Annotated in this window: 54 protein-coding genes and 1 tRNA gene (2 of these 55 running past the window's edge); 30 read left to right on the top strand and 25 right to left on the bottom strand. The window is 35.6% G+C overall.

Features of this window, described 5'->3' with window-relative positions:
• A protein-coding gene (gene gmk, locus ACLMCG_RS14920; RefSeq protein WP_413960061.1) for a guanylate kinase crosses the window boundary here: on the top strand, window positions 1–305 show its 3' portion. It extends 259 nt beyond the left edge of the window; the window shows 305 of its 564 coding nt (coding positions 260–564); the start codon falls outside the window, past its left edge; the stop codon is at window positions 303–305.
• 104 nt (window positions 306–409) lie between these two features.
• A complete protein-coding gene (nadA, locus tag ACLMCG_RS14915) occupies window positions 410–1429 on the top strand; it encodes a quinolinate synthase NadA (protein WP_142717808.1) in 1020 nt (339 codons plus the stop codon).
• A 36-nt stretch (window positions 1430–1465) separates the two neighbouring features.
• On the opposite strand, the gene ACLMCG_RS14910 is transcribed toward nadA, so the two are convergent.
• The 5 genes from ACLMCG_RS14910 to ACLMCG_RS14890 all read right to left on the bottom strand — a co-directional run bounded on the left by ACLMCG_RS14910 (window position 1466) and on the right by ACLMCG_RS14890 (window position 2645).
• Window positions 1466–1675 carry a hypothetical protein gene (locus ACLMCG_RS14910; RefSeq protein ID WP_413960062.1) on the bottom strand — a complete coding sequence of 70 codons (210 nt, stop codon included), beginning with the start codon at window positions 1673–1675 and terminating at the stop codon, window positions 1466–1468.
• 16 nt (window positions 1676–1691) lie between these two features.
• A complete protein-coding gene (locus ACLMCG_RS14905) occupies window positions 1692–1901 on the bottom strand; it encodes a bacteriocin-like protein (protein ID WP_105701922.1) in 210 nt (69 codons plus the stop codon).
• Window positions 1902–1967: 66 nt separating this feature from the next.
• Window positions 1968–2165, bottom strand: coding sequence for a hypothetical protein (locus ACLMCG_RS14900; RefSeq protein ID WP_223599899.1), 198 nt, complete (start codon window positions 2163–2165; stop codon window positions 1968–1970).
• Window positions 2166–2226: 61 nt separating this feature from the next.
• Entirely contained in the window at window positions 2227–2397 is a 171-nt protein-coding gene (locus tag ACLMCG_RS14895; RefSeq protein ID WP_167498842.1) for a hypothetical protein, read from the bottom strand.
• 56 nt (window positions 2398–2453) lie between these two features.
• Window positions 2454–2645, bottom strand: coding sequence for a bacteriocin-like protein (locus ACLMCG_RS14890; RefSeq protein WP_223599898.1), 192 nt, complete (start codon window positions 2643–2645; stop codon window positions 2454–2456).
• Window positions 2646–2979: 334 nt separating this feature from the next.
• Here ACLMCG_RS14890 and thrA point away from each other — a divergent pair, with 334 nt between their 5' ends.
• From thrA to ACLMCG_RS14840, 10 genes are all read left to right on the top strand, one after another.
• Window positions 2980–5427, top strand: a complete 2448-nt coding sequence (thrA, locus tag ACLMCG_RS14885; protein WP_223599897.1) for a bifunctional aspartate kinase/homoserine dehydrogenase I — start codon at window positions 2980–2982, stop codon at window positions 5425–5427.
• A 10-nt stretch (window positions 5428–5437) separates the two neighbouring features.
• On the top strand, window positions 5438–6364 hold the full coding sequence (locus tag ACLMCG_RS14880; protein ID WP_223599896.1) for a homoserine kinase: 927 nt from the start codon (window positions 5438–5440) through the stop codon (window positions 6362–6364).
• 15 nt (window positions 6365–6379) lie between these two features.
• Window positions 6380–7684 (top strand): threonine synthase, encoded by a 1305-nt coding sequence (gene thrC / locus ACLMCG_RS14875; protein WP_413960063.1) that lies wholly within the window; start codon window positions 6380–6382, stop codon window positions 7682–7684.
• A gap of 4 nt (window positions 7685–7688) precedes the next feature.
• Window positions 7689–8057: a dihydroneopterin aldolase gene (gene folB, locus ACLMCG_RS14870; protein ID WP_047379018.1), complete on the top strand. Its 369-nt coding sequence runs from the start codon at window positions 7689–7691 to the stop codon at window positions 8055–8057.
• Between the two features lie 35 nt (window positions 8058–8092).
• Window positions 8093–9457 carry a DUF4403 family protein gene (locus tag ACLMCG_RS14865; RefSeq protein ID WP_413960064.1) on the top strand — a complete coding sequence of 455 codons (1365 nt, stop codon included), beginning with the start codon at window positions 8093–8095 and terminating at the stop codon, window positions 9455–9457.
• Window positions 9458–9500: 43 nt separating this feature from the next.
• Window positions 9501–10010, top strand: a complete 510-nt coding sequence (locus ACLMCG_RS14860; protein WP_413960065.1) for an RDD family protein — start codon at window positions 9501–9503, stop codon at window positions 10008–10010.
• A 58-nt stretch (window positions 10011–10068) separates the two neighbouring features.
• Window positions 10069–10139: transfer RNA gene (locus tag ACLMCG_RS14855), tRNA-Cys, on the top strand.
• Window positions 10140–10498: 359 nt separating this feature from the next.
• Window positions 10499–10678, top strand: a complete 180-nt coding sequence (locus ACLMCG_RS14850) for a hypothetical protein (protein ID WP_414136884.1) — start codon at window positions 10499–10501, stop codon at window positions 10676–10678.
• A 706-nt stretch (window positions 10679–11384) separates the two neighbouring features.
• Window positions 11385–11612, top strand: a complete 228-nt coding sequence (locus tag ACLMCG_RS14845; RefSeq protein ID WP_413960067.1) for a glutathione synthase — start codon at window positions 11385–11387, stop codon at window positions 11610–11612.
• A 427-nt stretch (window positions 11613–12039) separates the two neighbouring features.
• Window positions 12040–12873 (top strand): glycosyltransferase family 2 protein, encoded by an 834-nt coding sequence (locus tag ACLMCG_RS14840; protein WP_413960068.1) that lies wholly within the window; start codon window positions 12040–12042, stop codon window positions 12871–12873.
• Between the two features lie 467 nt (window positions 12874–13340).
• On the opposite strand, the gene ACLMCG_RS14835 is transcribed toward ACLMCG_RS14840, so the two are convergent.
• Window positions 13341–13781: a hypothetical protein gene (locus ACLMCG_RS14835; protein WP_413960069.1), complete on the bottom strand. Its 441-nt coding sequence runs from the start codon at window positions 13779–13781 to the stop codon at window positions 13341–13343.
• A 242-nt stretch (window positions 13782–14023) separates the two neighbouring features.
• Between ACLMCG_RS14835 and ACLMCG_RS14830 the strand changes: the two genes are divergently transcribed.
• The 8 genes from ACLMCG_RS14830 (at window position 14024) to ACLMCG_RS14795 (ending at window position 23319) form a co-directional block, all read left to right on the top strand.
• The gene (locus ACLMCG_RS14830) at window positions 14024–14575 is read left to right on the top strand and encodes a YMGG-like glycine zipper-containing protein (protein WP_413960070.1); all 552 of its coding nucleotides are present in this window, start codon (window positions 14024–14026) and stop codon (window positions 14573–14575) included.
• Between the two features lie 54 nt (window positions 14576–14629).
• Complete coding sequence (locus tag ACLMCG_RS14825) at window positions 14630–16264, top strand: LIC_10190 family membrane protein (protein ID WP_413960071.1); 1635 nt, start codon at window positions 14630–14632, stop codon at window positions 16262–16264.
• Window positions 16265–16314: 50 nt separating this feature from the next.
• Window positions 16315–17385 (top strand): chorismate synthase, encoded by a 1071-nt coding sequence (gene aroC, locus ACLMCG_RS14820; protein WP_142717824.1) that lies wholly within the window; start codon window positions 16315–16317, stop codon window positions 17383–17385.
• Between the two features lie 18 nt (window positions 17386–17403).
• The gene (locus ACLMCG_RS14815; protein ID WP_413960072.1) at window positions 17404–17967 is read left to right on the top strand and encodes a thioredoxin family protein; all 564 of its coding nucleotides are present in this window, start codon (window positions 17404–17406) and stop codon (window positions 17965–17967) included.
• A gap of 9 nt (window positions 17968–17976) precedes the next feature.
• Window positions 17977–18516, top strand: a complete 540-nt coding sequence (locus ACLMCG_RS14810; RefSeq protein ID WP_413960073.1) for a TlpA family protein disulfide reductase — start codon at window positions 17977–17979, stop codon at window positions 18514–18516.
• Between the two features lie 84 nt (window positions 18517–18600).
• The gene (locus ACLMCG_RS14805; protein WP_223599873.1) at window positions 18601–18942 is read left to right on the top strand and encodes a YkvA family protein; all 342 of its coding nucleotides are present in this window, start codon (window positions 18601–18603) and stop codon (window positions 18940–18942) included.
• A 121-nt stretch (window positions 18943–19063) separates the two neighbouring features.
• The gene (pyrF, locus tag ACLMCG_RS14800; protein WP_223599872.1) at window positions 19064–20443 is read left to right on the top strand and encodes an orotidine-5'-phosphate decarboxylase; all 1380 of its coding nucleotides are present in this window, start codon (window positions 19064–19066) and stop codon (window positions 20441–20443) included.
• 53 nt (window positions 20444–20496) lie between these two features.
• A complete protein-coding gene (locus tag ACLMCG_RS14795; RefSeq protein ID WP_413960074.1) occupies window positions 20497–23319 on the top strand; it encodes an aminopeptidase in 2823 nt (940 codons plus the stop codon).
• 165 nt (window positions 23320–23484) lie between these two features.
• On the opposite strand, the gene ACLMCG_RS14790 is transcribed toward ACLMCG_RS14795, so the two are convergent.
• Window positions 23485–24294, bottom strand: a complete 810-nt coding sequence (locus ACLMCG_RS14790; RefSeq protein WP_413960075.1) for a T9SS type A sorting domain-containing protein — start codon at window positions 24292–24294, stop codon at window positions 23485–23487.
• A gap of 159 nt (window positions 24295–24453) precedes the next feature.
• Window positions 24454–25323: a T9SS type A sorting domain-containing protein gene (locus ACLMCG_RS14785; RefSeq protein ID WP_413960076.1), complete on the bottom strand. Its 870-nt coding sequence runs from the start codon at window positions 25321–25323 to the stop codon at window positions 24454–24456.
• Window positions 25324–25479: 156 nt separating this feature from the next.
• Here ACLMCG_RS14785 and ACLMCG_RS14780 point away from each other — a divergent pair, with 156 nt between their 5' ends.
• Window positions 25480–28707 (top strand): hypothetical protein, encoded by a 3228-nt coding sequence (locus tag ACLMCG_RS14780; protein WP_413960077.1) that lies wholly within the window; start codon window positions 25480–25482, stop codon window positions 28705–28707.
• Window positions 28708–28783: 76 nt separating this feature from the next.
• On the opposite strand, the gene ACLMCG_RS14775 is transcribed toward ACLMCG_RS14780, so the two are convergent.
• Window positions 28784–30754 (bottom strand): T9SS type A sorting domain-containing protein, encoded by a 1971-nt coding sequence (locus ACLMCG_RS14775; protein WP_413960078.1) that lies wholly within the window; start codon window positions 30752–30754, stop codon window positions 28784–28786.
• Window positions 30755–30952: 198 nt separating this feature from the next.
• Between ACLMCG_RS14775 and dusB the strand changes: the two genes are divergently transcribed.
• Entirely contained in the window at window positions 30953–31948 is a 996-nt protein-coding gene (gene dusB, locus ACLMCG_RS14770; RefSeq protein WP_223599866.1) for a tRNA dihydrouridine synthase DusB, read from the top strand.
• A 52-nt stretch (window positions 31949–32000) separates the two neighbouring features.
• On the opposite strand, the gene deoC is transcribed toward dusB, so the two are convergent.
• From deoC to ACLMCG_RS14745, 5 genes are all read right to left on the bottom strand, one after another.
• Window positions 32001–32744: a deoxyribose-phosphate aldolase gene (deoC, locus tag ACLMCG_RS14765; protein ID WP_413960079.1), complete on the bottom strand. Its 744-nt coding sequence runs from the start codon at window positions 32742–32744 to the stop codon at window positions 32001–32003.
• Between the two features lie 4 nt (window positions 32745–32748).
• Window positions 32749–33219 carry an Lrp/AsnC ligand binding domain-containing protein gene (locus tag ACLMCG_RS14760; RefSeq protein ID WP_047379047.1) on the bottom strand — a complete coding sequence of 157 codons (471 nt, stop codon included), beginning with the start codon at window positions 33217–33219 and terminating at the stop codon, window positions 32749–32751.
• Window positions 33220–33247: 28 nt separating this feature from the next.
• The gene (locus ACLMCG_RS14755; RefSeq protein WP_223599864.1) at window positions 33248–34183 is read right to left on the bottom strand and encodes an endonuclease/exonuclease/phosphatase family protein; all 936 of its coding nucleotides are present in this window, start codon (window positions 34181–34183) and stop codon (window positions 33248–33250) included.
• A 389-nt stretch (window positions 34184–34572) separates the two neighbouring features.
• Entirely contained in the window at window positions 34573–35244 is a 672-nt protein-coding gene (gene trmD, locus ACLMCG_RS14750) for a tRNA (guanosine(37)-N1)-methyltransferase TrmD (protein ID WP_413960080.1), read from the bottom strand.
• Window positions 35241–36503, bottom strand: coding sequence for an NAD(P)/FAD-dependent oxidoreductase (locus tag ACLMCG_RS14745; protein ID WP_223599862.1), 1263 nt, complete (start codon window positions 36501–36503; stop codon window positions 35241–35243). The genes trmD and ACLMCG_RS14745 overlap by 4 nt, the downstream gene beginning before the upstream one ends.
• Window positions 36504–36569: 66 nt before the next feature.
• Between ACLMCG_RS14745 and ACLMCG_RS14740 the strand changes: the two genes are divergently transcribed.
• Window positions 36570–37433, top strand: a complete 864-nt coding sequence (locus ACLMCG_RS14740) for a glycoside hydrolase family 25 protein (RefSeq protein WP_413960081.1) — start codon at window positions 36570–36572, stop codon at window positions 37431–37433.
• Window positions 37434–37492: 59 nt separating this feature from the next.
• Here ACLMCG_RS14740 and ACLMCG_RS14735 read toward each other — a convergent pair whose 3' ends face one another.
• Both ACLMCG_RS14735 and ACLMCG_RS14730 read right to left on the bottom strand, forming a co-directional pair.
• On the bottom strand, window positions 37493–38350 hold the full coding sequence (locus tag ACLMCG_RS14735) for a carboxypeptidase-like regulatory domain-containing protein (RefSeq protein ID WP_413960082.1): 858 nt from the start codon (window positions 38348–38350) through the stop codon (window positions 37493–37495).
• 144 nt (window positions 38351–38494) lie between these two features.
• The gene (locus tag ACLMCG_RS14730; protein ID WP_413960083.1) at window positions 38495–39007 is read right to left on the bottom strand and encodes a 5' nucleotidase, NT5C type; all 513 of its coding nucleotides are present in this window, start codon (window positions 39005–39007) and stop codon (window positions 38495–38497) included.
• A gap of 214 nt (window positions 39008–39221) precedes the next feature.
• Here ACLMCG_RS14730 and ACLMCG_RS14725 point away from each other — a divergent pair, with 214 nt between their 5' ends.
• Window positions 39222–41117, top strand: coding sequence for an ABC-F family ATP-binding cassette domain-containing protein (locus ACLMCG_RS14725; protein ID WP_413960084.1), 1896 nt, complete (start codon window positions 39222–39224; stop codon window positions 41115–41117).
• Between the two features lie 185 nt (window positions 41118–41302).
• Here ACLMCG_RS14725 and ACLMCG_RS14720 read toward each other — a convergent pair whose 3' ends face one another.
• Entirely contained in the window at window positions 41303–42358 is a 1056-nt protein-coding gene (locus ACLMCG_RS14720) for a Gfo/Idh/MocA family oxidoreductase (RefSeq protein ID WP_413960085.1), read from the bottom strand.
• 182 nt (window positions 42359–42540) lie between these two features.
• Here ACLMCG_RS14720 and ACLMCG_RS14715 point away from each other — a divergent pair, with 182 nt between their 5' ends.
• From ACLMCG_RS14715 to ACLMCG_RS14705, 3 genes are all read left to right on the top strand, one after another.
• Window positions 42541–44778 (top strand): TonB-dependent siderophore receptor, encoded by a 2238-nt coding sequence (locus ACLMCG_RS14715; RefSeq protein WP_413960086.1) that lies wholly within the window; start codon window positions 42541–42543, stop codon window positions 44776–44778.
• Window positions 44779–44873: 95 nt separating this feature from the next.
• Window positions 44874–45389, top strand: a complete 516-nt coding sequence (locus tag ACLMCG_RS14710; protein WP_413960087.1) for a hypothetical protein — start codon at window positions 44874–44876, stop codon at window positions 45387–45389.
• A gap of 256 nt (window positions 45390–45645) precedes the next feature.
• On the top strand, window positions 45646–46236 hold the full coding sequence (locus tag ACLMCG_RS14705; protein WP_413960088.1) for a hypothetical protein: 591 nt from the start codon (window positions 45646–45648) through the stop codon (window positions 46234–46236).
• Between the two features lie 96 nt (window positions 46237–46332).
• Here the strand turns inward: ACLMCG_RS14705 and ACLMCG_RS14700 are convergent, their stop codons facing one another.
• The gene (locus ACLMCG_RS14700; RefSeq protein ID WP_413960089.1) at window positions 46333–46968 is read right to left on the bottom strand and encodes a peroxiredoxin; all 636 of its coding nucleotides are present in this window, start codon (window positions 46966–46968) and stop codon (window positions 46333–46335) included.
• A 95-nt stretch (window positions 46969–47063) separates the two neighbouring features.
• Between ACLMCG_RS14700 and ACLMCG_RS14695 the strand changes: the two genes are divergently transcribed.
• A complete protein-coding gene (locus ACLMCG_RS14695; RefSeq protein WP_413960090.1) occupies window positions 47064–47951 on the top strand; it encodes a mechanosensitive ion channel family protein in 888 nt (295 codons plus the stop codon).
• Window positions 47952–48280: 329 nt separating this feature from the next.
• On the opposite strand, the gene sucC is transcribed toward ACLMCG_RS14695, so the two are convergent.
• The 5 genes from sucC to ACLMCG_RS14670 all read right to left on the bottom strand — a co-directional run bounded on the left by sucC (window position 48281) and on the right by ACLMCG_RS14670 (window position 53836).
• On the bottom strand, window positions 48281–49471 hold the full coding sequence (gene sucC / locus ACLMCG_RS14690) for an ADP-forming succinate--CoA ligase subunit beta (protein WP_034694875.1): 1191 nt from the start codon (window positions 49469–49471) through the stop codon (window positions 48281–48283).
• Window positions 49472–49602: 131 nt separating this feature from the next.
• Window positions 49603–50880 (bottom strand): chloride channel protein, encoded by a 1278-nt coding sequence (locus ACLMCG_RS14685; protein WP_413960091.1) that lies wholly within the window; start codon window positions 50878–50880, stop codon window positions 49603–49605.
• A 2-nt stretch (window positions 50881–50882) separates the two neighbouring features.
• Window positions 50883–51269, bottom strand: coding sequence for a DUF423 domain-containing protein (locus tag ACLMCG_RS14680; RefSeq protein WP_034694871.1), 387 nt, complete (start codon window positions 51267–51269; stop codon window positions 50883–50885).
• 1 nt (window position 51270) lies between these two features.
• Window positions 51271–52341: a hypothetical protein gene (locus ACLMCG_RS14675; RefSeq protein WP_413960092.1), complete on the bottom strand. Its 1071-nt coding sequence runs from the start codon at window positions 52339–52341 to the stop codon at window positions 51271–51273.
• A gap of 166 nt (window positions 52342–52507) precedes the next feature.
• Window positions 52508–53836 carry a hydroxymethylglutaryl-CoA reductase, degradative gene (locus ACLMCG_RS14670; RefSeq protein WP_413960093.1) on the bottom strand — a complete coding sequence of 443 codons (1329 nt, stop codon included), beginning with the start codon at window positions 53834–53836 and terminating at the stop codon, window positions 52508–52510.
• A 156-nt stretch (window positions 53837–53992) separates the two neighbouring features.
• Between ACLMCG_RS14670 and ACLMCG_RS14665 the strand changes: the two genes are divergently transcribed.
• Window positions 53993–55252, top strand: a complete 1260-nt coding sequence (locus ACLMCG_RS14665) for a putative DNA modification/repair radical SAM protein (protein WP_413960094.1) — start codon at window positions 53993–53995, stop codon at window positions 55250–55252.
• Between the two features lie 126 nt (window positions 55253–55378).
• Entirely contained in the window at window positions 55379–56140 is a 762-nt protein-coding gene (locus tag ACLMCG_RS14660) for a TIGR03915 family putative DNA repair protein (protein ID WP_413960095.1), read from the top strand.
• A gap of 322 nt (window positions 56141–56462) precedes the next feature.
• Here the strand turns inward: ACLMCG_RS14660 and ACLMCG_RS14655 are convergent, their stop codons facing one another.
• Complete coding sequence (locus ACLMCG_RS14655) at window positions 56463–57263, bottom strand: DNA alkylation repair protein (RefSeq protein ID WP_413960096.1); 801 nt, start codon at window positions 57261–57263, stop codon at window positions 56463–56465.
• Window positions 57260–57671, bottom strand: the 3' portion of a protein-coding gene (locus ACLMCG_RS14650; RefSeq protein ID WP_413960097.1) for a peroxiredoxin-like family protein. The gene runs 227 nt beyond the window's last position; 412 of the gene's 639 nt are visible here — the last part of the coding sequence; the start codon falls outside the window, past its right edge; its stop codon occupies window positions 57260–57262. The genes ACLMCG_RS14655 and ACLMCG_RS14650 overlap by 4 nt, the downstream gene beginning before the upstream one ends.

Raw genomic sequence — 57671 nt, 5'->3', positions numbered from 1 at the left:
AAAAAATCTGGAATCAGGGAAAAGTTGTTATTTTTGATGTAGATGTAAAAGGAGGCATTTCGTTAAAAAAATATTTCGGTGAAAAAGCCCTTTCTATTTTTATAGAACCGCCTTCCATTGAAGAATTGGAACGAAGATTGATTTCCAGAAATACAGATGATGCAGAAACCATAAAAACCCGCGTAGCAAAGGCAGAAGAAGAAATGTCCTACGCCGGCGAGTTTGATAAGATCGTGATTAATACCGATCTTGATATAGCTAAAAAAGAAATAGAAAGTTTAATAAAAAGTTTTATCAGTAATTAATGGTTGGAAGATAGAAGTCAGAAGATGGAAGTAATCAAATACTCTCAAAATCTAACTTCTAATTTCTAACCTCTAGCTTCTGATCATAAAAAATTGAGGTTGATATGAGTACCGAAACATTAGAAAAAGCTAAATCTGCAATTCCTGTCAGAGGATTTCTGGATATAAAAGATATAGCTATTCCTCAGGGAGAAGAGTTGGTAAAAGCCATTCTTAAACTTAAAGAGGAAAAAAATGCTGTTATTCTTGCCCATTACTACCAGCCGGGGGAGATTCAGGATATCGCTGATTTCCTTGGAGATTCTTTACAGCTGGCAAGGCAAGCAAAAGAAACGAATGCTGACATGATTGTATTCTGTGGTGTACATTTCATGGCAGAAGCGGCTAAAATTCTAAACCCAACTAAAAAAGTAGTTCTTCCTGATACGATGGCCGGATGCTCTTTGGCTGACGGTTGCTCCGGAGAAGGGTTAAGAAAAATGCGTGAACAGCACCCGAATGCTTTAATTGCAACTTACATCAACTGTAACGCAGAAACTAAGGCAGAAAGTGATATCATCGTAACCAGTTCAAATGCTGAAACTGTAATAGAAGCACTTCCGAAAGACAGACCGATCATCTTCGCACCTGATAAAAACCTTGGAAGATATTTATCTAAAAAAACAGGGCGTGACATGATCCTCTGGGATGGAAGCTGTATCGTACACGAAGCTTTTTCAATGGAAAGAATTGCCCAGCAGCTGGCAGACAATCCGGATGCTAAGCTTATTGCACACCCTGAAAGTGAAGAAGCTGTTTTGAAACTGGCTCACTTTATTGGTTCTACTTCTGCCCTATTGAATTATGTAGAAAAAGATGACTGTCAGAAATTCATCATTGCAACAGAAGAAGGAATTCTTCACGAAATGAGAAAGCGTGCTCCTCACAAGGAACTTATTCCTGCATTGGTTTTTGATGAAAGTTGTAACTGCTCGGAATGTTTCTATATGAAACGTAATACAATGGAAAAGCTGTATTTATGTATGAAGTATGAACTTCCGGAAATTCTTATCGACGAAGAATTAAGATTAAGAGCATTAAAGCCTATTGAGGCAATGCTTGATCTTTCTAAAAGCATAAAATAATTGAAAAGCACTGTTTTTACACAGTGCTTTTTATTTTTAGTCTGCAGTGATTGCAACAAAACAATCTGCGCTCACAACAACGCACATTCTGCAATTCTCAGACAATGTCCAATATGCTTCGCACGAAGGATCACTGGAAGAGCCTGGTCCAAAAACCAGATGGGTAGGACAACCATCACATCTTGATACACCAGCACCCTTCATCTGTTCCAAATCTCTTCTGTTCAGTTTCTTTAATTTTTTCATAAAGTCAAATGATCTTTTAAGAAACTCCTCCGTCCACACATTCCATACTTACCAGAACACACATCTTGCAGTGGTCAGGAAGTCCCTGATAAGCAGAACATGGATACTGATATTCCGGACCATCTCCGAATGTAGCATGTTGTGGACATCCTGCACATCTTGAAGGGCCTGCTGCTCCATTTAATTGTTCAAGTTCTTTTCTGTTTAATTTCTTTAGATTTTTCATAGTAGTTTTAAATTAAATTTTGATTGTATGTTTTTATAACGAATTGATTTTTTTAATAATATTTTTCTAGCCTTCCAGAACCATACAGCTGCCTGGAATGGATGGATCATAAGGGAAAAGGTAAAGACAAACTTTACGTCCTTTAAAGTCGGTACACACTGCACAACCTTTTGGTCCGCAGTCAAGATCAACAGCACAGGTATCTCCTCCACCTCCAATAATAGCCCTTAAGCTTTCTCTGTTTAATTTTTTTGAATTTTTCATGGTAGTTTTTATTTTAAATTAAATTTTTGATCGTTTTTGATTAGATAAAATCAGTCAACACCTATAGCATCGGTGCATAGCAAGTACCTCCAGGCTTTAACCAACATCCCCATTTTCCACCTCCGCGGAAACATACAAATTGCTCTCCACCACATGCTTCAATCTGAATATCAGTGAATCCTCCGCTGATATTTCTCTTTTCTTCGCGTGATAATTTTTTAATTGTTTTCATATTGTAATAATTTAGTATTTAGTAATAAAAAACAACAAACATTTTGTTATTGAAGATTAAAAAGGACCAAAGCATTCAAAGCTTACCAGTACTCTTCCTTTACAGCATTCCGGTAAAGCGTAATAATCAGCACATGATCTCGGTTCACCTGGTCCGTAAGGTCCGACAGGACAGTTTGCAGTACAAGGGCCTATTCCACCGTTGACTGATTTTAAATCATTTCGATTGATTTTCTTTAGATTTTTCATGTGTATCTTGTTATTAGTTAATGTTATAAATGTAACATTTTTAATTAATTACACCAAGTATATCTCCAAAAAAGGAAATATATTTTATTATGTTAAAAACTTGGCTATTTCAAAATAAGTTGTACATTTGTCCTGTTATAATGAATTTATTAAGAAACATATCTGATATTTCTGCCCTGAAATCACTTATTTCAGGCATATCTTCTGTTTCTACATTCACAACTACAACAACTACCCCATAACGGGGTAAATTTTCACATATTATTTCCGGTACCCGTACTCTTTTTTCTAAAGAGTAGTCACTTCGTTATATCCAACCTCAAATAAATAATTGATGAAAGTTTTAAAATTCGGCGGAACTTCGGTCGCCCATTCTCAGAATATCCTTCTGGTGGAAAAAATAATAAAAGATGAATCTTTAAAAAACAAAATAGTTGTTATTGTATCAGCACTTCATGGCGTTACTGACCAACTGATCAGAGCAGCAGAACTGGCTTCTGTAAAAGATGAAAATTATATTCAAATAGTTCAGAATCTTGAAGAAAAACATATCAGTCTGGTCAAAGATCTTTTCCCTATCACAGAACAAAGTTCATGGCTGAGTTTTGTTAAGAAACATTTTAATGATCTTGAAGACCTTTACAACGGAATTGCAGTTCTTGGTGAACTTACCAACAGAATCAAAGATAAAATTGCCTCTTATGGAGAATTTCTGTCCTCAAAAATTATAGCAGCAAGACTTCAGCATGAAGGATTAGACTGCCTATGGATGAATTCTGCGGACCTCATCAGAACAGACAGTAATTTCACCAATGCAAAAGTAGATTTTCAATGCACAGAAAATAATATTATCAGTTTTCTGAATGAAAATAACAATCGTATTATCGTAGGTCCTGGTTTTATAGCCCATGATGAAAAAAACAATGCTACAACATTAGGAAGAGGTGGTTCTGATTACACAGCTTCCATTATGGCTGCTTCTATTCATGCAGAAGAACTTCAGATCTGGACCGATGTAAGCGGAATGATGACCGCTGACCCCCGTTTGGCTTCCAATGCAAAACCTATTTCAGAAATATCTTATCATGAAGCGATGGAACTATCCCATTTCGGGGCAAAAGTGCTTTACCCGCCTTCCATCCAGCCTGTCATGGAAAAAAACATAAACTTAATCATCAAGAATACTTTTGATCCGGATGCACAAGGAACTTTGATTTCTCACCAATTGAAATCTTTAAACAATGAAAAGCAAATTGCCGTAGGAATTTCAAACATGAACAATATTGCATTACTCACGCTGGAAGGCAGCGGGATGGTAGGAATTCCTGGTATTTCAGCAAAACTATTCCAGTGTTTAAGTCATGAAAAAATCAATGTAATCCTTATTACACAAGGGTCTTCGGAACATTCTATCACGATTGCAATTGAAGAAAAAGAAGCGTTACGTGCCGAGTATGCAATCAATTCTTCTTTTGCAGATGATATCAATCTGAAGAGAGTGTACGCCGTAAACATTGAAACCGGACTTTCCATTGTAGCCTTGGTTGGAGAAAGTATGAAAAGCAGAAGCGGCGTAAGCGCAAAAATGTTCGGATGTCTGGGAAACAACGGGATCAATATAAGAGCTATTGCTCAGGGATCTTCAGAAAGAAATATCAGTATCGTAATTTCAGAAAAAGACAGCAAAAAAGCAGTAAATGTACTTCATGAAGAATTTTTTGAAACTGAAATTAAGCAAATCCATCTTTATATCTGCGGAACAGGAAATGTAGGTTCAAAATTGATTCAGCAGATCTATGACCAGAATGCTTATTTAAGAGAAAACTTTTTGATCAACCTGAGAATTGCAGGAATTTCCAACAGCCGATATATGTTATTTTCAGACAAAGGAATAGCAAAGGAAGACTATCTTATCTGGGATCAGCAGGGAGAAAAAGCTTCCGCCCGGGAATTTGCCGATGAAATTATCCGCAGAAACCTTAGAAACTCGGTTTTCGTTGATGTAACGGCAAGTGCTGACATTCCCGAAGTGTATGAAAGCTTATTAAAAAGAAGCGTGAACATCGTGGCCTGTAATAAAATTGCGGCTTCTTCGGATTTCAAAAAGTATAAAACATTAAAAAATACAGCACGAAACCATAGCTGTAATTTTTATTTTGAAACCAACGTTGGAGCAGGACTTCCGGTAATAGGAACCATTAATGACCTCATCAAAAGTGGAGACCAAATTCAGTCTATTCAGGCAGTATTGAGTGGAACGTTGAATTTTGTATTTAATGAGTATGACGGAAGCAGAACTTTTTCTGAAGTAGTGGCTCAGGCTCAGCAGGAAGGTTATACAGAACCGGATCCAAGACTCGATTTGTCGGGAACTGATGTGGCAAGAAAAATTTTAATTCTGGCAAGAGAAGCCGGATATCCGCTTCAGTTTGAAGAAATTGAGAATATAGGTTTCCTTCCTGAAGAATGTATGCATGGAAACGTTGACGACTTTTATGAAAAGCTTACAGCATATGAAGACCACTTTAAAAACTTATTAAATAAAGCAAAAAATGAGGGCAAAATATTAAAATACGTCGCAGAATTTGAAGATGGAAAAGCAAAAGTAGGTTTACAGCATATCGCTCCGGACAGTGATCTTTTTCATCTTTATGGCAAAGACAATATTGTCATCTTCAAAACCCTCAGATATTCCGAACAGCCTTTGGTTGTAAAAGGAGCCGGGGCTGGAGCTGATGTAACAGCAAGCGGAGTTTTTGCAGATATTATCCGTTCTATTTAAAAATACAGTTATGAAAAAAGTAAAATTAAAAGTCCCCGCTACTGTTGCCAATCTGGTTTGCGGATTTGATATTCTGGGCATGGCAGTGCATGATCCTTATGATGAAATGGAATTCAGATTACTGGAAACCTCTGAAATAAGTATTAAACATACTGATTCTTTTGGGCTCCCTGAAGAACCTTCCGAAAATGTTGCCGGAATAGTCTTATTAAAAATTCAGGAATATTTTAATCTGAAAAACGGTTTTGAAGTGATTATTCATAAACATATAAAACCTGGAAGCGGGCTCGGCTCCAGTGCGGCAAGTGCCGCCGGAGCCGCCTTTGGAGCCAATATATTATTGGGAAATAAATTATCAAAAGAGGAAATGGTTTATTTTGCCATGTTCGGAGAAGAACTGGCTTCAGGAGTACGACATGCAGATAATATTGCTCCTTGTATCTATGGAGGAATTACCCTGGTAAAATCCACCAATCCCATTGATATCATTCCGCTGAACAGTCCTGATTTATTTGTAACTGCTGTACATCCGCAGGTGGAAGTGAAAACTTCAGATGCAAGACAGATTTTAAAGAAAAATATCACATTGAAAAGTGCAGTAGAGCAATGGGGAAATATAGCAGGTCTGGTAGCAGGAATTCAGAAAAATGATTTCCCGTTGATTGGCAGAAGTCTTAATGATGTCATTATAGAACCAATACGCAGTATTCTGATTCCAAAATTTGACGAAATTAAAACCAAAAGTTTGCAGTTGGGAGCTCTGGGAGGAGGAATTTCCGGATCAGGACCTTCTATTTTTATGCTTTCCGAACAAAAAGAAACGGCAGAAAAAATTGCTCAGATGATGAAATCAGTCTATGATGAGATTGAAATTGAAAGTCCTGTATATGTCTCAAAAATAAATCCGGCAGGTATCCAAATTGTTGAAGAAAATTAACCCTAAAAAACAGAAATGAAATATTATAACTTAAAAGATCATCTTGAAAAAATTGATTTCAGAGAAGCAACAATAAAAGGTCAAGGGAAAGAAAAAGGATTGTTTTTCCCTGAAGATATTCCACAGTTTGATAAAGAATTTATCCAAACCCTTCATCAGTATTCTAATGAAGAAATTGCGTACAGATGCATGAAAGATTTTGTGGGAGATGAAATCCCCTCAGAAATTCTAAAAGAAATTGTAACCGAAACCGTTAGTTTTGAAATTCCTCTGGTAAAGATCACTGAGCAGATCTCTATTTTGGAATTGTTTCATGGTCCTACTCTTGCCTTTAAAGATATCGGTGCGAGATTTATGAGCCGCTGCCTGTCTTATTTTTTGAAAGATCAGCAGAAAAAAGTCACTGTTCTTGTAGCTACTTCCGGGGATACCGGAGGTGCTGTTGCCCATGGATTCTATAAAATCCCACAAATTAATGTAGTAATTCTATACCCTAAAAACAGAGTAAGTCCGGTTCAGGAGAAACAGTTGACAGCATTAGGTGAAAATATCTCAGCATTAGAAGTAAACGGTAGTTTTGATGACTGTCAGAATCTCGTAAAACAGGCTTTTTCTGATGAAGAAATCAACAGTCAGTTATTTTTGACGTCTGCAAATTCTATTAACGTTGCAAGATGGCTTCCCCAGCAGATTTACTATTTAATAGCCTTAAAACAATGGATTGAACATCATAAAGAACAACCCGTAATCTGTGTTCCGAGTGGAAATTTCGGAAATATCTGCGCCGGACTTCTGACTCATTTCAGAGGTTTGCCCGCCAGTCATTTTATTGCAGCCTGTAATGCTAATCAGGTAGTTCCTGATTATTTTAAAACTCAGAATTATAAGCCACAAAACGCAGTTGCTACCCTATCCAATGCCATGGATGTTGGAGATCCGAGTAATTTCGTAAGGATTTTAGAGCTTTTCGGGCATCAGTTTGGTGCTTTAAAAAATAAAATATCTTCATATTCTATTGATGATGATAAAACAATGAATATGATCACAAAAGTTTATGAGAAATACCGCTATATTCTGGAACCTCACAGTGCCGTAGCCTTTGCTGCAATGGAAGAGTATCTGCAGGAAAATCCTGAGCAAAAAGGATTTATTCTGGGTACTGCACATCCGGTAAAATTCCCTGATGCTGTAGAAAAAGCGATCCATACCCAGATTGAAATTCCGGATTCATTGAACGAACTGATGAAAAAGGAGAAAAAAACTGTAGAAATAAATTCAGACTTTGAAGAATTAAGACGATTTTTGCTTCATAAAATATGAGGCAATGAGCAAAATATATCTTGAAGATGTAAGAATATATGCGTACCACGGCGTACTTCCTGAGGAAAATATTATCGGGACGTATTATATTCTGAATGTAGAACTTCATACCGATCTGTGGAAAGCAGCAGAATCCGACGATTTACATGACACCATAAGCTATGCAGATATCAACGATATTCTTCACAAAGAAATGAAAATAAAATCCAAATTACTGGAACATGTAGCCGGAAGAATAATCTCAACAATTCACAACAGCTTTCCACAGATTGATTATATTAAATTAAAAATCACAAAAACAGCTCCGCCTATGCAGGGAGAAATGACAGGTGCCAGCATTGAGCTTGAAAAAAGCTTTAAGCCGGAAAATTAAAATTCTTATTTTCGTTCATTAAAAAAACATACACATTGAAATTCGTTAAAATATTATTTTTAGCAGCAGGGATCAGCACTTTTGGGCAGATCGGTGTTGATAATCAGCTGGCCGCTTATAATTTTCCCAAGATAAAGTCCAGTATTACGATGCCTGTGACCATTCCTCTTTCCGAACTGAGCAATATGATCAATGCTTCTGTGAAAGACCTTGTTTACCAGGATGACTCTTATACTGACAATAATAATGATCAGTTTAAAGTAAAAGTATGGAAAACCAGACCCATTCGTCTTGTAGGCGGAACCAGCCAGAATTTACTGATTGAAGTTCCATTAAAAATATGGGCAGAAAAAGGAATCGGAACTCTGGGAGTATATACTTATCAGAATACCACTTTTGAAACGGTAATGTCATTCAATACAACCGTTACTTTTAAAAATAACTGGACCATTACCACCAATACCCGGCCGAACGGTTTCAGATGGGTAAGTAAACCGGTACTTGATTATGGAAGAATCCAGATTCCTATTACCTCCATTGTTGAAAAAAGCTTAAAGGAACAACAGGAGAAATTCTGTAAGACGATAGATCAACAAATGGCTACACAGCTGAATTTCCAGCAATATGCCTTAATGGCCTGGAACACATTTCTGCAGCCTTTCAATATCTCTGAAGAATATAATACCTGGCTGAAGGTAAGCCCGGTAGCAGTCAATATTACTCCTCTGAAATTTTATGGAAACCAGATCAATGCTACGCTTGGTGTTGATATTTATTCCGAAACTTTCACAGGAAATAAACCTGAAGCTTCTTCACCTGTAACCACTGTTGCCAACTTTAACTCCACTCCTACTGTTGCGGATAAGTTTATTTTACAGACTACAGCCAATATCCCTTTTACGGAGGCAAGCAACATGGCAAGAAAGACATTTCTGAATAAGGAGTTTGATATCCGGGACTCTAAGGTAAAAGTAACTGACATCAGGGTATATGGAGTTGATAACAGAGTCGTTATTGAAGCTCAGACCGATGGTTATATAAAAGGTACTGCAATTATTTCCGGGATTCCGGTGTATGATGATACAAAAAGAAAAATTGTTTTATCAGAGACCAAATTTAAGCTGAAAACGACTAATATTCTTCAAAAAACAGCTTCTCTCCTATTTCAGGGGAAAATTGTAAAAATGATTGAGGAGGAATATGGTATTCCAACCCAGGAACTGGAAGAAACATCAAGGAAAAGTATTGAAGAAGCTTTTAATAAAGAATACTATAAAGGTTTAAAGATGAACGGGAAAGTTTTCAATCTGAAACCTAGTAAAATTCTACTCAGCAGTACAGGAATTACCGCTGTTATTGATACCAATGCCTCTTTAAAATTACTGGTCAACGGATTTTAAAATGTCAAATAAAAACTAACCATAAAAAAACTAATAACCAACCATGAGAAAATATTTAGTCGTTGTAGACAGAAACAGAGCCCAAAAAGGGATAAGACTTGCTAATTTTATTATTGACAGACTTGTAATTACTCTTACCTTTCTTACTTTTGGATTTGTTGCTGCCTTAATATTCAATCTTACCAATAATGATTTTTTCATTAATCTTGCTTATAAAATGTCCGAAATAAATAGATTTCTGGACATACTGATAACCTCTTTAATCTATTTTATGTACACTTTTCTTATAGAATATTTTACAAAAGGTAGATCCGTTGGCAAGTATATTACCGGAAGTAAAGTCATTTGTATAGATGGTACTGAGCCTACTTTCAATGATTATCTGATCCGCAATATTTCCAGAATTGTTCCTTTTGATGGCCTTTCTTTTTTGGGAGAAAACGGCTGGCATGATAAATGGAGTGAAACAAGAGTAATTAACATCAAAAATTATCAGGCTGAAATTCAAGCAAAAAGCGAAATCGAGGCTCTTGGTAAGAAAGAAATTGCTTAAAAACTTTTGTTCATAAAGAAATTTTGCTATATTTGCACACCTCAAAAATGGTAAAAATGGTACTTTGGCCGAGCGGCTAGGCAGTGGTCTGCAACACCATCTACAGCGGTTCGAATCCGCTAGGTACCTCAGAAAAAACCTCTAATTATTTAGAGGTTTTTTTGTTTTTTACGTCTCTAATCAATTTACAAAAAGAATCATTTGAAAATAATCAATAAGCACTTTTGTATTTCTACAAACGTTTAATTTTAAACCTTTACATGATTCCATTTTTATCTAAAATCATATATAGATTTATAAATTCATACTCCTAAAAAGCAAGTCCTAATGACATAGATACAACTTTTCATATTGAAATTAATACTTTTGCGTGCGCTTATATCAGAATGATGAAACATAGATATCTTTTTTTATTTCTTATACTTAATAATATATTTTTTGCACAGAATAAAGCAACTGATAGTTTGAAATCCCTCAACTATAAAGATTTGAAAAGTAAATTTTACGATTATTATGATCATATTAAAATTTCTCAATCTGAACAAATAGCTATACAATACGAAAAAGAAATACAGGACAGATCGGATGATGAAGAAATTGAATATGTAGAAGAAATAGAGGAAGAATTTCAAAAAGAAAATGTTTTTATTTCTAAGAAGGCATATTGACTCGGTTATAATTTATTTAGGACATCTGCTCGACAGAAAAGAACAATATGACAATGGTCAGATCCTTGCTTTAGAAAGCAAATTAGATGATTTATCCAAATTACCATAATCAAATATCCTTGCCCTTGGGCAGGGATATTTAAATTTTATATATAAACATCATTCTACATAATTTATAAACAAGCTCCTCCTAATCAAAGAAGAGCTTGATAAATAATGCAAAAAGAGGATGGATTGAAAATTATCTTATTCAAAAATAGAGGATTAATTAATTTACGTTTATGAGCAGCGTCATATCAGAGCAAAAAAAAATCCCCGGAAATTCCGAGGATAAAAACTAATAACCATGAAAACTCAAATTAAACATGAGTTACATTTCTATATCGAAAAATCGTGCCAAGAATGCCAACTTTGAGAAAAAAAAGTGAATTACACTGGGGCTTATCCATTTTTCAGTTTCAGCATTTTAGACCAATTTTATTGATGCTTTAAAAACCACTTCATAATTATTTATAATTAATTAAAATAAATCTAATACCCCGGCAAAAATATTAAAAATAAAATAATTTACAATTTGGTAAAATAAAATTCATATTAGGAAATAAAAATTTTCAAATATTTAGTCAGCTATCAAAAAAAACTAAATCAACATCAAATTGGCATAATTTATTCTTCATATAAATCAATCCAATAAATTTAAATTATCATGGCACAAATAATTTTTAGTAAAGAAGATTTCACGAAAAGCAATGAAAAAGAATATCAGTTGGAGTACAATGTAAATGAAATAGGTGAAGGTTCTGATCTTATTGTGGAAAGACTAACCGAAAAAGGAGACTATGAAACCATTCAAGCTCCTCTGCGAAGATCAAATGACAAAGTATTTATCATTTGGGATTCCCCTTTTAACGGTAGAATACTTTTTGATCTTTAAAGATTTAAGATTATTATATGGAAAAAGCCCCCAAAAAATTGGAGGCCTCAAAAAACACAAATGATGAAAAAAAATTTTATATCAGAGATAAAAATTATTTTATCTATTAATTCTTAACCAAAGATATACCACTCTTTTTTTTTATTTTATGCGTACAGTCATAAAATTATTATTTCTTTTAAATAATAAGCTATCCAGCCAGTAGAAAGTATTTCTCAAAAAAAGACAATAAATAATGCTGTTTTAATTCCTATTCTTCCGGTTATTTTCTAATATTCAAAAAATTGTTCACTGAAAAACAGTATTTAAGACATAATTCACCCTCACGGATTTTAAAATATAATAAAAAATATCAGATATCCTATGATTATAGTAATGTTTTACACATATATTATTCTATACTTTTGTGTAATTAATTCAAAACAAGGTGATAATTTTCTCTATACTTATAGCCAACTATAACAATGGAAAGTATTTCAAGGAATGCTATGATTCATTAATCAGTCAAACCTATAAAAACTGGGAAGTTATAATTGTTGATGATGCTTCCACAGATAATTCTGTAGAGATTATACAGTCCCTGATTCAAGGTGATTCCCGCTTCAAACTTTATCATAACCCAATCAATAAAGGTTGTGGTTTTACAAAAGCTGCCTGCATGAAATATGCCAATGGAGATTTGTGTGCCTACCTGGACCCAGATGACGCACTTTATCCGGAAGCGTTGGAAAAAACAACCCAGGAATTTGTTGACAGAGATGATCTTGCGGCGGTATATTCTCAAATGATGCTGTGTGATGAAAATCTAACTCCTGAAAGAATATATGCCGGTACCAAACAGATTTACAATAACCGTCATTTTTTCAACTGCCCCATTCAGTTTGCTCACTTCTTTGCTTTTAAAAAAGAAACTTACTTAAGAACTACTGGGATTAATCCTAATTTAAAAAATGCAGTAGATCAGGATCTGTATTTAAAAATACTGGAACAGGGAGAAGCTAAATTCATCAAAGAACCTTTATATTTATACAGACTGCATTCTGATGGGATTTCCCAGGACAAGGCAAAACAAAGCGCAAAAGAATCCTTTGCCAGAGTGATCCATGATACAATGAAAAGACGAGGAATCAAAACTATCAATAACCAGACAGTTCCCGAAGTTTTTACCAATTCGCAGGAAATTTACAACCTTATCAGGTATCAGACTAGAAAAATGCATCGATTAATCAGTAAAATAAAAGTCACCTTAGATAATATATAAAACAAAAGGCTCCTCATGCAGAGGAGTCTTTTTGATAAAATATGGAATGAAAATGTTCTTATACTCAAAGATACCATCTCCTTTCCAATTATTATATGAGCAGAATCATAAAACTGAATAAATAGAAACGGCCTCCTGATGGAGGCCTAAAAAACACAAATGATGAAAAAAATCTATTTAGAAAATCTAAACAGAATATTGTAGAATCATTCAATACAACTAATATTAATACGTTCTTCAAAAGAGCATAATACAATACAGAACCAGAGAATGAATACTTCTATAGAATCAAAAACATCCCGATGAATGAATCAATAATAATTTACACAATTATAGTAATTTATTAGAATTTATTCAATGCAAATTGATAAAAACAAAATAAAAAATATAATCAACGCTTCAATGATTAAAAAACACTCATTTCAGGGAAGGGTAAATTTAGTTAAATATTTTTTGGTTCGCAAGGCCTACTCCTCCCAAATAATCGGAATATACACTGTAATATATCCATCAGAATCTACTTGTGCGTCCGAAACTGTAGCAATTACCGTTCCATAACCTACCCATCCACCTTGCCCCTGCATAGCAGAAAAAGTATAAGTTCCTGCCGGAAGTCCGTCGTAATATTGTGGTACCGGCTGAAATCCTCCGCTATAATAAGTATCATACACTTCTCCGGTAACCATATTTTCAGCAAGAAAACTTCCTACATCGTAATTTCCCGAAAGAATTTTTGCTCCACTTTTTGAAAGAAGGCCATAACGGATCTTATAAGTCTGAGACTTTGGTGCAGTATCAGCTATTTCTGAACAGCTTTTATTATTCTCTATTATTTCCGTAGAGGAAAATGATGTGACAACAGCCAGCAATCCAATACATGCTGATACTGTAAAAATTGATTTTTTCATATTAAAAGTAATTTGGTATTCAAAAATAGTCAACTTATATGAATTCAATAAAAACTATCCGTGAACTAAAATTTACAAATACCCTGCAACTCCGCATTAACAGTGTAAAATCTATCATTATTAAAAATTATCTCCACTTTTTAGTATCAATTTTAACATTCATTAACTAAAATTTGGCTTCATAATTGAAAATAAAACTAAAATCAAAGTCGTTGTGGCTTTATCTTATTAAAATTTGAATTATGAGAAAGATAGTATTAGCAGGTTTTTTATCCGTCTTTTTAATGACGGCCTGCAAGAAAGATGACAGCGTTGCTGAGAAATCACTGGAAGCACAGAAACTTGAATTTCAGGCCAGACAACTTGAAATAGAAAAACAAAAACTGGCTATTGAAAAAGAAAAGATGGTCTATGAAGCTCAGAAAAAAGCAGACAGCATATCTGAAACCAAAAAAGCAAGAGCTGCTGCTGAAAATAATTCAAGACCACAGGTAATCAGAGAAACAAGAACAATATATAGAGACAGAAACTCAAATTCCGGCTCATCAGGTAGCAACGGAAATTATGCCAATAATGGAAGTGGTACCTCACAGGGAACGACCCAGAAAAAAGGATGGAGTAAAGCAGCCAAGGGAACCGTTATTGGTACTGTAGGTGGAGCCGCTGCAGGAGCCTTAATCGCTAAGAAAAACAGAGGACTCGGAGCTGTAATTGGCGGTGTTGTAGGAGGTGCAACAGGATATACCATTGGTAGATCACAAGATAGAAAAGACGGAAGGGTACAACCCCGTTAATAAATATTTTCACAATAAATATAAAGATTGCTTATTTTTAAGCAATCTTTTTTTATGCTATTGATCCTGCTTTCTTCAATTTTCATCATTCCTGTCTTAATAGGCTGGGGGAAAATCATGGAAAATGTATCCGGGATTCTATTTCAGGGAATCTCGGGAAAAATTCTATCCGGAATCCTGGGAATAAGCCTGATATGGACATTTATTTCTTTTTTCATCCCTTTGAATATCTATGCAGAAACAGTTTCAATACTATTGGGATTATTCTTTTTCTTTAGATATCAGCTCTATGAGGAGTTTTATCAATTTTCAAAGAAAGATTTTATACTCTTTAGTGCTACCACTCTTGTTATTATGCTCGCGGGTTCTTATTATCCTTATATATTGGATCATTTTGGCTATTACATCCCTACCCTTCAATGGCTTGCAGAATATGGACTGGCAAAGGGAATTTCAAACGTAGATCTTACGTTGGGGCAAATGTCTGTCTGGCATATTTTTCAGGCCGGATTTTCCAATTTTTCTGATCCGTTTTTAAGAATCAATACTGTATTACTCATCATCTACACCATTTATATCATCGAAAGAAAAAACTGGATACATCTTTGTTTCCTACCGGTCTTATTACTGTTTTCGCAGTCTCCAAGCCCGGATCTTCCTGTCATTATTTTTTCACTGATTATTTTAAATGAGCTCATAGCCGGAAACAAAAATACGACTCTTCTTTTTGCCTTTTCTGTTTTTGTTTTCTCTATAAAACCTACGATGATATGGCTGCCTATATTGGTATTCTTACATTCAGTTTTTATTTTTAAAAACAATTTCAAGTCATTATTTTTAGGGATTCTGATTCTCTTTCTTTTCTTTATTAAAAACATATGGACATTCGGTTTTCCAGTTTTTCCTGTAGCAATAGGTGATCTGGGAGTATCCTGGAAACCCAATCCCGAGGTTTTAAAAATTTCGTCACAATTTGCAATCATGAAAACCTATGACATGCAGTACACCTATGAAGAAATTCAAAAATTTTCTACAGCAGATTATATTAAAAACTGGCTTTTTCTGGAAGGAATCAAATCAAAAATTAATATTCTTTTTGTCCTGAGTTTAGCTGTTTTTTCTGTATTTGCCTGGATCAAAAAAAGAAAACTCATCACGCTGATCTGCATTTCATTATTGATAAAAAGTATATTGGTCCTTACATTTTCTGCCCAATACAGATTTTTCATCGATGTTTTCTTTGTGGTATTTTTTGTTCTGTTTTATGAATATTTCAACCAGAAGAAATCTATTATTGTTTTTTCTGTTCTCAGTTTATTTTTCGTTTCCATGCTATCTTTTCCGGCATTAATACAAAAATACATTCCGAGCTTCAGAGTAGGAAGTTTTATGACAGGATTTGAAAAGAAACAGCTTTACAAGCCTTCAGCCTACGAATATCGTCAGTTTAATACATTTAAAATCGGGAATTTTAAATTCAATGTTTCCCACAACTATCCTTACAGTTTTGATACTCCAGTTCCAGCGGTTACCCCATTCTATATTTTTGATGATGTAAAAGCAGGTATTTTCCCTCAGCTATCAGACAAAAATGATCTGAAAAAAGGGTTTATCTGGAAAAAAATGACTCCGGAAGAAAAAAAGGAAGCCCAAAAGGTTATCAATAATATCAAAAACACCGATAAATAGAACAAATCCAGAAACTTTATTATCTGAAGAAAAAAAGGTAATTTTGTACTATGTTCAACACATTAGGTAATCTTCTTAGTCTTACAACATTTGGAGAAAGTCACGGAGTGGCTTATGGCGGTATCATCAATAATTTCCCGGCAGGTTTAACGGTAGATCTCGATAAGGTTCAATACGAACTGAACCGAAGAAAACCTGGCCAGTCAGCAATTGTTACTCAAAGAAAAGAAAGTGACACAGTAAAGTTTCTTTCAGGAATCTTTGATGGCAAAACAACAGGTACCCCAATTGGTTTTATCATTGAAAACGAAAATCAGAAATCGAAAGATTATGATCATATAGCAGGCGCATATCGTCCAAGCCATGCGGATTTTACTTATGACCAGAAATTTGGTTTCAGAGATCATCGTGGCGGCGGAAAATCTTCTGCAAGGGAAACCATGAACTGGGTAGTTGCCGGAGCTCTTGCCAAACAGCTTTTATCAGACATTGAAATCAACGCTTACGTGTCTTCCGTAGGTGATATTTTCTGTGAAAAGCCTTATCAGGCCTTAGATTTTTCTCAAACGGAAAGCAATGATGTTCGTTGTCCTGATGCTGAAACAGCTGAAAAGATGATTTCAAGAATCAAAGAGATCAAAAAAGAAGGAAATACCATTGGTGGAACAATTACATGTGTGATTAAAAATGTTCCCGTAGGAATTGGTGAACCTATATTTTCAAAACTTCAGGCTGAACTTGCAAAAGCTATGCTGAATATCAATGCCTGCAAAGGTTTTGAATATGGAAGCGGTTTCTGCGGAGCCAAAATGACAGGAAAAGAGCATAATGATGCTTTCAATACAGATTTTACTACAAAGTCTAACCTTTCAGGAGGTATCCAGGGCGGAATTTCCAACGGAATGGATATTTATTTCCGTGTGGCATTCAAACCTGTGGCAACTATTCTGAGACCTCAGGACAGTATTGATAAAGATGGAAATCCTGTAATCGTAGAAGGAAAAGGGCGCCACGATCCTTGTGTAGTTCCGAGAGCAGTTCCGGTAGTGGAAAGCCTTGCTGCATTTGTATTGGCAGACCTTTTTCTGATCAACAAAACAAGAAATATCAATAATTTTTAACATAAAATATTTTTGGTAATGAAAAATTACTGGGATAAAGGAATTTCTTTTGAGGAATACCTTCAGATTGCAAAAGAAAGATTAGAGAATCCTGCTAACCAACAGGAAGCTGAATATAAACAATATTATGAGCTGGGTCTTCAGAGAATGGACCGAACGGTAAAAAAATACGTTCCGGATGAAGATCAGCTGAAAGAACTTGCTGCCAAAAACTTTGACGGAAAGATTTTAATCATTTCTGAGGCCTGGTGTGGTGATGCAAGTGCAACAGTACCTGCATTATTCAGATTTTTTGAAGGTCATAATGAAGTAAGAGTTTTTCTAAGAGACAGTGATAAAAGTTTAATCAACCAGTTTCTGACCAATGGCACGGAATCTATTCCTAAGGTTCTTATTCTTGATAAAGACCTGAATGTAAAAAATTCATGGGGCCCTCGTCCGAAATACGGGTATGAACTGTTGATGAAATATAAAGCTGATCCTGAAGCATACACAAAAGATATGTTCTATAATGATCTGCAGATATATTATGCCAAGAACAGAGGAAAAGATGCTGTTCAGGAAATTTTAGATCTTCTATAAACACCAGATATGAAAAAAAACGTCATTTATCTTGTATTAATCGCCATCATCGGTGTTGTTGCCTTTGTACCGGGAATAAGGAATTTTCTAAAAGATACGTTCTTACCTGTTGCAACTATTGAAAATGCTGTACATATCAGTGAAGAGGATTACGATATAGAACTTAAAGGAATCAATGCTCCGAGTACGAATCTTAAAAACTTTAAAGATAAAGGGATTTTCCTGAACTTCTGGGGAACCTGGTGCCCGCCATGCAGAAAAGAATGGCCATCTATTCAGAAACTGTATGATACCAGAAAAGATCATGTAGATTTCGTATTGATTGCAATGAATGACAAAGAGGATGATATAAGAAAATTTTTAAAGGAAAATAATTACACTGTTCCTGTATATATTGCTCAAAGCCCTATTTCTGAGAAAATTCTTCCTAAAGTTTTTCCTACGACTTTCCTGCTGGATAAGCATGGAAGAATCCTTATCAAGGAAGATGCTACAAAAGATTGGGACACAGAGACTGTGCATCAGTTCATTGACAATATTATCAAATAAATTTTTAACTAAATTTTATAATTTGTTGGTACAGGATTTGTGAAATTTACAATGTTGAAAAATTTATTAAATCCTAACACAAAAATGAAATATTCAAAATTAAATCTTGCAAAAGAAGCCATCAGTCACAAGGGCTTTATAAAAAAGATCCCTGATATTTTCAGAATGGTCAAAATGTGGAGAAAAGGAGCCTATCCTATGAAATCCATAGACATTATTCTTCCTTTACTGGGAATTTTATATGTGCTCTCTCCTATTGACCTGCTTCCTGAATTTGTTATACCGGTACTTGGAGTCATGGATGACCTGGCAGTATTGTCACTTACCATTCCTAAGCTCATTAAAGAGGTCGACAAGTTTTTATTATGGGAAGCCCAGCAAAAATACAGCGGAGCTCAAGTGATTGATGCTGAAATCGTAAAATAATAGTTTATTATATTTTTCACACCATCCCGGTAAATCCGGGGTGGTTTTTTATTTACAAATGAACGATAAATTTTTAAGCCTTATTTCAATTCCTTAAATTTGCAATATCTAATAAAAAATAATGGAAAGTAAAAAAGAATTCTTCTTAGAGTGCTACAAACTAGGAATCATTAAATTCGGAAGGTTTACCCTGAAAAGTGGTATTGAAAGTCCTTTTTATGTAGACTTAAGACCTTTGGCTTCAGATCCTAAAATTTTAAAAAATCTTGCTAATTATTTATTGGAAATGCTTCCATTGGATAATTTTGATTTAATCTGTGGAGTTCCTTATGCTGCTCTTCCTATGGCGACTGCAATGTCTCTGGAAAGCTATATTCCATTAATTATTAAAAGAAAAGAAGCGAAAAGCTACGGGACAAAAAAACTGATTGAAGGAATTTATCAGAAAGGACAAAACTGTCTTTTGGTAGAAGATGTAATCACTTCAGGAAAATCTTTGCTGGAAACCATTCCTGAAATAGAGCAGGAAGACCTTAAAGTTTCTGATATTGTAGTGGTATTGGACAGAGAACAAGGCGGGAAACAGCTATTGGAAAGCAAAGGATACAGAGTACACACTCTTTTCAACATTTCGGAAGTTTGTAATATTCTTCAGGAAACCGGTGAACTGTCTGATGAAGAGGTAAAAAGAATCCAGGACTTTCTTCAGGGGAATCATATTCAGTTTGAAGAAGAAACAAGATCTTCTTACGAACAGAAACTTCAGACTACGCAACACTCAGTTTCAAAAAAATTACTGGAAACAGCTTTAGCAAAAAAATCAAATCTTATTGCTTCTGCAGATGTTACTACCACTCAGGAGTTACTTGAGTTTGCCGAAAAAGTAGGACCTCACATCATTGCTTTAAAAACACACATCGATATTATTTCTGATTTTGATTACGAAAAAACAATCACTCCTTTAAAAGCTATTGCAACAAAACACCAGTTCTTACTGATGGAAGACAGAAAATTTGCTGATATCGGAAACACACAGGAGCTTCAGTTCACAAGCGGGGTTTTCAAAATTACAAATTGGGCAGATTTCGTAACGTCTCAGGTTATCGGAGGTTTTGAATCATTAGACTGCTTCCACAATGTAGGAGTAGTTGCTATTGTAGGAATGTCTTCAAAAGGAGCTCTGACTACTGCAAGCTATCGTGAAGAAGCTTTAAAAGTAGCTTTATCTCATCCTAATGTAATTGGTGGAGTATCTCAGAACAAAATTCCGGAAGACCTTTTATTATTCACTCCGGGAGTTAATCTTGCAGATTCTGGTGATGGTAAAGGACAACAGTATAATACACCGGAACATGTTTTCAAAACGCTGCATACAGATTTTATCATCGTAGGAAGAGGAATCTACAAATCTGATAATCCTGAAGCAGCTGCGATCACTTATAAGACAGAGGGTTGGAACGCGTATATTAATTCTTTGGAAAAAAAAGCAATTCAGGGTTAAAATCCTATAAAGTATTTACAAAATAAGTTATATTTGGGCTTTATCACGAATATTTGAAAAAGATCAGCATTTGCCTTATTTTGTTCTGGGGAGCCACACAGGTTTCTGCACAGAAAGACAGCATCTATATTGAAGCTAAACTGTCTCCTGACAAAAAGAACCTTGAGATCAGTCAGGAAATTGTTTATTACAATCATTCTGAAAAAGACCTGCAGACCGTAAAACTCCTGAATTGGGTTTCCGCTTACAACAGACGCGGAACGTCTTTAGTCTACAGAAAACTGGAAGACAGAAATACTGATTTGCATTTTGCGAAAAGCAATCAATTGGGAAAACTTCTTGAACTGAATGTTAAGAATTCTGACAATGAAGTTATTCCCGTCAATACAATCTCAGATGAAAATCTTTTTATTCCTCTGAAAAATGTATTAAAACCTGGCGAAAGCGTCACTTTACAACTGCAATACCGGATGCAGCTTCCCGATAAAACCTTTACGGGATACGGAACATCCGCTCAGAATACGGTATTAAAATATTTCTTTATTGTTCCGGATCATTTTGATCCGGACAATATTTCCGAAAGAAACTATCACGATATTGAAGAACCTGTAAGTTTCAATACTTTCTGGACTGTAAACTTTGATATTCCCGTAAATAATTTTGTGGAAGGTAATCTTCCTCAGGTTCAAATGAACTCATTCAAAGGATATCTGGATTCAGACCCTGAGTTTTTGATTTCGACAACCGGGTATCCTTCAATAAAAACTAATGTTGACGGAGCTGAAACAGAAATTAAGTTTGGTTATAATCTGAAACCCGAAGAAAAACAAAATCTGGAGTTTTATCTTCCTTTACAATTAAAATTCCTGAAAGAAAGAATCGGTATTCTTCCGAAAAGCATTTTTATTTCTGATAAATTCAGAGCTAAAGAAGACTTTTTCGGAAATAATGATATTACTTTCTGGAAATTCAGATTTCAGCTATTTACGAATGCTGAAAAAACAGATCTGGATTATTTTGGAATCATCGCCAAGAAAATTCTTGATGAAAACGTTATTGCTGATAAAGAAAAAGACCATTGGTTCAAAAACGGTTTAAAATCTTACCTGGAAATTCAGTATCTGAAAAAATTCTATGCTGACACAAAACTTTTAGGAACACTTCCTGAAACCAGAGTATTTGGAATTAAGCCTTTAAAATTTTTCCATGCCTCTAAAGTAAAACTTCTGGATCGTTACGGACTTTCTTATCAATATATCATGCTGCAAAATCTTGATCAGAAGATTAATGAGCATTTTCCTGTTTTAAGTAATTTTAATGACATGGCTGTCAGTAGTTTTGAAACCGGAAGTCTTTTTAATTATTCGGCGGATAAAATGGGGTATGACAACTTCAATGATATTCTAAAAGATTATATTTCTCAGAATAGCGGAAAAAAAATTAATCCTGAAAATTTCCTGACTTCTCTTTCTGAGAAAAATAAATCATCTGCCTATCTTTCAAACTTTTTAAAACAGAAAAACAGGGTTGATTTCAAGTTAAAAAACATTAGAAAAAGCAACGATTCCTTAGAAATAAAGATTACAAAAAATACAGATATTTCCATTCCTGTAAAGCTTGAAACCGAGACCAGAGAAGGAGAAAAAAAGGTATATTGGATAGATACTGAAGAAAATGAACGCATTACCAATCTGTCACTTCCGGCTTCTGATAACATCTATAAAGTTACATTAAACAGCGGATATACCTTCCCTGAGTCAAATTACAGGGATAATTTCCTATATGCAAAAGGAATATTTTCCAATGCAAAAAAAATTAAACTTAAATTAATAAAAGACATTCCAAATCCCGAATACAACGAAATTTATATCACGCCAAGAGTACGTTTCAACAATACGTATGATAAATTTCTTTTGGGAATTAACTTAAAAAACCAATCTTTATTTGATCAGAAATTCCTGTATTCAGTCACGCCAACCTACAGTACCGGAACAGGAAAGCTGACAGGTTCAGGAGCTATTTCCTACTCTATTCTGCCTGCCGAAAGTATTATCCGAAGTTTAACCTTTGGTGTTTCCGGTTCTTATTTCCATTACGATTATGGATTGGCCTACAGAAAGAGTTCAATAGCTACCTCTATCAACTTCAGAAAAAACCCCAGAAGTACCGTGAGCAGAAGCATCGGGGTTTCCTATAATTATTTTGAAAGAGATCTGAGCCCTAAAATGATTGCCAATAACGACTACAGCAAATACAATGTCTGGACGGTCGGATATGGATATAGTGACAGCCAGATGATCCATGAAAAAAGTTTTAGTCTGAGTACGCAGGGAATGGAGGATTTTAACAAAATAACAGCTGAAGGTTTCTATAGATGGGAATTTGCTCCTAAACAAAAGCTAAGTTTACGTTTATTTGCCGGATACTTCTTAAGAAATAATACAAGAAACAACCTTTTCGATTATGGAATTTCGAGGGTTTCCAACTACTCTTTCTCTTATAATCTTTTGGGAGAAAGTGCCAGCAGTGGTCTCCTTTCACAACAGTTTATATTAGCTGATGGTGGTTTCAAATCATTCCTTCCGGGAACGGTAAACCAATGGATCACTTCTGCCAATGTAGATTCAAGTGTATGGAAAATTTTCCATGTGTATGCAGATGCCGGAGTTTATAAAAATAAAGACCTTCCCGCCAAATTCATATGGGATACCGGAGTTAAAGTAAGAATTATCCCGGATTTTCTGGAAGTTTATTTCCCGATACAATCTTCTTTAGGCTTTGAGCCTTCATTTAAAGATTATGGAAAGCGTATCCGATATACCTTGATTCTTAATCTTGGTTCCATCATCAATGCAGCAAGAAGAGGCTGGTATTAAGCCTTTGGATAACAAAAAAAGAAAAAAAGACCTCAAAAGTGTCATTCTGACGAAGGAAGAATCTTATGAATAGCCAAGCATATGAGATTCTTCACTACATTGCATTCCATTCAGAATGACAAAGTCCAATTACCTGACTTTGAAAATAAACTCTTTTTATTAAAACTAATCTTTTATAATTTTCTGTGAGATCGGAATATTGTTAATGGTTCCTGTCACAATATAAGTTCCTTTGGGAAGCTCGGCAATATCAAGAGTTGATGCTAATTTTGTGGGTGATTTTTTTACAATCTGTCTGTAGGTATCGTAGATTTTTACATCTTTCACTTCAGTTCCGAAGACAATTTTACTATCCTTTATAAAAGGATTCTGCACAAAACCGGACTTCACACTGCCTTCCAGGGAAAAGTCAGCCCCATTATCATTACTGTCTACTAATGTTCTTTTTATAGCTGTGGTTGTAGTGGGAGAAGGAGCTGGCCCATCTCCTTTAAACTGATCTGCATTTGACCCATATCCTACAAAATCCAGGACATTAGATGCCGATGGTCCGGTAACCTGAACTATATTTCCAGCTAAAGCAACTTTTCCAGACACACTGGAAATTCTCAATCCGGAAGATTTGTTGGGTGTTCCATCAAAACTGACAATAGTAGTTGCAATAAAATCAGGGGTCGGTAAATTCTCAACACCACCATCAATGGCTGATTCCTGAATCAAATAGGTTTCTTCAGGGCCTAAAGTAAAATCCGGCAGCGTATGATATTCAGTAAAAGCTCCTATCGCTGGAGCATATTGTATACTGGCGCCAGTCAAAGAAACCAAATTCGTTCCGATGTTTTTGAGCACAATATAATTATTTTTCAATACGGCACCTGAATTTGCATTTCCGCCATAAATCTCATTAATTACAATCTGAGCATTTGCAAAGGCAGTTAATGATACAAGCCCGACAAGAGTAAAGATTTTTTTCATCGTCATAATTTTTAGAAATGGATTGGTAATAAAAACATCAAAAACAATACCACCAAATTAAGAAATAAACAGTATACAAAAATCTAAAAATCAGTAAATAGTTGTATAAAAAAACAGCCGCTTCAATGAAACGGCTGTTTGTATTTTTATCTCAGGAGATTAGTCTTTAAGAACTTTTTGAGAAACCGGCTGGTTGTTTACTGTACCTGTAACGATATAGTTTCCTTTTGCCAGTTCAGCAATATTCACAGTTCCGTTTTGTTTCACAGAACCTTCTTTTACAAGCTGTCCGGACATGTTGAAAACTTTTAAGTCTTTTACATCAGACCCGAAAACAATCTCATCGCTTTTAACAAAAGAATTCTTTACGAAGTTCCCTGATTTTGTATTTTTAGCATCAATAACAGCCAGAGAAGCAGTAGACGAAGTAACCATTAAAGAAATATCATCTATTCTCCAGTTAGCAGTACCAAGAGAAGGAGTTCCTGTACCAGGACTGTCACTTCCATAGATTCTTAAGGTAACCGGAGCTGATTCTGCTCCTACTAAATTTGCACCTGCAAAAGTGATGCTATTCAACGTCCATGTACTATTGTTATTTACATTTACAGTTCCTATTGCAGTAGCATAATTATCAATGCTGGAGTATACTGTAATCTTTCCAGGTCCTGTAGATGTTCCTCTTGATCCTAAATTTAAAGAATTTAAAGTTACCTTATTACCAGCAACCGGAGTAACAGTTACACTAAAATAAGTACTTGCAGCAGTAGAAAGAGCATCTTTAAAAGCCGCAGCACCAAAATTACTGGACCCGCTTGCTCCTGTATAACCACTAGATACTGATGTAGTAGTAATTAAGTTAGTAGTACCATTATTATTTCCCTGAGTTGCTGCAAATGCTACACTTGAAATATTCGCATTTGTACCTGAAATAGGATTTACAGAACTACCATCCCAAAGGTAAGTTGTTTGTGCAAAGGCAACTGCACCCATCATCACTGTTGCAAAAAGAGAATAAAATTTTTTCATGATTTAATTTTTTTTGTTGTTAATAATTTCTTTTCGATAACAAAACTACATTCTATTTCTTTTGGGGGGACAATAAAGAGGTTAAGTTTTTGTTAATTATAGTTGACCCCTTAATGTTAACATTTTTTAATTATTTTTACGAATTATTTTTAAAAGTTGCGGAATTTCATAATCCTATTCGTTTTATTCTTCTTAGGCATATTTTCAGGAAATGCTCAGGTATTTTCATGGAAAAACCCCAACGTGCCTGAAGACAGCATTAAAAGGGATAGTATTCTTGCCGCACGACTGGAACAGGACATCTTTGCAAAAGATACTCTGGATTTCATAAGAACACACAATAAGATCATTATTGATGAGGCTGTACTTGCAAAAAATGATAAAAAAAGATTCTTAGGTGAGCTTAATTCAAAGGGTTCTATTATCCGTGGGATTACTTTTGGTAACAACCAGGGACAATCTGTACAAAGTTCCATGGATCTTCAGATTTCAGGACGACTTTCAAAAGATGTTACGATTTTAGCCAGTATTTCAGATCATAACCTTCCTATTCAGGCTGATGGTTATACTCAGACTTTGGAGGAATTTGATAAAATTTATATGCAGCTTAACATCAAGGAAAAGTCTATTCTCAGAGCCGGACACCTTGATCTTGTAGAAGCTAAAAATTATTTTGCGAAATACCAGCGAAGAAGTATGGGGCTTCAGTTCCAGACAGAAATTGGAAAGGAAAACAAAACATTGATTGATATTTCTGCCGGTGTTGCACGAAGTGAGTTCCATAGAATCCGTTTTCAGGGGGTTGAAGGTAACCAGGGACCTTACCGTCTGACAGGTAAAAACGGTGAACAGTTTATCACATTGATTTCAGGTTCTGAGCAGGTTTTCATTGACGGTATCTTAATGAAACGAGGAGAAAACCAGGATTATATCATTAATTACAATACAGGTGAGGTTACTTTTACCAGTTTCCGCCCTATTTTCCAGCAGAATTTCATTACGATTTCTTATAACTACGCCAACAGAAATTATTCCAGATATTTATTTACCGGAAAGCTTGAGCATCAGAGAGAAAAATTCAAAGTGGGCCTAAACTGGTTCATGGAAAATGACAATAAAAACGCTCCTCTTTCTTTGAATCTCTCTAAGGAAGATGAACAAATCCTTGCTGAAGCAGGTAATGACCCTAATCTGATGTATGCACCATCAGGAGTTGTTACCGAATATGATGTGAATAAAATTTTATACAAGTTAAACTCTGCCGGGAATTTCTACGAGTTTTCCACTGATCCTAACTTAACACTTTACCAGGTTTCTTTTACTTATTTCGGGGCTAATCTGGGAGATTATAAAATAGCACAGACCACCAACAACGGACGTGTTTTTGAATATGTTGGTCCTAATGCCGGAGATTACAGAGCGGTAAGAAAGCTTCCTTCACCTCAGAAATCACAGGTATATTCCCTGAATTCTGAATATTTATTGAATGAAGGAAAAATAGGAGCTGATATTTCCCTGAGTAATTATGATGTCAATTTATTTTCATCAAAGGATTCTGATCAGAATATGGGCTATGCGTGGCGTATTTTCGGAAATAAAAGCTTTACGAAGAACACATGGAAGGGAACTCCAAGCTTTGAATACCAGTACATAGACAGACAATTTCATATTCTTGACCGTATCAATGATGTGGAATTCTCCAGAGATTTTAACCTTACGCAGGAATTTAACAAGAAGACCCAAAACAGGTTTATTTTCAGCTTCCTGAACAAATGGAATAATAAGTCTACCTTAAACTACCGTGTCAATTATTTGAATGAGCAGGATTCTTATAAAGGACTTAAAAACGACCTTGATTTCGGATGGATCACCGGAAAACTCTTTACCAAAGGGAACTTATCTTATTTGAGTACCAATGCTACTCTTCAGGATACTAAATTTATCCGTGGAGGAATTTCAACAGAATTTACCGGTAAAAAAGGAAGCTGGGCTATTGGAGGAAGCATGGAACACAATGAGAAAAAGTACAATGACACCCAGCTTATGGATGTCACAAGTTTCAGCTGGAAAGAAATCTTTTTGCAAAAAAAGATCGGTGACAGTACAAGAACCAAGCTATTGGCAAAAGTATACATGAGAGATAATGACTCTGTACGTGACAACAGGCTTCAGAATATGAATAATATTTTAGGTTTCATGGCAGAAAGTCAGATCATCAAAACGGAAAGAACTACGTTAAATGCTTTAATCCACTACAGAAAATTTTTCTACTCAGGTGCGGAAGGTGACGTTACCCGAAATAATGACTTCGTAGTTGGAAATATTCTCTACAATCAACAGCTTTTCAGAAACGGGATGCGTCTTCAGGCTTTCTATGAACTTGGAAACGGACAGGAAGCACAGAGAGAATTCCAATACATTAAAGTAACAGACGGACAGGGTGTATATAAATGGACAGATTATAACGGGGACGGTGTCCAGCAGCTTGACGAATTTGAAATTGCCGAATATTCCGATCTTGCCCAGTATATTCGGGTGTATACCAATTCCGTAAGATATATTCCTTCCAATAAAAATAAATTACAGCTGGCATTATTTGTCAATCCAGCCATTGTCTTCAACTCAGAAAACGGATTTTTAAAGCGTTGGAATTTCAACATTTCATTGAATTCACAAAACTCATTCTATAAAAAGGATAAAGTTCTTGTGCTGAATCCTTTTGAAAAAAACAGTGATCAGATCCTTAAAAATCAAAATATACTGGCTTCTGTACAATTCAATCCTACCGATAAATCAGGCTGGAATGGTAACTACAGATTTATTACAAACGATAACCTCATCAATGCCAATTTCAGTAATGAAGAGCGTGAGCAGACCTCTCATTTCCTGAATATCGGATACTGGTTCAATAAAGAATTCAGAGTGGATTGGGAAAATTCAGTTCATGATATCCAAAACTCATCGCAATTATTTAAAACGAGGGATTATCGTCTCAATAATTTTGAAACAAAGCCCAAGGCCACTTATAAATTTACAGATGCTATACAGGCTGAACTATCCTCTGCTTTCCGTCAAAAACAAAGACTGGATGGTGAAGAGCTTCTTAAGGCTTTTGATGTTACAGGAACTATCCAATGGGAGCGCAGAAAAACATCAATCCGTGGAAATTTCTCATTCATCAGCAACAATTTTACCGGAAACAACTTCAGTATTGTAGGAAACCAGATGCTGGATGGTTTGAAGCCGGGGAAAAACCAGGTATGGAGTGTATTTATTCAGCAGGCAATCAACTCATTTATCCAGCTGAATCTTAATTATGAAGGAAGAAATTCGGGTGACCGGACCATTCATATTGGAAGTATGCAGGTAAAGGCAAGTTTCTAAGTTGAACAGTTCCTTTTTACAATAAAAAAATCCCCAATATCACTATTGGGGATTTGTATTGGTTATTAGTTAATTTTTATTTTTTAATAACTTTAAGTGATTGTGAGCCTCTTTCGGTATTTACTTTTACGATGTAAATTCCTGCTGGAACACGTTTCATATCTACAGAGCCTTTTTCTGCGTTGATTGTTTCAATAAGAATTCTTTGTCCTGAAACATTATATACTTCAACATCTTTGATTCTGCTGTCATTATTGATATAAAGGTAATCTACAACCGGGTTTGGATAGAAATTGACTGTATTCTTTTTCGCTGCTTGATTTACGGCCAATACCGTTGCTGTAAATTCAAAACTTCCGAGATCCGGTGTTACAGCATTTCTTGTATTACCATCAGCATCCAATGTTACTTCAACAACCGGAGTTCCTTTATTATCAAGAGCTGCATTTCCGGTACCAGACACATGGAAGTCTGTTGCTGATACAAATACCGGCAGAACATTCAAAGAATTTACATTACCTCCAAATCCTGCCTGGATATCAGTAAGGGTAGCTTTTGCAGCTCCTCCGATATACCCGAGATTGGTTCCTGAAGAATAAAAATTATTATAATTAATAGTAGAAAAAACCGTGCTGGCTGCGCCGGCGTAAATAGCATATCTATCTCCTGCCTGGGTTTGGGTATTGATAAAAAGATTGTTTCTCACATCAATACCTCCCGCGCCAGTTACTCCGCTCGTAATGTTTAAAGCAGACGGTCTTCCTGCAACAGTCTGGCTTACATCCATCACAACAGTGTTATAATATACTTTATACCCTCCTCCTGCGGCAATGACTATTCCGTTTCCGTTGTCATTTACTCCGCCTGTTGTTGCATAGCCATAACCTGCTACACCACTTACAATATTGTTGGCCACTAAAGTATTGGAGGTAAGACTTGTTGTTGACAGATATATCCCCTGCGCTCCATATCCGGATACATTGGTATTTTTGATTCCCGTGATTTTATTATTGGTTATAGTCATTCCATTCGTTAATGTACCTCCTGCATAAATTCCGGCAAACAGAGTTCCCGTTCCACTGGAGTTAAAATTAGAAATTGTATTTCCTTTCACAATAATATTGGCTGCTGCGGAAGCTCCCGTATTACCAGAAGTTACTGTTATTCCGGAAGCACCTCCGGCACCTGTTCCGGTATACCCCAGATTGGTAATGGTATTTGAAGTAATGGAAGAATTTACAGTTGCAGTTGCAAACCAGACTCCTCTCTTGATCTCAGCATTGGTAGTTTCAAAATTGCCAATTGTATTATTACTTACTGTTACTCCGTCTGCTCCCTGTGCATAAATTCCACAAAGACGAACAGCATCTGTTCCGGAGGCACTCACATCATTTCCTGTCACCAGAGTGTTACCTCCGTTACCTGCAGCTGTTGCAGCAAATAAATAAATTCCTATGTAGGCTTTCTTCACAGAATTATTCTGGATCGTCACATTATTAAAGAAGCCCCCTGTAGGAGTTGTAGCTCCATCATACATTATAAAAGCAGAAGAGGTATTGATACCGTTTACTATATTCAGGTTTTTAACCGTAATATTCGTATTGGCAGCAGCAGAAGAAGCCGCAATAAATGTAAGTACCTGAGGTGCTGTAACAGAAGTATTGGTAAGGGTAAGATCTCTTGTAGTTCCTGAAGCAGCATTACTTCCATCTAAAGTAATATTACTTCCCTGTATTCTCACTAAAGGTGCACTGGCAACATCTCCTGAAATAGTAGCTGTAACTCCCACTGCGGGTTTTATCGCAACCGAAGTGTAACTTGTGGCACCACCACTGGCGTTCAGACTGGCAGTTGCCGTTTCGGTGGTATTAGCTGTGATACTGATTGCAATTGCTCCCTGATGTGTTCCCGCATTAATAGCGTCAAATGCTCCCTTTAACGTAGTATAGGTTCCTGTAGCCGTGCCTGCCGTAGCAGACACATTCACTTGTGAATAAAAATTTGATGCAGAAAAAACTGCCATCAAGCAAAATAGAATTTTTCTCATATTATTAATTTTTATTAGTATTAAATATAAGAAATATTTTTCAACATAATATTAAAAACACTGAAAATCAAACATATAAATTAAATAAAAATTAAACAAAATATCATAAAATCCCTTAAATAAACAAGAATACGCAAAACACAAAACACATTATAAATAGTAAAATATTGTTTTTTCAGAATTTCGTAAATTTGCACCATGATAAAAATAGGCAACATAGAACTGCCGGAATTTCCACTTTTGCTGGCTCCGATGGAAGACGTAAGTGATCCTCCGTTCAGACGTTTGTGTAAGATGCATGGTGCAGACTTAATGTATTCAGAATTTATTTCTTCTGAAGGGTTGATTCGTGACGCTATCAAAAGCCGTAAAAAGCTTGATATCTTCGATTATGAAAGACCAGTGGGTATACAAATCTTTGGTGGAGACGAAGAAGCTATGGCCATGTCCGCAAGAATTGTTGAAACAGTAAATCCAGATCTGGTAGATATCAATTTTGGATGCCCTGTAAAAAAGGTTGTCTGCAAGGGAGCGGGAGCAGGCGTTTTGAAAGATATTGACCTGATGGTTCGTCTTACAAAGGCTGTTGTAAGTTCCACTCATCTGCCTGTAACGGTAAAAACCCGTTTAGGATGGGACAGTACGTGCATTAATATTGATGAAGTCGCAGAACGTCTGCAGGAAACAGGAATCAAAGCTCTTACTATACATGCCAGAACCCGTGCCCAGATGTACAAGGGTGAAGCAGACTGGGAACATATTTCCAGAATTAAACAAAACCCTAATATTGAGATCCCAATCTTTGGAAACGGAGATATTGATTCTGCTGAAAAAGCATTGGAATATAAACAAAAGTATGCATGTGACGGTATTATGATCGGACGTGCTGCTATTGGCTATCCGTGGATATTTAATGAAATCAAGCATTTCTTTACAACAGGAGAGCATTTACCTGCCCCTACAATATCAGACCGTTTATTGGCCGTTCGCCAGCATGCGGAATGGAGCGTTGAATGGAAAGGAGAAAGATTAGGTCTGGTGGAAATGAGACAGCACTACAGTAATTATTTCAGAGGAATCCCTCACTTCAAGGACTTCAGAAGAAAATTCTTGGAAGTTTTCACGTTGGAAGAAATGAACAGCTTAATCAAAGAAACCCAACAGTTCTACGAAGAATATCAGGCACAGATATAAATGTAAAAACCATCAGCAAAACTGATGGTTTTTTATTATTTTGAACCTTAGATTAATATCCTTCTGACGGAGATTCATTTTTAATCAGTGCTAAAGCTGAAGAGGTTCCTATTCTTTTCACTCCCATCTTAATCATTTTCTCAGCATCCTCAGGGGTTCTTACACCACCTGCTGCTTTTACAGGAAGCTTTCCTGCGTTGTTGAGCATAATTGTTATTCCTTCAAAAGTTGCTCCGTTAGGTTTTCCTTCAGAAGTTTTGTAGAATCCTGTTGAAGATTTAACAAAAATTTTTGACCAATCATTTTCAGAGAAATTCTCTTCTGCCCAGGTAGAAATATTTCTGGTAAGATCTGCAATCTGTTCATCTGTCAAAGCGGCAATTTCAATAATCCATTTTGCTATTTTATGATGTTCAAGAGACAATCTTGTACATTTTACAAATTCATCTTTTACCAGCTCTGTATTTCCTTGCAGATAAGCTGTATAATTAATAACGAAATCCAATTCATCAGCACCGTCTTCTATTGCTTTTGAGGCTTCGGAAAGCTTCTCTTCAACAGAATACGTTCCTTCGTGAAAACCTATTACAGTTCCTACTGCAACATTTGAATTTCTTTCCTGAATATATTTCCTTATCTCAGCTACATAATCCGGTCGAATCATTACTGCAAAAATACCATTCTCAATAGCTTCCTGCGCAAGTTCTTTATCTTTTTGAAGTGTTTCTTCATGGGAAATACCTGATTGTTCCGGTGTTTTCAGGTAGGTTGAATCCAAATATTGGGCTATGTTCATATCGTTATACTTTCAATTGTCTGTAAATACCTTGTTCCAAAGATATAAAAGTCTCTGTTCTTGTTACTCCTTTCAGCTTCTGAAGCTTGTTAAGGATCTGCATTAAGTGATCATTATCTTTACAAAGAACTTTCAGGAATATGGTATAATTTCCTGTTGTGTAATGGGCTTCCACCACTTCGTTAATATCATGTAAAGATTTTACCACTTCTGGATAATGACTTGGCTGATCCAGAAACACACCAATGTAGGAAATTACTTTATACCCTATTTTTTTAGGATTAAGAAATGATATTGAATTTTCAATAACTCCTGCATGTTCGAGTTTTTTGATTCTTTGGTGCACTGCAGTTGTTGAAATTCCAACATTTTTTGAAATGTGGGCTAAAGAAGTTTTAGCATTATCCATCAACATGTAGATAATTTCCTTGTCAATAGAATCTAAATGATAGCTTGTGTTGCTCGAATTTTTCATTTTCTACTTTTTTTATTATTTATGTTTTTTACTGTAAACTTTTAAATTTTACAAAAACCGGAAAGTGATCACTATATCCTCCCAAATACCTTGTACCAGCATAAGTTCGGAAAGGTCGTCCTTCAAAATTTCTGGTTCTGCTGCGGATTTTTTCAGAATTGAATATATGGGCATCCTGAAAAGCCAGCGTCTTATTATCAAGCAAAGATCTTGACATAATAATCTGATCATACAGCAATCCAGATTTATAATGAAAAGTAGAATAATTTCTTGTAGAAAACAATTGTTGAAAAGGGTTCATTAAAACCTTCTCGCGGTCATTGTTATAGAGAATCTGCACTAAATTTTCATCATCCGGGTTTTCGTTAAAATCACCACACAGTATGACATGCTCCTTATCAGCATCTACGATTTTCATAATCCGTTCCCGGACTTCATTCAGTATAAAGGCTCTTTTAGGTTTATTGATATCTTTTTCTCGCTTAGAGGGAAGATGGGCGATAAAGACATTAATAATTTCCCCTTTATATTTAATTTTTGAAAAAAGTACGTCCCTGGTTGTGTCGTAATTTCCTGTGTTTTTATTTACTATTTCAAAAAAGAAAGTAATGGTTTCAGAATCTATTACCTCTACTTTATTTTTATCATACAACATGGCTACATCCACTTTTCTTTCGTCCATAGAGTTGTAATGTACAATTCCATATTGCGAATGAAAGGGCTCCATCTCCACAAGATCTTCCAATACTTTCCTTCCGGAAACTTCAGACAATCCTATTACAAATGGCAGTACACCATTATCCTCCTTCATCAACTGAAATACATGGGAGATTTTGAAAAGCTTATTATTATATCTTTTTTCATCCCAGTTCCTTAATCCTGACCGCGTAGGATCTAATTTGTGGACAGGTTTCGGATCGGGTAAAAATAAATTTTCAACATTATAAAAAGAGAACAGTTCCATCTACACTAATTTCTATACTTTTAATTTATTATGTTCTTTTTTCCTAAGATGTAAATTTATTATTTTTTTTCAAATTCCTTTGATTCAACTCAAGAAAGACGAATCAATTTCCAATAAAAAACGATTCAAATATAATAAAAAATATCAATGAAATCAGCTATTTTAAATTAATTTTTCAATCATTCGGGAGTTTTAACACATTAATCAAAATTGAGACAATACGTAAAAATCAGAATAATAGAAATAAATTTTTAATTTAAAATTAGAAATATTAATATTTTTCGCACTTATTGAATTTACAACAAATATTATTCCATTTATCTTCAAAACAAATGGAATTCAAAGTGAATAAGAATTGACAAGTTTCGACAAGTTTCGACAATAATTGATTATAGCAAATCAGGGCGTTTTTCTTTGGTAATCCTTACCGCTTCCTCATGACGCCATTCTTCAATTTTCCCGGAATTCCCACTTAGTAAAATTTTAGGCACATCCAATCCTTTATAACTTTCAGGTCTGGTATAAATTGGCGGTGAAAGAAGATCATCCTGAAAACTATCCGTTAAGGCACTCTGCTCATCATTTAAAACTCCAGGAAGCAGTCTGATGACAGAGTCCGCAAGCACGCAGGCTGCCAGTTCTCCTCCGGTAAGAACATAATCTCCGATGGAGATTTCTTTTGTAATATGAAGATCTCTTACCCTTTGGTCTATTCCTTTATAGTGGCCGCAAAGAAAGATCAGATTTTCTTTTATGGAAAGTGAATTGGCAATTTTCTGATTTAAAGTAACACCATCCGGTGTCAGATAGATTACCTCATCATAATTTCTTTGGGATTTAAGCTCTGAGATACATTTATCCAGCGGCTCAATCATCATCACCATTCCTGCTCCGCCTCCGTAAGGTTCATCATCAATCTGTCTGTGCTTATTGACAGCCCAGTCTCTCAGTTGGTGAAAATGTACTTCTGCCAGCCCTTTATCCATTGCTCGTTTCAAAATAGAAGTTTTGAACGGACTTTCCATCAATTCCGGAAGTACGCTTATTATGTCAATTCTCATTGTAATGTTCCGTTTTTCTTAGTAGGTATAATAATTAATCTTAAAGAAGAATCTTTGTTGATATAGCTCCACATCCAGTTGAAGAATATGGCCAGCTTATTTCGAACGCTCAAAATTAGCATTAAATGGAGAAACATCCAGAAATACCACGCCAGAAATCCCTGAAATTTTATAAATGGCAGATCAACAACGGCTCTATGCTTCCCTATGGTCGCCAATGAACCTTTATCATCATATTCATATTCTGCCCACTCGTTCTGACTTTTCTTTAATAGATTTTTACCTAAATTTTTTGCCTGATTAATGGCTACGTTTGCTACCTGCGGGTGTCCCTGTGGATATTTTGGAGTTTCCATATAGGCAATATCCCCGATGGCATAAATATTATCGTATCCTTTTATTGTATTATATCGATCTACAATATATCTGTTTCTTACTAATTTTTCTTCAGGGAAGCCTCCTACCACATTTCCGGTAACTCCTGCCGCCCAGATTACATTATTGGAAGGAATTTCTTTCCCGCTTCTAAGATGTACTTTATCTCCATCATAATCTGTCACCACTTCTCCACTCATAAAAGTCACCCCAAGATCTTTAAGATATTTTTCAGATTTTTCCTGGGCTTCACTGCTCATTACAGCGAGTGGTTTTTCTGTTGAACTTACCAGGATAATCTTCAGATGGTCAAAGTTCATGTAAGGATAATCTCTTGGAAGGATATCTTTTTTCATTTCGGCAAAAGCACCAGCCAGTTCTACTCCGGTAGGTCCGCTTCCTACGATAACGATATTCCAGTTTCCGTCATCGCTTCGGCTTTTTTCAATAATCAGTTTTTCAAAGGTCGTCAACACATGATTTCTGATGCTGATGGCTTCCTGAGTATTTTTCATTCCGAAAGCTTTTCCTTCCAGATCTTTGTTCCCGAAAAAATTAGTTTTACAACCCGTTGCAATGATGAGTTTATCATAAGTAAATTCTGCCTCATCAGTAATTACTTTATTGCTGGCAGGGTCTATTTCTTTCACCTCTGTCATACGGAACTGTGTGTTTCTGGACTGCTGAAAAATCTTTCTGAAAGGGAAAGAGATATTGGAAGGTTCAATCCTTCCCGAGGCTACCTGATAAAAAAGCGGCTGAAACATATGATGATTCATCCGATCCAGAACAATGACCTTTTTGTTCTTGTTATTCAATGTTTTTGCAAGCTGCAGCCCCGCAAATCCTCCTCCTATAATGATGATTTTTTCGCGTGTTTCCATAATACACAAATTTACTGATTTTATTTTAGCATTTAGCAGTGAAAAAAGTTAGTTTTGCAAAACTTTATGACACCAAAAAAGTACACCAAAAAAACTGCCAAACAGCTCCATAAAACAAGACGGAAGAAGTATTTTTTCCGAAGATGGATGATATTGGCTATTTTAATTGTAGCTCTTATTGGAACCGGCTTTTATTTGAAGCAATCCGTCAGCTATTATTACGCACTGTACTTTAACAAATTTACCCACAAGAAACTCCACAACAGCGAAAGAGAAGCCGCAAGAATTCAGAGAATTTTAGCGAACAACCTTGATAAAACTTATGGTTTTGATGTTTCTCATTATCAGAACAGGGAAGATATCAAATGGGACAGTCTCAGTATTGGAAATAAAACGATTCCGCTGGAGTTTGTCGTTATGCGTGCTACAATGGGAAACCGAAGTGCCGACAAGCATTTTGAGGAATTCTGGGAAATGGCTAAAAAACATGATCTTATCCGTGGTGCCTATCACTTTTACAGAGCTGATGAAGATCCTGTCATTCAGGCCAATAATTTTTTAGCAAATGTAAAACTTGAAAGTGGCGATCTTCCTCCTATTCTTGATATTGAAAAAATTCCAAAGCGTAAAACGAACAAAAAACTGATTGAAGATCTTAAAGTCTGGTGTAAAATTGTAGAGGATGCTTATGGTGAAAAGCCTATCATTTATACCTATTATCATTATTATAAGGATTTCCTGAAAGGAGAATTTGAAGATTATCCGCTATGGCTGGCCAATTACAATGACGTTCCTTCTCCATCTCCCGATGACCAGTGGGATTTCTGGCAGTTTACGGAAAACGGTATTGTTCATGGCATCAACACCAAAGTAGATCTTGATATCTACAATGGCAATTCATGGTCGTTAAAAAGACTGACGCTGGATTAGTGAAGATAGAATTATATGAACAAGTGATTGATTCTTCAGTTACTCAGAGACATCAGGTATTAATCATTTTCACTCTGAGTATCGCTTCCGTTTTTATCCATTTTCACATCAATATTAATCGCTGGTGCAGCAATAGTCATTTTCTGCCAGTCTCCATAAAATTCTCTTATAAATCCGGTTCTGAATAAAGCGGCACTTATTTTAATTCTGCCATCAAAATCTTTTAAAAACTGGATTCCGATAAAAAATTTTCCCTGAACCCAAATATTACGATCATTGACATCCAGGGTATAGGTTCCGTCTTTAATCATATTTTCAGTAAGTTCCACGGTAATCTCTTCTTCAAGAATATTTTTATCCGGGAAGCCATTTTTTTCACTGTAAATGCTATATCTCATCAAAACCGGCTGAGTAGAAACATAGCTGGCTATATTCAGATTGATATTTTTAATTTTGGATCTTTTCTTAGCATTGAATTCTAAAGCAGTTTCTCCAAGAAAACTTTTTTTGTCAAATTCCGGATTAACAGAATAAATAACACTTTTTGTTTTTGTATTGACTCCCCAGTTTTTATCAACAAGTTTTTTAGGTTTTATTGCAATCTCTTTAATATTTTTAATTTTCTCTGTTAAAAATACTTTTTGCTGGTCATGCTTTTTAAAACTCTCTATTGTTTCCTGATAAAGATCGTATCCCGGGACTTCTATTTTTATTTTCTGCTGTGGTTCAGCATTGGAAAGATCAATTGAAAATTGTCCTTTTTCATCTGAAATCGCCCCGGTTGATTTCTTTTCAATCCCGATTTTCACGTAAGGAATCGGCTGATTTTCGTTTTTAGAAATAATAGTTCCGGAAATAACCTGTGCATGGAAGGCTGAAGCCGCCAAAAGGAAGAATAAAGTATGATATATTTTCATGTTAAAAGTTTGACGCAAACTTATTTATTTTAAACCATCAGCTGTCACAATTCTTTATTAAATTTATTCTTCTTATAGTTAAAGTTCTTTTAAAAAACCCCATTGTTTTCAAAAGAACTCTAAAAATATTTACATTTCGTGCTATTAAAGGATATTCATAACTTCTTCCCAGGAATGAACTCTTTCGTAAGTCTCGTTTTCTATCAGCTCATTATGAGGCTGGGTAAAGATCAATCTTTGTCCTGAAAAATGGTCTAAATTTTTTGGATAATCATCAATCATTACATCTCCTGAAACTACTTTTTTGCTTCCACAAAGAACAATCTGCTCCCAGGTAATGAATGGGAAGTGTTCTGCCAGCCAATCGTATTTTTCTCTTAAGCTGTTGGGAAATTCCATGCCTGCAGAGACAATATACAGATCATATTTATTATTCAGATATTCCATTGCTTCACGACTTCCTTTCATTACAGGCAGCGTTCTGAAAAACCCTACTTCATTAACGTGCTTTTTCCCATTCGGAAATGATTCTATTTCAGGTTTACCTGTCAAATCACTGATTTCAATTTCTCTCCCCGTATCTCTTTTTTCAAATTGTACCAGCTGATGATATACATCCGCCATTACCCCATCCATGTCGACAATTACTTTTTTCATTACTTCAATCAGATTTTTGTATTATTTATATTATTAAAAAAATGTATTCATTGTGTCTTATCAAATTTACTGAATAGTTTTTCCAGATAATGGGCACAGTCTATTAAAAAATTATAAATATTCATTTTTATAAAAGAGGTTCCGGAAAATTTTAGGTTACATTTTCGTATTTTTGCGGTTCAATTCAAAATTAAAATCAAACCATTAATTTCCAATGAATTACGTTTCTGCAGAAAATCTTACCAAATCTTACGGCATCAAAGTTTTATTTGAAAACATTACTTTTCATATCAATGAAGGGGATAAAATTGCTATTGTTGCCAAAAACGGAAGTGGAAAATCTACCCTTCTGAAAATATTAATGGGTAAAGAAATTGCAGACAGTGGAACTGCGATCATTAACAAAGATATCCAGGTGGTATTATTTGACCAGGAAATTGATTATGATCCTAAACTCAGCATTGAGGAATTTATGATGGCGCTGGATTCAGAACCTATTCTTGCTCTTAAAAATTATCATCTATCACTTCATTCTACAGATAATGATTTTATTGAGAAGGCATTGGCCGATATGGAAGCTCACAAAGCGTGGGATCTTGAAAATGAAATGAAGCAGATTCTTTCCCAGCTTAAGATTACTGATCTGGATGCAAAAATGGGAACGCTTTCCGGAGGTCAGATCAAGCGTGTAGCGCTGGCTAAACTTTTGACGGAAACAAGAGCTGAACACAGACATACGCTTCTTATCATGGATGAACCTACCAACCACCTTGATGTGGATATGGTAGAATGGCTTGAAAATTATCTGAATAAAGCAAAAATCACATTATTACTCGTAACCCACGACCGATATTTCCTTGACAGTGTTTGTGATATTATCTGGGAAATGGAAGATAGAAATCTGTATGTGCATAATGGTTCATATGCTACTTATCTTGAAAACAAAATGATTCGTGAGGAGAATCTTAATGCTACTATTGATAAAGCCAATAACCTTTACAGAAAGGAACTGGAGTGGATGCGCAGACAGCCGAAAGCCAGAACTACAAAATCAAAGAGCAGAATTGATGCTTTTTACGAAACTGAAAAGGTTGCCAAAACCGATACCAGAAAAGATGGCTTGGAACTGGATTTTGAAATGAAGCGTTTGGGGAATAAAATTCTCGAACTTAAACATATTGATAAAAGTTTTGGAGCAAAAGTTCTTCTAAAAGATTTCAGCTACCAGTTTCAACGTGGTGAAAAGGTTGGAATTATCGGGAAAAACGGTGCTGGAAAATCTACCCTGCTTAATATTATCCAAGGTTTGGAAAAAGCTGACAAGGGAGAAATTGAAACCGGAGAAACGATATCTTTCGGTTATTTCGCTCAGAAAGGGCTTACATATAAAGAGGATGAGCGTGTGATTGATTTCATCAAGGAGATTGCAGAATTTTATCCATTGGCCAATGGAAGAAGCCTGTCAGCATCGCAATTCTTAAGATTGTTCTTATTTGACGATCAGACTCAGTACTCTCCTATCTCCAAACTTTCAGGTGGGGAAAAGAGAAGACTTCACCTGATGTATATTTTGTATCAGAATCCTAATTTCCTGATTTTTGATGAGCCTACGAATGACCTTGATCTTCCTACGCTAACGGTTCTTGAAAACTTCCTTCAGCAATTTCAGGGATCTTTGATTATTGTTTCCCACGACCGATATTTCATGGACAGAATTGTAGATCATGTCCTGGCTTTTGAAGGAGACGGAAAAATCAGAAATTTTGTAGGAAATTTCTCAGAATACAGAGAGGCAAGAAGCCGTGAAGAAGCTTTAGAAAAAAATACCACTGCAAAACCTGAGCCCGCTAAAGAAATTGCTGCTGTAACAGAAATCGCTCCAGTGGCTGCTTCTAAAAAAAGAAAATTAACTTTTAAAGAACAAAAAGAGCTGGAAACGATAGAAAAGGAAATGCCGGAACTTGAAGACCAGCGTTCCAAAATTCTGGATCAGCTCAACAATGAAGCAGATTACGAAAAGATCGCCAAACTCTCTTCCGAACTGGAAACAGTTTCAGAAAAGCTGGAGAACCATGAGATGAGATGGCTGGAGCTTCAGGAAATCCTTTAATAATTATGAGTTATAAATGATGAATTATGAATGAGTCAGCGAGTTTGAGAGTTTGAGTGTAAAAGGGTTGAAAATCTCTAATCACGACTACTATCAAACTTTGAACCTTAAATTAATTCATAATTCATAATTCATAATTCATAATTCATAATTCATAATTTATAATTTATAATTGAATAACCTTTTTATAATTGAATTACTCTTTCTTCTTTTGCACTTTCCAGAGAAGCATCAATGATTTTCATATTCTGGATAACTTCTCTTCCCGGAGATGGTAATGCATATCCAAACACAATGTGCTCATAGATCTGCTGGTAATAATCCATGTAATTTCCGGCTTCGCTGGAGGTTAGAATTCTTTCAGTCTCGGAATGATCATTCAGGAAGTTTAAAATTCCATCCGATTCTTTCAATGGCTGGGTCCATTCTTTACCATATTCCGGAATAGCACCTGCTACCAATTCATTTTCCTGATTATCTGTTCGTTCCTGTAAAAAAGTTCCTCTGTCTCCATGAATAGTATAAGCGTAATGACCTTCTTTACTGAAAACCGATGTTTTTAGTCTTACTCTCAGATCATTTTTATAGAATAGCAGGATCTCAAAATAATCATTTGCAAATTCTTTTCCCTTCATAGAAAATACATCTGCAAAAAGTTTTTCAGGATATCCAAAATACTGTACAGCCTGATCTACAAGATGAGCACCCAGATCATGAAGTGTTCCTGAGCCTACCTGATCCGGACTTTCTTTATGTTGTTTTCCACTAGGAGTTGTACGGAATCTGTCAAAGCGGATTTCCGCCTCTTTAATATTCCCTATTTTTTTATCATTTAAAATCTTCTGAACCTGCAAGAAGTCACGGTCGAATCTTCTGTTTTGATATACACTTAAAAACAATCCTTTTTCTTCAGCCAACTGTACCAGCTCTTCCGCTTCAGCAACATTTACCGTAAAAGGTTTTTCTACGATAATATTTTTTCCCGCCTCTAATGCTTTTTTTGCATATTCATAATGCGTCTGAACCGGAGTGTTGATGATGACCAATTCTACATCCGCATGCTGAAGCATTTCTTCTACAGAACGATAAATGGTTGCTTCAGGATATTTTTCCTTAGACTCTTCCTTACTTCTTTCCACTACAGCAGATATAAAAAATCCCGGATGTTCCTTTAAAAAGGGAGCATGGAACACTTTTCCGCTCATTCCAAAGGCACAAAGCCCTGCTTTTACCAATTGCATATTATAATTTTTAACAAATATATTCATAAAAAACGCTCTATTCCTTAATCTAAAGGAGGTATAGAAATAATCCATCTCACTAACGCTGAAAAATATGATTTAAATCATAAAATTATTTTTATCTATTCTAAACAAATACTTACATTTGCGCCTTATTTAAAACTGTTCTACATAAAAATAAAATGAAAAGACAACTACTTTCTTTAGGTCTTCTATTGATCGCTGTTTCAGCGAGTTCACAGATGAAAAATGCTGAAGCAGACACCATCAGAACTCAGACCATTGAGGACATCAATCTTCATAAAACAGGAAACCCGAACCAGGCTAGACCATTATCGACAAAATCAAACCTGACGGTAATGGAAAATCCACAGCCTATTGCTATTGTTACTCACGAAATCATTGAGCAGCAGCAGGCAAAACAGCTTAGTGATGTTCTTCAAAATGTAAACGGTCTGTATATCACTTCATCCAGAGGAAATTCTCAGGATAGTTTTGGTGGACGTGGTTTCATTTTAGGAAATGATAACATTTTTAAGAATGGTTCAAGAATAAACAGTGGTGTTTTCCCTGAAGTAAGTGGCCTGGAAAGAGTAGAAGTTTTAAAGGGAGCGAATGCTATGCTTTTTGGTAATACAGCAGCGGGTGGTGTTATCAATATGATTACCAAAAAACCTAAATTCAATTTTGGGGGAAGCGTAGGATTAAACGGGGGAAGCTGGAATTCCTATAAGCCAACAGTTGATATTTATGGGCCTCTATCCAAAAATGTTGCATTCAGAATAAATGGTGCCTATGAGCATGCTGAAAGTTTCAGAGATATTGTAGAATCAGAGAAGTACTACTTCAATCCTTCATTTTTATTTAATTTAAGCGATAAATCTCAGTTAATTGTTGAGGCAGATTATCTTAAGAATAATTTTACTCCGGATTTTGGTCTTGGATCCATTACCAATCCTGATGGAAGTTATAAAATCAATGACTTACTCCCTAAAAATGCTTTCTTAGGGGCTGACTGGCAATATCAAAATGTAGAACAAGTTTCTACCAACATAACTTTTAATCATCAGTTTACTGAAAAATGGTCATTAAATGCTGTAGCTTCTTATCAGAACTATACTAAAGATTACTACTCTACTGAAAGAGTACAATGGGGATATGAAAAGAATACAAACCGTCTTTTCTGGCAAAGACCTCTAAATAAAACATTTAACGAACAAAACTACACTTCATTACAAGTTAATATTAATGGAGAGTTCAATACCGGAAAAATCAATCATAAGGTTTTAATTGGTACTGATGGAGACTATGGTGTTCAAAATAACTACACATATACCAATCCAACGGTTTATGGAACTAATGGTAATACAGCTACCTTAAATAATAATCTTTATTTAGATGATCCTTCAACTTGGGCAAGTGGAAAAATGCCTTACGCTTCATTAAAAGACAGAACAAAAATTCCTACACAAAGATTTGGGATTTACATTCAGGACTTCATAAGCCTTACCAAGCAACTTAAAGTGATTGCTGGTTTAAGATGGTCTTATTTAGAAACAATGACCAATACTAAAAATACATTTTCAAATGACCTTGGAGATGTTGATCAAAAAAATACAGCAATATCTGACAGAGCATTTTCACCAAAAGCAGGTTTAGTATATATGCCAAATGATAACCTTTCTGTATTTGCAACCTATACCAACTCTTTTGCTCAAAATACAGGAAAAGATATTTATGAACAAGCATTAAAGCCTACTACTATTGACCAATATGAAGTTGGAGTAAAAAAGAATTTCTGGAATAATGCTTTAGCTGTAAACCTTACTGCATATCAAATTGTTTACAATAATTATTATCAGACCGCTCCTCAATTAGCAAATGGACAGGCGAATTCAGATTCATTCTATAAAGAATTTGCAGGAAAAATGAGAAGCCGTGGGGTTGAGCTTGACATCACAGGAAATCCTACAGAAAATTTATCAATTATCGGTGGATTCTCTTATAACAACTCGGTATATCTTGATACACCAGACGGTTTTGGATATGTTGAGAAACAAAGATTAGTAAGAACACCAGCTACAACAGCTAATGCTTCTGTATTTTATAAATTCACGCGTTATGCAAAAGGACTTAGAGTAGGTGCAGGAGCTTACTTCATCGGTGACAGATTAGCCGGATGGAATGATACAAAAAATGGTTCTACAGGCTTGGGTGCAAGAAACGGAATCAGCAGATCATTTGCTCTAAAAGATTACACTACCGTAATGGTATCTGTAGGCTACGAATGGAAAAAATTCTCTATCCAGGGGAAAGTGGGGAACCTGTTTGATGTTGTAAACTACAATGTTCATGAAAATTATTCAGTGAATCCTATCACGCCGAGAAACTACTATTTCACACTGACATACAGACTCTAGAATTCTTTATATAATAATTCTTTCATTAAAAGTGGAAATTGCATTTTTGCAGTTTCCACTTTTGAAATTTTAAAACAAAAACAAAACAATAAGATATGGATAAGATTAAAGACACAAGAACTTTCATGAGAATTACACACCGTTATCTGGGATATTTCCTTGCCGGAATTATGGCCGTATATTCTTTAAGTGGAATCCTTCTCGTGTACAGAGACACTGATTTTCTGAAAAGCGAAAAGAAGTATGAAAAAAATATCGCGGCCAATCTTTCAGAGAAAGAACTGAAAAAAGAGCTGAAGATGAAAGGTCTTGAAGTGGAAAAAACAGAAGGAAGTGTTCTTTATTTTAAACAGGGAACTTATGACAGTGCAACCGGAAAAGCAAAGTATACAAAGAAAGAGCTGCCTTTCGTATTAGACAAAATGGTTTCTCTTCACAAATCACAGTCTAAGGATGCTATATCGCCTCTAAGTGTATTCTTCGGAGTTTCTCTTTTCTTTTTTGTGATTTCAAGTTTCTGGATGTTTAATCCTAAAACAAAGGCTTTCAAACGCGGAATCAAGTTTACGATTGCAGGGCTGATGATATCTATCATTCTTTTATTTGTTTAATACTCAGCACACTGAACAAAGAGAGAAAAGCACTTGGGATTTATTACCCATTTTTATCATTTCCTTTTTAAAACCCGCTTTTTATTTTCTTTATCATTATGAAATCCTCAGTTAATATGTTAAAAAAATGAATTATATCTCCCTGAGAATATTAACGTTTATTTAGAAAAATTACCTAAAATTAAGAGTATGGCACATTTATTGTTTTTTCTATAACTCGTGAATAATAAACATTTAATTATTAAAATAATAAATTATGAAAAAACTTATTTTAACAGGGATATTAGCCGTAGCAGGTTTAACAGCAACCGCAAACGCTCAGATTCAAAAAGGTAATTGGATGGTAGGAAGTAGCATCGTAGCCAGTAATTTTGGTTTAAATACAGGTGGTGGATATAATATTTCATTACAGCCAAAAGCGGCTTACTTTATTCAAGACAATGTAGCTGTTGGGGGATATGTAGATTTAGGATTTAATAAAGTAACAAATGGATCGCCTACCAATTTTGTTTATAAAGTTGGGGCTTTAGGCAGATATTACGTTTCTCCAGGAGAAAAAGGAGTCGATAATCTATTACACCACGGAAGATGGTTCTTTGAAGGTAATGTAGGTATTGGAGGAACTTCTACTGAAGGATCTAACTCTACAACAGGTTTAGATTTTGGAGCAGGTCCTGGTTATTCATACTTCATTACACCAAACATTGGTGTTGAAGGCCTAGTAAAATATAATGGTGTTGCAGGATTTGGTAGTGAGGGATTAACTTCTACTTTAACTTTCAATGTAGGATTCAGTATTTATTTACCAACTTCTAAAGGTAAACAAATCATCAACGACGTTAAGTAATCACTGAAATACTTATAAAAAATGAAAGCGCCCCGAAAATTTATTTCGGGGCGCTTTTCGTACAAATTAAAACTAAACTATAAAAAATCAAATAAATCATGTATTGGGTTGTGGCGTGTATCGTAAATAAGGTTTTATTTCTGTCACTCCTTTTGGAAAAATCTTTCGTGCTTCTTCTGTAGAAATCGTTGGCGGAACAATCACATCTTCTCCATTTTCCCAGTTAACAGGAGTAGCCACGCGATAATTATCCACAAGCTGTAAAGAATCCAGCACTCTAAGGATTTCATCAAAATTTCTTCCTGTAGAGGCCGGATAGGTAATAATCAGTCTAACTTTTTTGGAAGGATCAATAATCAAAAGAGAACGTACAGTAGCCGTCACCGAAGCATTAAGATGAATAAAATCATACAGCTCAGAAACTTTTCTGTCTTTATCAGCAATAATAGGAAACTGTACATTGGTATTCTGGGTTTCATTAATATCTTTTACCCAGTTTTGGTGATCCTCTACTCCATCTACACTTAAAGCGATCACTTTCGTTCCTCTGGCATCAAATTCAGATTGCAATTTTGCGGTGTACCCCAACTCTGTAGTGCATACCGGCGTATAATCTGCAGGATGCGAAAACAGAATCCCCCAGGAATCTCCCAGATAATTATAGAAATTAATATCACCTACAGATGACTCTGTCTGAAAGTTGGGTGCTGTATCTCCTAGTTTAATTGACATAATGCTTTTTCTTTATAGTCTACAAATTTAGTAGACTTTTTGGAACTGGCAAATTTTTTGATGAAAATTTATATCTTTAATTAAAATTTTTATTCATGGAGAAAACCGGACTCAGGTATGTAGATCTTGTTTATAAAGTATTGGAAAACTGGTATGTGACATTTGCAGAGCTTACTCCAAAACTTATTGTCGGAATTTTAGTATTTACATTTTTCCTGATTACCAGTAAATATTTAAGTCAGGCAGCCGTAAAACTGTTCCATAAATTTTTTCCGAAGAGCAAAAAAGAAAGTTCACTAGTGACTTTAATCAGTATATTCAGATTCCTGATCATACTGATGGGAACTTTTATTGCACTGGAAATAATGGGATTCAGCGGCTTTCTCTGGAAGTTTATCGGAAGTTTGGGGGTTGCAGGGGTTATTGCAGGGGTTGCCCTGAAAGATCTTGTATCCAGTATTTTCTCCGGAATGCTGATTGGAATTGACAAAGCATACAAAGTAGGAGATTATATTACGATTGGAGCACATTCAGGAACGGTACAGGAGATCGGTTTTTTAACAACCAAAATTCTTACTGATGATGGGAAGAAGGCTTATATTCCTAATCAGGTCGTCTTCAATGCTCCGTTTTATAATATTACGGCTTCCCCACAACGCAGGATTATTTTAAATTTTGAAATTCCTGCTGATGAAGATATCAGTATAGCGCAGAAAGGGATTCTGGATGTGATTAAAAATCTTGACAATGTGGATAAGTTAGACACCATTGAGGTGATCTTTACAGATCTGAAACAAGGTGCATTTAATCTTCAGGTGAAGTTCTGGATAAAAGTAGGTTCTAACCTGGCTCAGGTAAGAAGTAAGGCTTATTTAGGGATTAAAGAGCGTTTTGATGTGGATAAAGTGCAGTTGGTAACGCCAACGAGTATCAGTATTACGAGTGGAGAGAATATTTTACCTGAAAGCCATCAGGATAAGTAAGGAATTATTTCTAAAAATATAAATACCATTCAATTATTGAATTGGTCTTTTTTACACTATTAAAGGTTAGGTATCGCAAAGGCGCAATTCTTCCACATTGCTATTTAATATTTTAAGACGCAAAGATTTTATCTCCGATAAAATTGTAAAATGTGTATTTCATACTGATTTTTCAGATGAAACCTATACTATAAAATCTGTGTGATTTGTGCGATCTGTGGGAAAATTTAATCCAAGAAAAATCTTAAAAAAACTTTCTGTCTTCATGTTTGAAACAAAAAAACCGTTCCAAAAATGAAACGGTTTATATTTTATTTAAAAATTTTAGATTACGCTAAAACTTCTTTTACTTTGTTTGCAGCTTCTTCTAAAGTAATTGCAGAGTGTACCGGAAGACCAGACTCGTCAATTAATTTTTTGGCTTCTACAGCATTAGTTCCCTGTAATCTTACGATCAATGGAACCGGAAGGCTACCCATCGCTTTGTAAGCATCTACAACTCCCTGAGCAACTCTGTCACATCTTACGATACCTCCGAAGATGTTGATCAAAATAGCTTTTACGTTTGGATCTCTTAAGATGATTCCGAAAGCAGTCTGTACTCTCTGAGCATCAGCAGTACCACCTACGTCAAGGAAGTTAGCCGGGTTACCACCTGATAATTTGATGATATCCATAGTTGCCATTGCAAGACCAGCTCCGTTTACCATACAAGCAACGTTACCATCTAGTTTTACGAAGTTAAGACCAGCTTCACCAGCTTCTACATCCATTGGATCTTCTTCTCTTGTATCTCTAAGTTCAGCTAAGTCTTTGTGACGGAACAATGAGTTGTCATCTAAAGTTACTTTAGCATCTACAGCGATAATTTTGTTATCAGAAGTTTTTAATACCGGGTTGATTTCAAAAAGAGAAGCATCAATTCCTGTATATGCATTGTAAAGAGATGAAATAAATTTCACAAATTCTTTGAATGCGTTTCCTTCAAGACCTAGGTTGAAAGCAATTTTTCTAGCCTGGAACCCTTGAAGACCAATAGCAGGATCAATAAGTTCGTTGTGGATCAAATGAGGAGTTACTTCAGCAACGTGCTCAATATCCATACCACCTTCAGTAGAATATACGATTGTATTTTTTCCTTCAGCTCTATCTAAAAGAATAGAAACATAAAATTCTTTAGTTTCAGATTCTCCCGGATAATAAACATCTTCTGCAACCAAAACAGAGTGTACTTTTTTACCTTCAGCAGAAGTTTGAGGAGTTACCAACTGCATTCCGATGATATTCTGAGCGTTCTCTTTAAGTTTATCCATGTTTGGAGAAAACTTAACACCCCCACCTTTACCACGACCACCTGCGTGAATCTGCGCTTTTACAACCCAAGCCTGAGCTCCGGTTTCAGCAGTCAATTTTTCAGCAGCTGCTACAGCTTCATCTACGTTGTTTGCAACGAAACCACGTTGGATAGCTACTCCATACTTTGATAAAATCTCTTTTGATTGATACTCGTGAAGATTCATATTATTTTTATTATTTTATTTTAATATTTAAAGGTTGACAAATTTACTAAAAAGACACGGAAGTTCAAGTTTATTGACTCAAAAATTAAAGTCTGATTGACTTGATTTTTAACATATCACTCAAATTTCCTTTATTCTTCCACTAATTTCTCAGATTGTGATCCGATGAACGGAATTCTTGGAGCCAGAAAATATCCTGTGAGACTCGCAAATAATATCGGTACAAAATAGGTAAACCCGGTAAGTGTTCCTAAGATAATGGTAGTACTCATCGGCGTTCTTGTCACACAGGCATTAATCGCCGCCATGCAGCTTACAATAGCTAATGTAGTATCTACACCTGGAAATAAATTATGGATAATCAATCCTAATGTGGTGCCTACAAAGAACAGCGGAATGATAAATCCTCCCCTCCATCCTGAAGTTACTGTAATGGCAATCGCCAGTATTTTAAAAACCAGAATCAGGATTAAGAAATTGAGTCCGAAATTACCACCGATAAGCTGATTGATCTCGTTATGTCCAAAGTATCTTGTAATAGGGAAATTATAGGCAATGATCCCTAAAATAATGCCACCTACGAATGTTTTAATGTAAATCGGAAATTGTCTGTATTCAAAAACTTTCTTGAAAAACTTAACAACAAAAATGAAAATCCATCCAAAAAATGTTCCTACAATTCCGAACAATGTAGCATATAGAAAATCATATACTCCAGTATAATGATAGGCTTTCAAATCCCAGGTTGCCCCGATTCCCAAATGGATAATCAAAGCAAACATCAGATAACTGAAACAGCTCGCTACCAAGGCAGGAATAATAGCTTTATAGTATTCTACAGCATGTTTATGATGAAGGATTTCCAGAGAAAAAAGACTTCCTCCCAGCGGTGCACCAAATAATGCAGTAAACCCTGAAGCCATCCCGGCGATACTTAAAGAACGCAGTTCTTCTCCTTTCAGTCTGAAAATTTTTCCAAGCCAGGTTCCTGTAGAACCGGTTACCTGTACCAAAGGAGCTTCCGGCCCTAAACTTCCTCCTGAAGCTACACAAAACAGGGATGAAAGAATCATCGAAGGATTATTCTTTGGTTCCAGTTTTCCTTTATTGAATCTGATGTTATTAACAATCAGGTGAATTTCTCCGGGATCTCCTATGAAATGGATCACCAGTCCCGCCAGTAAACCGCAGATTGCCATCGTTGGAATCACCTGCCATCCTTGAAACCCGGACAGGAATTCAGTGAAATGCTCCAGTACGATCCAATATCCTCCGGCAATAATACCGCCTACAAGACCTGTAACAGCCCACATGAAAAAAGTACGGCTGAACACGAACGGATTGAATCTGATAGGTTGATCTAAGAGATTGAATGTTCTTATTAACCGTCTTCTTCTCTTAATCTTCATTCTTAAATTCTGTTTTTAGCAAAATATAAGATCAGCATTCCCCAGCTTAAGATCATCATCAGCCCTCCAAGCGGAGTGATAGGTCCTAAGAATTTAAGGTTCATCCCTAGATAATCCTGCATACTCAGAAAATAGATGCTTACAGAGAACAACAATGTTCCTGCAATCATTAAAATGGAAGTCCATTTTTCTGCAGAAGTTTCAAATTTTAAGATATATCCGATGATCAGCAGGAAAAATGCTGCATACATCTGATACCTTACTCCTGTTTCAAAGCTTTCCAGCCTCTCCACAGCTAATATTTTCTTTAAAGCATGCGCTCCGAATGCACCCAGGATCACAGACACCATTCCGTAAACCGCTCCAAAAACTAAAGTAATTGTTTTCATTTTATAACTCTTCTAATTCTAGGGTTAAATATTTTTTTGTTTTATAATCCTGCCAGGTTCCAATGATTTTACTTCCTTTCAAATCCGCTTCTATTAAAGCTCTTGGTATCCATTCCTTAAGTTCTTCGCTATGATAATCATCTTCAGTGATAGAAAAATGTTCATGGACAAATTCTCCTCTCCAGTTGATAGGCTTTTTATTCTTATCATACCAATAAGTGGCTGAAAAAGAATCGTCTTCATTGATTTCGTTAAACAAAACCATAACAGGATATTTTCCGTCAATTTTCCCTTTATATAATTTATTTCCGGGCCCAGTCTGCCCTATCTTTTCAGAACCCGAAATCAAATTCTTACCATAAATGCTCAGGTATTTTTCAAGTTCTTTATAAGTGAATTCCAGTTCGTGACTTCCCAGATCATCTAAAGCCCGCATCGCATGGTTGGAACATCTTCCGGCTACAAAAGTGAGTTTATCCTTTCCGAAAAAATATCGGATGCCATTCAAAGTATAATCCATGAAACATCCTTCATATAAACCAATCTGCTCCTGAACTTCTTCTGAAGGATTCTTTTCGGATTTTAGTTTTACAAGAAAGCCGTTGACTCTTTTTTTGATTTTTTTCTGAATCAAATCTGCAACCGTTTTGGCAGCATTTGTTTGAAATAAAGCTTCAGCATTGATATAGTTTCCTGTTCTCAAGTCAAAATTCTTCCAGTCTGAAAATTCTTCAGGATACGCTCCCGAAGCTTCACCATGGATACCTATACTTAAAATATTTTTTGGAGTTTCTAATTTCTCCCAATCATAAAAATAAAGATAGTTGGAATAGGAATTAGTAGCTGTAGAAGCCAGCTTAAAAGGATTTCCACCTGAATTCGGGATATATTCCAGTTCGTTTACCTGAAGAAATGTATTGATCTTATTGGCCACGGAAGGATTTGCAGAATAAGTAACTACAGGAAACACAAAGTTTTCTGATTTGGGCTGTAAATCCTGTATTTTTAAATCTTTCTGCTGAGAAAAACTTAAACCGGAAATCAATAAGAAGAATACAATACTCTTTTTCACTATTTTGATTTTAAGTACATTAAAATGAACTTGGCTACCAACGTAGAGATTCCCAGTATAATAAACATATTAGCAAATCTCTTGGAGCTTCTGAACCCTTCATTGTTGGTTTTCTTTAAAAAGAATCCAAAAAGAAGGAATACAATGGGCAAAATGATCTGTAACATTAGTTTCCTCTCATTCTGTTAAATTCATTGATCACCTCGTGATGGCTCACTGTCTTATCTTTGAAGTACGTTACGAAGTGCTGCTTTTCTTCTTCGGTAGCTCCCAACTGATTCAGAATATTCAATAAGTGCATTTTCATATGCCCTTTCTGAATTCCTGTAGTTACCAGCGAACGCAATGCACCAAAGTTTTGTGCAAGACCTGAAACAGCAAGAATACTCATAAGCTCCTGAGCGGAAGGTTTTCCAAGAAGAGCCAAAGAAAATTTTACCAATGGGTGAAGATTCGTAAGCCCTCCTACAACTCCTACAGAAATAGGTAGATCAATCCAGAATCTGAAAATGCCATTGTCTGTTGTACAGTGTGTCAAAGATCTGTATTGTCCGTCTCTTGCAGCATACGCATGGGCACAGGCTTCTGTAGCTCGGAAATCATTTCCGGTAGCAATTACAACAGCATCTACGCCATTCATCACTCCTTTATTATGAGTGGTTGCACGGTAAGGTTCGATTTCAGCAATAGTAACTGCCTGCTTGAATTTTGAAGCAAATTCTTCAGGAGAAATTCCGCTGTCGTCTTTTAAATCTTCCATTTTACAGGAAACCTCAGCTCTCACGATACAGTCAGGGGTAAAGTTGGAAAGAATATTCATCACGATCTGCAGTGAATTCTTTTCTTCCTGAGTAAAATCTTCGCTGGTAGCGACTTCCTGTCTCAATGTTTTTCCGAACTGCTCAAGACATGAGTTGATAAAGTTCGCTCCCATGGAATCTACCGTATCAAAGCTTGCTTTCAACTGATAATAATTTGGCATTTCTGCAGTTTTATCCACCAGATTGATATTTAAAATACCACCGCCGCGTTTTCTCATGTTCGATGTGATATCTTCTGTCGCTTCAAGTAATTTTTTCTTTAAACTGAAATTAAAGAAATGTAATAATTTATGAGGTTCAACATTAAAAATAAAATGAGTGTGCCCCAGTTTTTCAGTGTTGATAATCGTTGTTTTGAAACCTCCTTTATCGATCCAGAATTTTGCAGCTTTGGAAGCGGCAGCAACTACAGAACTTTCTTCAACGGCCATTGGAAGTGCCAGCAGCTTTCCATCGATCAAAAAGTTCGGAGCAATTCCGTAAGGCATATAAAAATTGGAGATGGTATTTTCAGAAAACTCATCGTGAAGTTTCTGAAGATCTGCATCATCGTTCCAGTATTGTTTTAATATATTTTGATATTCCTGGTTTCCTTCAAGATATTCGTTTACGAGCCAGTCGATTTTCCCCTGCTTTGGAAGCTTGGAAAAACCTTCGATTGGTTTATGATTCATGATATAAACTTTAATGAGCCGTAAATATAATGATTTTGAGACTCTTTTTTGTTGATAACTTCTATGAAAAAAGATTGACTTTTATCAATTTTGGAACTAAATTTGAACAATATAAAATTATAATATTGATACAAAACAGATCAATCACTTAAACATATGAATTTTGACCGCCTTAAAGAAAAGCTTGAAATCCTTGCTGATGCAGCGAAATATGATGTTTCCTGCTCATCAAGCGGAGGCTCAAGAAAGAATAAAAAAGGAGCTTTAGGAGACAGTTCCGCAAGTGGCATTTGTCATACTTATACGGAAGATGGACGATGTGTTTCTTTGCTTAAAATTTTATTAACCAATCACTGTATCTACGATTGTGCATACTGTGTTTCCAGAAGTTCAAATGATATTAAAAGAGCTGCTTTTACGGTAGAAGAAGTCGTGGATCTTACAATTAATTTTTACCGGAGAAATTATATTGAAGGTTTATTTCTAAGCTCAGGAATTTTCAAAAATGCAGACACAACAATGGAACGTCTGGTGAGAGTTGCCAAAAAGCTGCGCCTGGAAGAAAATTTTAATGGGTATATCCATCTGAAATCTATTCCCGGGGCAAGTGATGATCTGATGCAGGAAGCAGCGTTGTATGCAGACCGGTTATCCGTAAACATTGAAATCCCTACAGAAAGCGGATTAAAATTATTGGCTCCTGAAAAGAACAGACAGGATATGATCAGTCCTATGCGGTATATTCAAAAAGGGATCATTCAATATAAGGATGAAAAGAAAGTTCTGAAAAAAGTTCCAAAGTTTGCTCCGGCAGGACAGTCTACACAGATGATTGTGGGAGCAACCAATGAAAACGACCTGCAGATCATTAAAGTTGCCGATCATTTTTATAAAAATTTTAATCTCAAAAGAGTTTATTATTCCGGATATGTTCCGGTTCTGGAAGATCAGAGATTACCTTCTTTAACAACTGAGGTTCCAATGCTTCGTGAAAACCGATTGTATCAGTCGGATTGGCTGATGAGATTTTATGGCTTTAAAGCTGAGGAAATTTTAGATCCGAATGTTCCTTTCCTTGATCTGGAAATAGATCCGAAATTAAGCTGGGCATTGCGAAATCTGGATCAGTTTCCGGTAAATCTTCAGACTGCAGAATATCGAACAATTTTAAGAATTCCGGGAATTGGGGTAAAAACGGCTCAAAAAATTATCAGTGCAAGACGTTTTCAGGTTTTAACAATGGATCATTTAAAAAAACTGGGAGCAGCTGTCAACCGGGCAAAATATTTCATTGATTTCACTGCAGGGAATGCCTACCTGAAATATTTAACGGATAAAAATTTCAGAAAACTGTTGATAGGTGGAAGCTCTTCAAAGTTTCACAATCAATTCTCACAACAACTGACATTGTTTTAAACACAAATTACACGAATATTTTCACAAATGATCACTAATTTATTGCTTCGATAAAACAGCACTTCTGTCATTCTGACGAAGGAAGAATCTCAGAATGACAGGCAGCACACCTAAATTTTAAAATTAATGATGACAACCCTACTCTACGATGGAAGTTTTGATGGTCTTTTTACTGCGGTATTTGAAGTTTTTGAATATCGTTATAAAGATGTAGAAATTTCCAGCAGAACACGTTTTCATCAGGAAAATATTTTTGCGGAGATTCATGAAGTTATCACTCAAACAGAAAAGTCTGAGCGGGTTCTCAACAAACTGGAGCAGAATATTGGGAAAGTGGGTATTCATAAGCTTTTAAAAGTTTTTTTATCAGAAGAACCGGATCTTGAAAACCTTATCCTGTCTGCCGTCAGACAATCCATCAGTCATCCCGAAGAAAATATTCTTGAAAACTTTGCAGACAAGAATATTCTACAAATTTCAAAAATCTGTAAATCGGTTGATAGGGAAAGGCACAGAATGACTGCTTTTGTCCGCTTTGAAAAAATGAAAGATGGTGTTTTCTTTTCCAAAATAGATCCCGATTTCAACGTTCTTCCGTTGATCCGAAAACATTTTAATGACCGGTATCAGGATCAGAAATGGATGATCTATGATCTGAGGAGAAATTACGGCATTTTTTACAACCTGGAACACTGCGAATTCTTCTATCCTGATGAAAAACCAGATTTTAATAAGTACCAACAGAAGTTTCATAATGAAGAGATGAATTATCAGGTGCTTTGGCAGCGATATTTTACTAAAACCAATATTGTAGAACGAAAGAATATGAAACTTCATATTCAACATGTCCCGAAAAGATACTGGAAGTATTTGACAGAAAAATGGTAAGTAAAATATCACATTGTGGATAACTTTTTTTTCAGAGAAGAAAAGACGGTAATTCTGGTTCCGTTTTTTAATTTTTATTTAAATTATTAATTTGCTGTCAGATATAATCCACATTAATTGAAAACTCATATTGTGGATAACTTTTTCTCGTTAACATATAGTTAATATTGAGAATATCTCAATGTTCTTTTTCATGTAAAAATTAAGCAAACAAAGGCAGTTCCAAGGAAAAAAGGAATATGAAAAAATGATGTAAAACTATGTAAATCTGCGACCTATGTAACCAAAAACTAAATCAACATTTTTATTTTGTGGATAACTCTTACTTTTTGATGGTCCGCAAGGCTTTCTTTACAATATATTGGGTTTCTTTTGTTGGACTTTCCCGAAGCCATTCATCACAAATTTCTACCACAAATTCAGGTTGAGATTTGCTGGCATCATTCAGCCAATTGCCAACACTGTCCTGTACATACCGAGATGAATCTGATCGTAAAGGTTCTAAAATTTCCAGTCCTAATCCAGGATTTTGTTTCAAAGCATCAATATGTTCACACCAGACTCCTCTCGGCCGGGTAGATTCACTGGCAAAACGTCTTACATTTTCATTGTCATGCTTCGTCCATTCTGATAAAATAGATAAACTTTCATCAAGATTTTTTGAAATATCCGGACGTACCGTCATCCAGCAGATCTCCCGCACTCCGAAATGGGAATCAGAAGCGAAAGACTGGATACTTTTTAATTTTTCTTTAAGCTTCAACTCATTATTCCTTCCAATGGTATAAGCTGACCAGCAACGCACGAGATCTGCCGGATGGGTTGCAAGCTTCGATAGAAATTCATCATCATTATTTTTTCTGGCTAAAATCAAAAGTCCAACTCCAATAGCTTCGTTGAGAGTATTGACCGTTTGTTTTTTGAGTTGATCTACATTTTCTAAGACGGGTTTTAAGTAATCAATCCTGTTATTCTGTTGAAGTAAATGCTCCAACAATAACCTTTGATCTACTGCCAGCCATTCTGTAAGATTGGCGGTTTCAATTTCTCCGCGGCTCAGCTGTTCTAAAATATCCGGTGGAATATCTTTGATGGAACGGGCTCCTTTTCGTTTTTCTGTCATAATGCCTGTATTAATTCTTCTATATCTACTCTGCTCATGTAATTTACATCTAAAAATTTATATAGAATCTTACCATTTTCATCCACTACAAAAACAGCAGGAACCGGTAATGTATTTTCATTATTATTGTTGAAAAGAGAAAGATCAATTCCTAAATCCTGATAATAAGGCAATACGAAATCCTGCAGCTGAAATACAATACCAAGCTTTTTTGCAAAATCATTATTTTGATCAGTAAGTACTTCAAATTTAAGATTGTTTTTTTCTGCCATCGTCAGGGAATGATCCGGACTTTGAGGAGAAATGGCGACTAAAACAGCATTTTTTTCTTTTATTCTTGAAAGATTATCCTGCAAAAACTTCAATTCCAGATTACAATAAGGACACCAGCTTCCTCTATAAAAAGCC

The organism is Chryseobacterium sp. S90 (assembly GCF_047444895.1).
Classification (GTDB): domain Bacteria; phylum Bacteroidota; class Bacteroidia; order Flavobacteriales; family Weeksellaceae; genus Chryseobacterium.
This window is presented reverse-complemented; position numbering and strand designations above follow the sequence as displayed.

Bases quoted from the DNA above. Each gene is read 5' to 3' on its own strand.
- nadA (WP_142717808.1), top strand. From the start codon at position 410: ATGAGTACCGAAACATTAGAAAAAGCTAAATCTGCAATTCCTGTCAGA.
- ACLMCG_RS14910 (WP_413960062.1), bottom strand. From the start codon at position 1,675: ATGAAAAAATTAAAGAAACTGAACAGAAGAGATTTGGAACAGATGAAG.
- ACLMCG_RS14905 (WP_105701922.1), bottom strand. From the start codon at position 1,901: ATGAAAAATCTAAAGAAATTAAACAGAAAAGAACTTGAACAATTAAAT.
- ACLMCG_RS14900 (WP_223599899.1), bottom strand. From the start codon at position 2,165: ATGAAAAATTCAAAAAAATTAAACAGAGAAAGCTTAAGGGCTATTATT.
- ACLMCG_RS14895 (WP_167498842.1), bottom strand. From the start codon at position 2,397: ATGAAAACAATTAAAAAATTATCACGCGAAGAAAAGAGAAATATCAGC.
- ACLMCG_RS14890 (WP_223599898.1), bottom strand. From the start codon at position 2,645: ATGAAAAATCTAAAGAAAATCAATCGAAATGATTTAAAATCAGTCAAC.
- thrA (WP_223599897.1), top strand. From the start codon at position 2,980: ATGAAAGTTTTAAAATTCGGCGGAACTTCGGTCGCCCATTCTCAGAAT.
- ACLMCG_RS14880 (WP_223599896.1), top strand. From the start codon at position 5,438: ATGAAAAAAGTAAAATTAAAAGTCCCCGCTACTGTTGCCAATCTGGTT.
- thrC (WP_413960063.1), top strand. From the start codon at position 6,380: ATGAAATATTATAACTTAAAAGATCATCTTGAAAAAATTGATTTCAGA.
- folB (WP_047379018.1), top strand. From the start codon at position 7,689: ATGAGCAAAATATATCTTGAAGATGTAAGAATATATGCGTACCACGGC.
- ACLMCG_RS14860 (WP_413960065.1), top strand. From the start codon at position 9,501: ATGAGAAAATATTTAGTCGTTGTAGACAGAAACAGAGCCCAAAAAGGG.
- ACLMCG_RS14845 (WP_413960067.1), top strand. From the start codon at position 11,385: ATGGCACAAATAATTTTTAGTAAAGAAGATTTCACGAAAAGCAATGAA.
- ACLMCG_RS14835 (WP_413960069.1), bottom strand. From the start codon at position 13,781: ATGAAAAAATCAATTTTTACAGTATCAGCATGTATTGGATTGCTGGCT.
- ACLMCG_RS14830 (WP_413960070.1), top strand. From the start codon at position 14,024: ATGAGAAAGATAGTATTAGCAGGTTTTTTATCCGTCTTTTTAATGACG.
- ACLMCG_RS14825 (WP_413960071.1), top strand. From the start codon at position 14,630: ATGCTATTGATCCTGCTTTCTTCAATTTTCATCATTCCTGTCTTAATA.
- aroC (WP_142717824.1), top strand. From the start codon at position 16,315: ATGTTCAACACATTAGGTAATCTTCTTAGTCTTACAACATTTGGAGAA.
- ACLMCG_RS14815 (WP_413960072.1), top strand. From the start codon at position 17,404: ATGAAAAATTACTGGGATAAAGGAATTTCTTTTGAGGAATACCTTCAG.
- ACLMCG_RS14810 (WP_413960073.1), top strand. From the start codon at position 17,977: ATGAAAAAAAACGTCATTTATCTTGTATTAATCGCCATCATCGGTGTT.
- ACLMCG_RS14805 (WP_223599873.1), top strand. From the start codon at position 18,601: ATGAAATATTCAAAATTAAATCTTGCAAAAGAAGCCATCAGTCACAAG.
- pyrF (WP_223599872.1), top strand. From the start codon at position 19,064: ATGGAAAGTAAAAAAGAATTCTTCTTAGAGTGCTACAAACTAGGAATC.
- ACLMCG_RS14790 (WP_413960075.1), bottom strand. From the start codon at position 24,294: ATGAAAAAAATCTTTACTCTTGTCGGGCTTGTATCATTAACTGCCTTT.
- ACLMCG_RS14785 (WP_413960076.1), bottom strand. From the start codon at position 25,323: ATGAAAAAATTTTATTCTCTTTTTGCAACAGTGATGATGGGTGCAGTT.
- ACLMCG_RS14775 (WP_413960078.1), bottom strand. From the start codon at position 30,754: ATGAGAAAAATTCTATTTTGCTTGATGGCAGTTTTTTCTGCATCAAAT.
- dusB (WP_223599866.1), top strand. From the start codon at position 30,953: ATGATAAAAATAGGCAACATAGAACTGCCGGAATTTCCACTTTTGCTG.
- deoC (WP_413960079.1), bottom strand. From the start codon at position 32,744: ATGAACATAGCCCAATATTTGGATTCAACCTACCTGAAAACACCGGAA.
- ACLMCG_RS14760 (WP_047379047.1), bottom strand. From the start codon at position 33,219: ATGAAAAATTCGAGCAACACAAGCTATCATTTAGATTCTATTGACAAG.
- ACLMCG_RS14755 (WP_223599864.1), bottom strand. From the start codon at position 34,183: ATGGAACTGTTCTCTTTTTATAATGTTGAAAATTTATTTTTACCCGAT.
- trmD (WP_413960080.1), bottom strand. From the start codon at position 35,244: ATGAGAATTGACATAATAAGCGTACTTCCGGAATTGATGGAAAGTCCG.
- ACLMCG_RS14745 (WP_223599862.1), bottom strand. From the start codon at position 36,503: ATGGAAACACGCGAAAAAATCATCATTATAGGAGGAGGATTTGCGGGG.
- ACLMCG_RS14740 (WP_413960081.1), top strand. From the start codon at position 36,570: ATGACACCAAAAAAGTACACCAAAAAAACTGCCAAACAGCTCCATAAA.
- ACLMCG_RS14735 (WP_413960082.1), bottom strand. From the start codon at position 38,350: ATGAAAATATATCATACTTTATTCTTCCTTTTGGCGGCTTCAGCCTTC.
- ACLMCG_RS14730 (WP_413960083.1), bottom strand. From the start codon at position 39,007: ATGAAAAAAGTAATTGTCGACATGGATGGGGTAATGGCGGATGTATAT.
- ACLMCG_RS14725 (WP_413960084.1), top strand. From the start codon at position 39,222: ATGAATTACGTTTCTGCAGAAAATCTTACCAAATCTTACGGCATCAAA.
- ACLMCG_RS14720 (WP_413960085.1), bottom strand. From the start codon at position 42,358: ATGCAATTGGTAAAAGCAGGGCTTTGTGCCTTTGGAATGAGCGGAAAA.
- ACLMCG_RS14715 (WP_413960086.1), top strand. From the start codon at position 42,541: ATGAAAAGACAACTACTTTCTTTAGGTCTTCTATTGATCGCTGTTTCA.
- ACLMCG_RS14710 (WP_413960087.1), top strand. From the start codon at position 44,874: ATGGATAAGATTAAAGACACAAGAACTTTCATGAGAATTACACACCGT.
- ACLMCG_RS14705 (WP_413960088.1), top strand. From the start codon at position 45,646: ATGAAAAAACTTATTTTAACAGGGATATTAGCCGTAGCAGGTTTAACA.
- ACLMCG_RS14700 (WP_413960089.1), bottom strand. From the start codon at position 46,968: ATGTCAATTAAACTAGGAGATACAGCACCCAACTTTCAGACAGAGTCA.
- ACLMCG_RS14695 (WP_413960090.1), top strand. From the start codon at position 47,064: ATGGAGAAAACCGGACTCAGGTATGTAGATCTTGTTTATAAAGTATTG.
- sucC (WP_034694875.1), bottom strand. From the start codon at position 49,471: ATGAATCTTCACGAGTATCAATCAAAAGAGATTTTATCAAAGTATGGA.
- ACLMCG_RS14685 (WP_413960091.1), bottom strand. From the start codon at position 50,880: ATGAAGATTAAGAGAAGAAGACGGTTAATAAGAACATTCAATCTCTTA.
- ACLMCG_RS14680 (WP_034694871.1), bottom strand. From the start codon at position 51,269: ATGAAAACAATTACTTTAGTTTTTGGAGCGGTTTACGGAATGGTGTCT.
- ACLMCG_RS14670 (WP_413960093.1), bottom strand. From the start codon at position 53,836: ATGAATCATAAACCAATCGAAGGTTTTTCCAAGCTTCCAAAGCAGGGG.
- ACLMCG_RS14665 (WP_413960094.1), top strand. From the start codon at position 53,993: ATGAATTTTGACCGCCTTAAAGAAAAGCTTGAAATCCTTGCTGATGCA.
- ACLMCG_RS14660 (WP_413960095.1), top strand. From the start codon at position 55,379: ATGATGACAACCCTACTCTACGATGGAAGTTTTGATGGTCTTTTTACT.
- ACLMCG_RS14655 (WP_413960096.1), bottom strand. From the start codon at position 57,263: ATGACAGAAAAACGAAAAGGAGCCCGTTCCATCAAAGATATTCCACCG.